Origin of the sequence: Streptomyces sp. URMC 126, assembly GCF_051386555.1 — a bacterium.
Taxonomy (GTDB): Bacteria; Actinomycetota; Actinomycetes; order Streptomycetales; family Streptomycetaceae; genus Streptomyces.
In genome coordinates this window covers 1-45,283 of record NZ_JBPQTX010000016.1, presented here as the reverse complement: position 1 = coordinate 45,283, position 45,283 = coordinate 1, and the positions used below count along the sequence as shown (strand labels likewise).

Annotated in this window: 38 protein-coding genes; 16 read left to right on the top strand and 22 right to left on the bottom strand. The window is 73.6% G+C overall.

Annotation, left to right across the window (positions count from 1 at the left end):
• Positions 1-1,152 (bottom strand): LCP family protein (locus ACSNOK_RS03910; RefSeq protein ID WP_436779121.1); only part of this gene is annotated, 1,152 nt, incomplete at its 3' end.
• 982 nt (positions 1,153-2,134) lie between these two features.
• Here ACSNOK_RS03910 and ACSNOK_RS03905 point away from each other — a divergent pair.
• Positions 2,135-6,484, top strand: a complete 4,350-nt coding sequence (locus tag ACSNOK_RS03905) for a hypothetical protein (RefSeq protein WP_436779120.1) — start codon at positions 2,135-2,137, stop codon at positions 6,482-6,484.
• 71 nt (positions 6,485-6,555) lie between these two features.
• Here ACSNOK_RS03905 and ACSNOK_RS03900 read toward each other — a convergent pair whose 3' ends face one another.
• Positions 6,556-6,945: an RNA-binding S4 domain-containing protein gene (locus ACSNOK_RS03900; RefSeq protein ID WP_436779119.1), complete on the bottom strand. Its 390-nt coding sequence runs from the start codon at positions 6,943-6,945 to the stop codon at positions 6,556-6,558.
• A 258-nt stretch (positions 6,946-7,203) separates the two neighbouring features.
• Here ACSNOK_RS03900 and ACSNOK_RS03895 point away from each other — a divergent pair, with 258 nt between their 5' ends.
• The 4 genes from ACSNOK_RS03895 (at position 7,204) to ACSNOK_RS03880 (ending at position 11,254) form a co-directional block, all read left to right on the top strand.
• Positions 7,204-7,881: an IclR family transcriptional regulator gene (locus tag ACSNOK_RS03895; RefSeq protein ID WP_436779118.1), complete on the top strand. Its 678-nt coding sequence runs from the start codon at positions 7,204-7,206 to the stop codon at positions 7,879-7,881.
• A 189-nt stretch (positions 7,882-8,070) separates the two neighbouring features.
• Positions 8,071-9,192 (top strand): PP2C family protein-serine/threonine phosphatase, encoded by a 1,122-nt coding sequence (locus tag ACSNOK_RS03890; protein ID WP_436779117.1) that lies wholly within the window; start codon positions 8,071-8,073, stop codon positions 9,190-9,192.
• Between the two features lie 101 nt (positions 9,193-9,293).
• The gene (locus ACSNOK_RS03885; protein WP_436779116.1) at positions 9,294-10,727 is read left to right on the top strand and encodes an MFS transporter; all 1,434 of its coding nucleotides are present in this window, start codon (positions 9,294-9,296) and stop codon (positions 10,725-10,727) included.
• A gap of 53 nt (positions 10,728-10,780) precedes the next feature.
• On the top strand, positions 10,781-11,254 hold the full coding sequence (locus ACSNOK_RS03880; protein WP_436779123.1) for a MarR family winged helix-turn-helix transcriptional regulator: 474 nt from the start codon (positions 10,781-10,783) through the stop codon (positions 11,252-11,254).
• 15 nt (positions 11,255-11,269) lie between these two features.
• Here the strand turns inward: ACSNOK_RS03880 and ACSNOK_RS03875 are convergent.
• The 4 genes from ACSNOK_RS03875 to ACSNOK_RS03860 form a co-directional block, all read right to left on the bottom strand.
• Positions 11,270-12,114, bottom strand: a protein-coding gene (locus tag ACSNOK_RS03875) for an IS5 family transposase (RefSeq protein WP_436779115.1) whose coding sequence is annotated in 2 segments (ribosomal slippage) — positions 11,270-11,784 and positions 11,784-12,114 — 846 coding nt in all. Because the reading frame shifts where the segments join, the coding sequence is not laid out codon by codon here.
• A 266-nt stretch (positions 12,115-12,380) separates the two neighbouring features.
• Positions 12,381-12,710 (bottom strand): glycosyltransferase, encoded by a 330-nt coding sequence (locus ACSNOK_RS03870; protein WP_436779114.1) that lies wholly within the window; start codon positions 12,708-12,710, stop codon positions 12,381-12,383.
• 30 nt (positions 12,711-12,740) lie between these two features.
• A complete protein-coding gene (locus ACSNOK_RS03865; RefSeq protein WP_436779113.1) occupies positions 12,741-12,887 on the bottom strand; it encodes a hypothetical protein in 147 nt (48 codons plus the stop codon).
• Entirely contained in the window at positions 12,887-14,599 is a 1,713-nt protein-coding gene (locus ACSNOK_RS03860; RefSeq protein WP_436779112.1) for an FkbM family methyltransferase, read from the bottom strand. The genes ACSNOK_RS03865 and ACSNOK_RS03860 overlap by 1 nt, the downstream gene beginning before the upstream one ends.
• 565 nt (positions 14,600-15,164) lie before the next feature.
• Between ACSNOK_RS03860 and ACSNOK_RS03855 the strand changes: the two genes are divergently transcribed.
• Entirely contained in the window at positions 15,165-16,349 is a 1,185-nt protein-coding gene (locus tag ACSNOK_RS03855; RefSeq protein ID WP_436779111.1) for a sensor histidine kinase, read from the top strand.
• A gap of 117 nt (positions 16,350-16,466) precedes the next feature.
• Positions 16,467-17,138 (top strand): response regulator, encoded by a 672-nt coding sequence (locus ACSNOK_RS03850; protein ID WP_436779122.1) that lies wholly within the window; start codon positions 16,467-16,469, stop codon positions 17,136-17,138.
• A 247-nt stretch (positions 17,139-17,385) separates the two neighbouring features.
• Here the strand turns inward: ACSNOK_RS03850 and ACSNOK_RS03845 are convergent, their stop codons facing one another.
• The 3 genes from ACSNOK_RS03845 to ACSNOK_RS03835 all read right to left on the bottom strand — a co-directional run bounded on the left by ACSNOK_RS03845 (position 17,386) and on the right by ACSNOK_RS03835 (position 20,551).
• The gene (locus ACSNOK_RS03845) at positions 17,386-18,870 is read right to left on the bottom strand and encodes an FAD-dependent oxidoreductase (protein ID WP_436779110.1); all 1,485 of its coding nucleotides are present in this window, start codon (positions 18,868-18,870) and stop codon (positions 17,386-17,388) included.
• Positions 18,863-19,450: a PadR family transcriptional regulator gene (locus tag ACSNOK_RS03840; RefSeq protein ID WP_436779109.1), complete on the bottom strand. Its 588-nt coding sequence runs from the start codon at positions 19,448-19,450 to the stop codon at positions 18,863-18,865. The genes ACSNOK_RS03845 and ACSNOK_RS03840 overlap by 8 nt, the downstream gene beginning before the upstream one ends.
• 117 nt (positions 19,451-19,567) lie before the next feature.
• Positions 19,568-20,551: a reductase gene (locus ACSNOK_RS03835; RefSeq protein ID WP_436779108.1), complete on the bottom strand. Its 984-nt coding sequence runs from the start codon at positions 20,549-20,551 to the stop codon at positions 19,568-19,570.
• 110 nt (positions 20,552-20,661) lie between these two features.
• On the opposite strand from ACSNOK_RS03835, the gene ACSNOK_RS03830 reads away from it, so the two are divergent.
• Positions 20,662-22,161, top strand: a complete 1,500-nt coding sequence (locus tag ACSNOK_RS03830; protein ID WP_436779107.1) for an FAD/NAD(P)-binding protein — start codon at positions 20,662-20,664, stop codon at positions 22,159-22,161.
• Between the two features lie 146 nt (positions 22,162-22,307).
• Positions 22,308-23,270, top strand: coding sequence for a hypothetical protein (locus ACSNOK_RS03825; RefSeq protein WP_436779106.1), 963 nt, complete (start codon positions 22,308-22,310; stop codon positions 23,268-23,270).
• A gap of 68 nt (positions 23,271-23,338) precedes the next feature.
• On the opposite strand, the gene ACSNOK_RS03820 is transcribed toward ACSNOK_RS03825, so the two are convergent.
• Together ACSNOK_RS03820 and ACSNOK_RS03815 are read right to left on the bottom strand one after the other, a co-directional pair.
• Entirely contained in the window at positions 23,339-24,226 is an 888-nt protein-coding gene (locus tag ACSNOK_RS03820; protein WP_436779105.1) for an aldo/keto reductase, read from the bottom strand.
• Position 24,227: 1 nt separating this feature from the next.
• A complete protein-coding gene (locus ACSNOK_RS03815; protein ID WP_436779104.1) occupies positions 24,228-25,145 on the bottom strand; it encodes an NAD-dependent epimerase/dehydratase family protein in 918 nt (305 codons plus the stop codon).
• A gap of 104 nt (positions 25,146-25,249) precedes the next feature.
• Here ACSNOK_RS03815 and ACSNOK_RS03810 point away from each other — a divergent pair, with 104 nt between their 5' ends.
• The gene (locus ACSNOK_RS03810; protein ID WP_436779103.1) at positions 25,250-25,780 is read left to right on the top strand and encodes an Lrp/AsnC family transcriptional regulator; all 531 of its coding nucleotides are present in this window, start codon (positions 25,250-25,252) and stop codon (positions 25,778-25,780) included.
• Positions 25,781-25,873: 93 nt separating this feature from the next.
• Here ACSNOK_RS03810 and ACSNOK_RS03805 read toward each other — a convergent pair whose 3' ends face one another.
• The 3 genes from ACSNOK_RS03805 to ACSNOK_RS03795 are packed head-to-tail and all read right to left on the bottom strand — an operon-like array spanning position 25,874 to position 28,571.
• On the bottom strand, positions 25,874-26,335 hold the full coding sequence (locus tag ACSNOK_RS03805) for a hypothetical protein (protein ID WP_436779102.1): 462 nt from the start codon (positions 26,333-26,335) through the stop codon (positions 25,874-25,876).
• 50 nt (positions 26,336-26,385) lie between these two features.
• The gene (locus tag ACSNOK_RS03800; RefSeq protein ID WP_436779101.1) at positions 26,386-27,927 is read right to left on the bottom strand and encodes an MFS transporter; all 1,542 of its coding nucleotides are present in this window, start codon (positions 27,925-27,927) and stop codon (positions 26,386-26,388) included.
• Positions 27,924-28,571 carry a response regulator gene (locus ACSNOK_RS03795; RefSeq protein ID WP_436779100.1) on the bottom strand — a complete coding sequence of 216 codons (648 nt, stop codon included), beginning with the start codon at positions 28,569-28,571 and terminating at the stop codon, positions 27,924-27,926. The genes ACSNOK_RS03800 and ACSNOK_RS03795 overlap by 4 nt, the downstream gene beginning before the upstream one ends.
• 248 nt (positions 28,572-28,819) lie before the next feature.
• Here ACSNOK_RS03795 and ACSNOK_RS03790 point away from each other — a divergent pair, with 248 nt between their 5' ends.
• Both ACSNOK_RS03790 and ACSNOK_RS03785 read left to right on the top strand, forming a co-directional pair.
• Positions 28,820-29,383 carry a universal stress protein gene (locus tag ACSNOK_RS03790; protein WP_436779099.1) on the top strand — a complete coding sequence of 188 codons (564 nt, stop codon included), beginning with the start codon at positions 28,820-28,822 and terminating at the stop codon, positions 29,381-29,383.
• Between the two features lie 194 nt (positions 29,384-29,577).
• The gene (locus ACSNOK_RS03785) at positions 29,578-30,357 is read left to right on the top strand and encodes an alpha/beta fold hydrolase (RefSeq protein ID WP_436779098.1); all 780 of its coding nucleotides are present in this window, start codon (positions 29,578-29,580) and stop codon (positions 30,355-30,357) included.
• A gap of 27 nt (positions 30,358-30,384) precedes the next feature.
• On the opposite strand, the gene ACSNOK_RS03780 is transcribed toward ACSNOK_RS03785, so the two are convergent.
• Entirely contained in the window at positions 30,385-31,254 is an 870-nt protein-coding gene (locus tag ACSNOK_RS03780; protein WP_436779097.1) for an arylamine N-acetyltransferase family protein, read from the bottom strand.
• Positions 31,255-31,655: 401 nt separating this feature from the next.
• Between ACSNOK_RS03780 and ACSNOK_RS03775 the strand changes: the two genes are divergently transcribed.
• Together ACSNOK_RS03775 and ACSNOK_RS03770 are read left to right on the top strand one after the other, a co-directional pair.
• Positions 31,656-32,231 carry a hypothetical protein gene (locus tag ACSNOK_RS03775; protein WP_436779096.1) on the top strand — a complete coding sequence of 192 codons (576 nt, stop codon included), beginning with the start codon at positions 31,656-31,658 and terminating at the stop codon, positions 32,229-32,231.
• A complete protein-coding gene (locus ACSNOK_RS03770) occupies positions 32,228-33,010 on the top strand; it encodes a dienelactone hydrolase family protein (RefSeq protein ID WP_436779095.1) in 783 nt (260 codons plus the stop codon). The genes ACSNOK_RS03775 and ACSNOK_RS03770 overlap by 4 nt, the downstream gene beginning before the upstream one ends.
• 9 nt (positions 33,011-33,019) lie before the next feature.
• Here the strand turns inward: ACSNOK_RS03770 and ACSNOK_RS03765 are convergent, their stop codons facing one another.
• The 3 genes from ACSNOK_RS03765 to ACSNOK_RS03755 all read right to left on the bottom strand — a co-directional run bounded on the left by ACSNOK_RS03765 (position 33,020) and on the right by ACSNOK_RS03755 (position 37,824).
• Positions 33,020-33,925 carry a DUF5995 family protein gene (locus ACSNOK_RS03765; RefSeq protein WP_436779094.1) on the bottom strand — a complete coding sequence of 302 codons (906 nt, stop codon included), beginning with the start codon at positions 33,923-33,925 and terminating at the stop codon, positions 33,020-33,022.
• A 91-nt stretch (positions 33,926-34,016) separates the two neighbouring features.
• On the bottom strand, positions 34,017-36,365 hold the full coding sequence (locus ACSNOK_RS03760) for a bifunctional lysylphosphatidylglycerol flippase/synthetase MprF (RefSeq protein ID WP_436779093.1): 2,349 nt from the start codon (positions 36,363-36,365) through the stop codon (positions 34,017-34,019).
• A 142-nt stretch (positions 36,366-36,507) separates the two neighbouring features.
• A complete protein-coding gene (locus ACSNOK_RS03755) occupies positions 36,508-37,824 on the bottom strand; it encodes an alpha/beta hydrolase (RefSeq protein ID WP_436779092.1) in 1,317 nt (438 codons plus the stop codon).
• Positions 37,825-38,065: 241 nt separating this feature from the next.
• Here ACSNOK_RS03755 and ACSNOK_RS03750 point away from each other — a divergent pair, with 241 nt between their 5' ends.
• Positions 38,066-38,566 (top strand): hypothetical protein, encoded by a 501-nt coding sequence (locus ACSNOK_RS03750; RefSeq protein WP_436779091.1) that lies wholly within the window; start codon positions 38,066-38,068, stop codon positions 38,564-38,566.
• 364 nt (positions 38,567-38,930) lie between these two features.
• Positions 38,931-41,078 carry a hypothetical protein gene (locus ACSNOK_RS03745; RefSeq protein ID WP_436779090.1) on the top strand — a complete coding sequence of 716 codons (2,148 nt, stop codon included), beginning with the start codon at positions 38,931-38,933 and terminating at the stop codon, positions 41,076-41,078.
• Here ACSNOK_RS03745 and ACSNOK_RS03740 read toward each other — a convergent pair.
• The 4 genes from ACSNOK_RS03740 to ACSNOK_RS03725 all read right to left on the bottom strand — a co-directional run bounded on the left by ACSNOK_RS03740 (position 41,052) and on the right by ACSNOK_RS03725 (position 44,941).
• A complete protein-coding gene (locus ACSNOK_RS03740) occupies positions 41,052-41,945 on the bottom strand; it encodes a helix-turn-helix domain-containing protein (RefSeq protein ID WP_436779089.1) in 894 nt (297 codons plus the stop codon). The genes ACSNOK_RS03745 and ACSNOK_RS03740 overlap by 27 nt on opposite strands.
• Before the next feature lie 504 nt (positions 41,946-42,449).
• A complete protein-coding gene (locus ACSNOK_RS03735; protein WP_436779088.1) occupies positions 42,450-43,535 on the bottom strand; it encodes a TolB family protein in 1,086 nt (361 codons plus the stop codon).
• A gap of 84 nt (positions 43,536-43,619) precedes the next feature.
• Positions 43,620-44,279 (bottom strand): pentapeptide repeat-containing protein, encoded by a 660-nt coding sequence (locus ACSNOK_RS03730; RefSeq protein ID WP_436779087.1) that lies wholly within the window; start codon positions 44,277-44,279, stop codon positions 43,620-43,622.
• A 101-nt stretch (positions 44,280-44,380) separates the two neighbouring features.
• Positions 44,381-44,941, bottom strand: coding sequence for a hypothetical protein (locus ACSNOK_RS03725; protein WP_436779086.1), 561 nt, complete (start codon positions 44,939-44,941; stop codon positions 44,381-44,383).
• Positions 44,942-45,283 lie beyond the last annotated feature (342 nt).

Below are 45,283 nucleotides of genomic sequence, written 5' to 3'. Positions count from 1 at the left end.
GGCCCGGGAGGGCTCGGGTTCGGGGGGCCGCCGGTGGTCGGTCATGGCGCGGACGATGCCGCGGATCCGCTGGGGGTCGACGAGGTTGACGGCCTCCCCCTTGCGGTAGGCGAACCCGGCGATGGGCAGGGTGTGGAACTCGGCGTTGCCTCCGGTGAGGTTGGGGACCTGCTGGGCGAAGTCGAGCAGGTCCCACTGGTCGTCGAGGACCACGTCCTTCTTGACGACGTCGAGCAGCCCTTCGAGCTTGTCCAGGTCTCCCCAGGCGCCCTGGGAGGTGAGCTTGTGCATCACGGAGGAGAGGAACGCCTGCTGCCGGTGGGTGCGGTCGAGGTCGCCGTTGACCAGGCCGTGCCGCTGCCGGACGAAGGCGAGGGACTGGCGGGCGTCGAGCTCCTGGCGCCCGGCCGGGAAGTCGGCGCCGGAATAGCGGTCGTGGACGGCGTGCCGCAGGCAGACCGGGATGGGCTGGAGGACCTTGGCGATGTCGTAGAAGCCGAGCAGGTTGACCTCGGCGAAGTGGTCGATGGGGACCCCGAGGAACTCCTGGACCGTCGCGAGGGTGGTCTCCCGGCCCGCCTCGCGGCTGCGGTGCTCCAGCTCGGCGCCTTGCACGCCCTGGGCGGCCAGCCGGTCCTGGGCCTCGGCCTTGGCGATCCCGTACGCCTCCTTGATCTTGTGCTCGCCGCGTCCGCCGGCGACCGTGACGTAGTCGTCGCGGGGGATGGAGAACGCCGTGACCCGGCCGCCGCCGGCGGGGATGTGCACGAGGATCAGGGTGTTGGTGTTGTAGCCGCCGATGCCGCTGGAGCCGGCGTGCAGCTCGTCCTGTACGAACTGCCGTGGCAGGTCGCGGCCGTTCATGTCCTTGCGGCTGTCCAGGCCGATCAGCAGGACGTTGACGGAGTCGTCGAGCTTGCGCGGGGCGTTCTCGCGCAGGGCGTCGAGCGCCCGTGAGGTGGTGAGGCCGTCGCCGATCCAGTGACCGGCGAGCCAGCCGGTGCCGGCGACCGTGAGGACGGCGGCCGAAGCCAGGCAGACGCCGATCCGGGCGGCGTGGCCCGGGCTGCGGACTGGTCTCGCCCGGCCGCCGGTTCCCCGGTGCCCGTTCCTGCCCCCGCGGGGTTCGCGGTTGCCGCGGGGGTCGCGCATCGCCCGCCCTTCCTGCCGTGCCGTCGCCGGCGGGCGGTCATCGGCGACCCGCACCCGCCCGTCCGCTCAACGAGCCAGGCGGGCGTCCGGTGACGGTCACGCCGAGGGGGGTGCGCAGGGGGCGTCCGCCCGACAGAGGTCCGGCGAACTCCCGTTCGCTAAGGGGGTGGTCCTGGCACTTCGGCGGGTCCGTCGTCGGGGGCGGGCCGGCGCGCGATCATACGACCGGCGGGACATCCGCTCGTCGGCCGAACAGCTCGCGTTCGAAACGGGCCACGACAACTCCTCGCGTCATCGCGGTCATTCCGCGAGGTGAACGACGGGTGACGACGGGTATCGCGAACGGAACCGTTTCCCGAACTTCCGGCTCACGGAGCCGGGAGTGGAGCGAGGCCGATCGTAGGGAGCCGCCACCTGCCACCACAAGAGCATCTCTCAGTCACACCAGCACCAGAATTAAGGCCCCGAAAAGGAACAAACCCAGGGGAATTCCCGCCACCCCTTTTCTTATTCCCGCGGATTGAACCGACGGTTCCGCCCGCCCTGCCGCCCGATATCCCGAAATACCCGGGGCCACACGGTAGTTGGGGCTTGAAACGGTCGCTTGCGACCCCGTTTTCCCGCCGCGTAAAGTCCCTTCGGCCGGCCGCCGCCGAGGCCCGTACGAAAGGCCGCCCACGCTCCACAGCGAGAGGTGCCCCATCGTGACCGTCCGAGAATTCCCCTAGGTTTCCATCCCCTTTGGCGCGCGATTCCCGGTTCCGCCCGGTCGAGTCGCGCCCGTCCTGCCGCCGTGTCCCTCGCCCGACGCCCGACGCCCCTCGCCGGGGCGGCGCGCGCCCCGGCCCGCCCGGAAACCGGCCGCCACGGGGACCGCCGGCCCTCTGACGCGCCCGCGGGCCGCGCCTCCGCACCGCGGGAGTCGCCCGCCGGGCCGGCCCGCGCCGACCGACGGCGCGTGGCACCGGACGAGGGAGATCCCTTGAGACGTCACAGAAGATCCAGCCGGGCCCCGGCCCTGCTGACGGCCACGGCGGTGAGCGCGGCCGCGGCCACCGTCGCCGCGCTGCTGCAAGGGCCGACCGCCTGGGCCGGACCGCCGGCCGCCGAACCACGGCCGGAACGGGCCGCGGCGTCGCCCGCGACGGTCGCCCCGGCCGAGCGGGACGCCGTCCTGGGCAAGGGCTGGAACAAGTCCACCGACCGCGCCTGGACGACGGCGGGCGACGCGACCGGCCTCCACCTGCTGGTCGCCGAGGGCAGGTCCGGCTACACCTGGCGTACCGCCGCCACCCTCTCGGAGCCCGGGCTCCAGACCGACCAGTGGATCGGCAACGCCTGTGTGACCGCGTCGGGCCGTCGGGCCGTCGTGGTCTACGCCCCGCGCGGTTTCACCAACCGCCAGCACCTCTTCGACCGGGGCGCGTTCACCGCGGTCGTCGACCTGGAGAGCGGCAAGGTGAACAAGCTGCCGCTGAACGCGAGTCTGGCCTACTTCGACCCGGGGTGCGGCAGCGGCGAGACCGCCGTGATCACCCAGGCCGCCGCCGAGGGGGCGGCCGAACGGACGCAGTTGCAGACGGTCGACGCGGTCACCGGCAAGGTCGTCGCCACCAACACCGTGAACGGGCAGGCCACTTCGGCCGTCCCGACCGGTGACGGCGTGGTCGCGGCCTCCGGCCCCCGGCTGCTGCGGCTGGCCCCGTCGGGCCGGACCGAGCTGCTGGCCACCACCGGGCAGACGCCGCTGCGGCTGCGCCCGGACGGCCAGGGCGGCGTGACCTTCCTCGAACCGGCCGACGCCCGGAGCGACAAGGCGCTGGTGCGGCACCTGAAGGGCCGTAAGGTCAGCACGGTCGCCGACGGCCGGCTGGGCGACGTCGGCCTGGCACAGGGGTCCGGCGGCACGGTCTTCCTGACGGGCGGCTCCCGGCCGCGGACCGGCGGGCTGCCGAAGTCCGTCCGCCGGCTGCCGGATGTGCCCGGGCAGGCCGAGCTGTCCGGTGAGGGCCGGCTGGCCATCACCCAGGCCGTGCCGCGCCACCTCGCCAAGAAGGTGGCGGCACCCCTCAGCGGGACCATGAACAGCGGCCCGGAGCCGGTGGACATCACGGCGAAGGCCGTGGGCACCGGGAAGGGGCTCGGCTTCTCCGTCGACACCTCGTCGTCCCGGAAGCCCGCGGACAGCCGGCGGCCGTCCCCGGTGCTGCCGTACGTGGTGGGCGGCACCACCGCGACGCGGAAGGCCCTGGCCGCCGCCGGGAAGGCGGCGCCCGGTGACATCTCGCACAACCCGGTGGACGACGAGCGCTACTGCTCGGTGCCCCGGAACGACGCCAAGACCCAGGTGCTCCAGCCCACCCCCAACCAGGTGGAGTGGGCGGTCGACATGGCCATCCGGGGCCTGCTGATATCCGGCAACATCAACCGGCCGGCCAACTGGCACAACTCGGGGCTGCCCGCCTGGACGCCGCAGGGCATGTTCCCGCCGCGCACCCTGAGCACCGGCGGGCGTATCCCCGCCCAGGTGATGCTGGGCATCCTGGCCCAGGAGTCCAACCTCTGGCAGGCCACCTCGCACGCCGAGCCCGGTGAGTACGGCAACCCGCTCATCGGCAACTTCTACGGCACCAACATCTACGCCGGCACCAAGGGGTACGACCCCAAGCGCATCTGGAAGGTGAACTGGGACAAGGCCGACTGCGGTTACGGCATCGGCCAGGCCACCGACGGCATGCGCATCGCCGGGCACCCGAAGCCGCACGAGACGCTGCTGCCCCCGGACCAGCAGCGGGCGGTGGCCCTCGACTACGCCACGGGGATCTCGTACTCCGTGCGCATCCTCCAGGACAAGTGGAACGAGCTGCACAAGCCCGGCAGCACCATCCGGATGAACGACGACGACCCGGCCCGTCCGGAGAACTGGTTCGCCGCCGTCTGGAACTACAACGCGGGCTTCAATCCGCCCGGCGCGGACTCGTCCGGCTACTGGGGCCTGGGCTGGGGGAACAACCCCGCCAACCCCAAGTACCCGGCGGACCGCTACCCGTTCCTGGACAACAACCACTACGCGGACGCCGCCCACCCGGAGCGCTGGTCGTACGAGGAGAAGGTGATGGGCTGGGGCGCCTTCCCGATCGACACCACCCGTTCGTACGACGACAACGGCAACCGCAACAGCGGCAACACACACGGCTACTCGCCGGCCTGGTGGACCTCGGCGAACGACCGGTCGACGGCCATCATGCCGCCGCGGTGGGCGTTCTGCGACACGAGCAACGCATGTTCGCCGATGAGCCCGCCGGAGTGCAAGGACGAGGCGTGCTACAAGCCGCACTGGTACACACGCGACTCCATCTGGAAGAACTGCGGGCCCAACAAGCAGACGAGCGACCCGCGGGTCAACCAGTGCGGCAACGAGTACCTCACCTACAAGACGGTCCGCTCCGAGCCCGGTGACGCCAACCCGAGCCCCGGACCGTGTGGTTCGGGCACGTTGCCCAGCGGAACCGTGCTGGTGGACGATCTGCCGGACAATGTGCCGTCCAATCGCTGCGGGGCCCGCGCCTGGTCCAGCAGCGGCGCGTTCGAGTGGTCGTTCATGGCCGACGACGAGGGGAACTACGAGGCCCGGGAGGACCTGCACCAGATGGGCGGCGGCTTCGGCGGCCACTACTGGTTCTCGCACGGCCGTGAGCCCAACAACTTCGACAACTACCTGGTGACGCAAGGCACCTGGAAGCCGAAGCTGGCGGACAAGGTGTACAAGGTCCAGGCGTTCATGCCCTACCTGGGCAAGCGGACCAAGTCGGCCCACTACGAGGTCACCACCCGCAGCGGCCGGGTCGTCGAGCGGATCGTCGACCAGAGCAAGAACACCAACGGCTGGGTGGACGTCGGCTACTTCCAGCTGGGATCCAACGCCAAGGTGATGCTGAGCAACGTCACCGACGACAAGTCGTCCGGTGACACCACGGTCGCCTACGACGCGCTCGCGTTCATCCCGGTCAACGCCAAGTACGAGCACCACACCTTCGACGCGGTGTCGATCTTCCGGAGCAACCAGAACCTGGACACCAACACGCCCTGGCTGATGAAGACGCCGATGCGGACCCGGCAGACGCTCTACGACTGGGCCAAGTCGCGTACCACCGGCGGGATGGCCTTCGACAAGTCGGCCGTGCTCAAGGGCATGCTGGAGTACGGCATCTGCACCAACGGCTCGCACCAGCGCGACTGCGTCGGCCAGAAGGTGCACGACGCGGCGCGCAAGTGGGAGACCGACGTGGACGCCGCCGGCACCGACCCGTCACGGAAGCCGTCCCAGGCCGACTGGATGGGCTTCGCCATCGCGGACCCGCCGGCGACGATCAACGAGCACACCTTCGACGATGACCGCTCCTACAAGATCAAGACGCATATCGACGCCGAATGGGTCACGGGCGAGGACGGGAAGATCATTCCCGGCACCGAGACCGTGGTGCCCAGGGGCCGCACCGGTGACACCGAGATCACCCCGTTCGTCCGCGCCTTCGTCAAGGCGACCGTGGACGACTACGGCTCGCTCGGCGTCCGGATGCCGGACCTGTCGTTCGAGATGGACGACGCCAACGAGCCCGGCCTCCACCGCTCGGTGCCCAACCCGATGGTGACCGGCATCACCCCCGGCATCGCCTACCGGGTCGGCAAGAAGCCGACGAGCATCGACGACAGCGGCAAGTGCGTCACCACCAAGTACGTCAGCGGCGGGACCATCGGCTACCGGCCGCTGATATCCAAGTCGAAGGCCGACTCCGAGATGGACGCCTGGGTCTCCAAGCTGAAGTCCCTGGCCGAGGCGGGCAGTCTGCCGCCCGAGGTGGCCAACACCGCCGGTGACATCTACAGCATGTTCTTCCGCAAGGCGAAGCTCTCCGGGAGCGACATCGCCGAGGGCTCGCTGTTCAACATGGCGGGGCCGATCTGGCAGAACGTCAGCATGGGCTTCTGCACCGACGGCACGGTCAAGTCCACTCAGGCGGTGCCGAACTTCGAGAACGACGACCCCAAACAGGGTCTGGTGTACCAGAGTTACATGCCGAGCCTGTACCTGTACCTGGACGGCCGCATGGTCGACCAGGCCGGGCGGCCCACCAGCGGGCCGGTGCAGAACGGCAACTTCGTCAAGTTCAGCGAGATGGCGAGCAACGAGAACCGTTCGTCCGCCTACGGCACCTGCGGTGTCGAGATCCGCGGCAACGGCGGGAACCCCTGGAGCCTGCAGCAGGTTCCGGACGGCGCGCCCGGCAGCACCCCGAACATGCCGATGTTCTGTGACGACGGCAGCCACTAGCCGGTGAACCGTCCCTGGTGGGGTCCGCGGCGCGGGCCCCACCAGGGCGTCGGCCCCTCTGCCCGGCCGCCTCAGGGGCGGCCGCGGAGCTGCTCCATCTCCCGGCGCTCCCGCTTGGTCGGCCGCCCGGCGCCGCGGTCGCGCACGCCCATCGCGGCGATCACCTCGCGCGGCGGCTCGGGCGGGCTGTTGTCGACGTAGCACTCGGCGGCCACCGGGGCCCCGACCCGCTTGCGGACCAGCCGGGAGACGACGACGATCCGCTCCCGCCCGGCGTGGAAGAGCCGCACCTCGTCACCGGCCTTCAGCGGCAGCGCCGGCTTCGCCCGTTCCCCGTTGACCTTGACGTGCCCCGCGCGGCAGGCCGCGGCGGCCAGCGAGCGGGTCTTGGTGAGCCGTACCGACCAGATCCAGCTGTCGACGCGGACGGGGGTCGCGTCTCCTGCGTCTCCTGCAACCATGCCCCCGACTCTATGCCAGGGGCCGCCGTCCCCCGGCCGGGGGACGGCGGGTTCCCCCGCCCGGTCCGCCGGCCGGGGGACCGGCTCGCGGCCCGTCCCGGCCTAGCGTGGACGGCTCCGGTGGCGCGGCGGCCCGGCCCCGGCGGTGCCCCGCCACGGCGGTACCCCGCTCCGGCGCGGGCCCCGTGCTCGAAGGGCCGCGGCTCCGGCCGCCCCACCGGATCCGATCCCGCGAACCCCATGGAACGGAGAACCGCGATGTCCCGGTACCGAGCCCCCGTCGGCAGCGCCGCAGCCGCCCTGAAGCTCCTGGCCCGCGAGCCGGAACGCGGGGTGTCCTTCCGCCGGCTGGCCGCGTCCCTGGGCCTGCCGGACCGCGCCGTCGGCGACCTGATCAGCGGACTGCGCGCGGAAGGGCTGGTCGAGTACGACACCGGCTCCGGCACCTGCCGCCCCGGCGAACCGCTCCGCTCCCGGACGGACCCGACGGGCCCGGCCCGGCGGGACTGCAACGACATCCGCGCCGCCGCCATGAACTGGGCCGACACCCTCGCCGCGCGGACCGGCACGAGCGTCCGGCTCGCCGTGGCACACCCCGAGGGCGCCCAGCTCATCCACCACGTGTTCCGGCCGGACGGCAGCCCCCAGCGGCTGGCGACCGGGGAGGTCCTGCCGCGTACGAGCGCCCCGGCCAGGGTGCTGCACGGCCCGTGCGACGCGCGCTGCGTCTACGAGGAGGGGACGGGCCCGGACGACGCCCGGCTGGCCACGTCCGTCCACTGCCCCGACGGCGTCCGGCACGCGGCGGCGCTCTTCCTGACCGGCCCCCGGCGGCTGCTGGCTCCCGCGGACGGGGCGTCCCGGCACTGCGAGGAGGCGCTGCGGGAGACCGCTCGGGCGATCTCCGCGGAGCTGGCGGGGACGCCGGCGCGGTGACGCCGCCGGCGGTGGGGTGCCGCGCCTCGCGCGGGCCGGGGTGCGGCACCTCCCCCGAGCCGACAGGGCGTCCGGCGTGGGACTTCGGCCGACGGCCCGCGTGACGGCGACGGGTCCGGGGCCCGTGTGCCGGGGCCGCGTCCGGACCGGGTTGCGGGCCGACCGGCGGCCCCTAGGGTGGAGACAGCCATGAAGCGAGCCTCCGGCCCCGCCGTCCCGTACCGGGCCCCGGCCCTCCCCCGCCCGGCGCGCCTGCTCGTCGTCGCCGCGTACGTCCTGCTGGCCGCGGCGGTGGGGGTCGACCTCACCTCGGATCCCCGGCTGACGTTCTCGCCCGTGCTGGGCACGGCCCCGGTGCTGGCGAGCATCGGCACGCGCCGGGCCCGGGTCCCGTTGCTGACCGGCGCGGTGGCGCTGGTCCTGGTGGCCGCGCTGACCCTCGCGGACCCTGGGGTGCCGGTCACCCTCCATGTGACGGCGGCGTTCACGGTGCTCGCCCTCAGCTGCATCAGCTCGGCGAACGTGGTCCTGGTGGCCACGCGCGAGCGCGAGTTGCTGCGCTCGCGTTCGGTCGCCACGGCGGCGCAGCAGGCGCTGCTGCGGCCGGTGCCGGAACGGGTGGGCGGGCTGCGGGTCGCGGTGCGCTATCTGGCCGCGGCGGCGGACGCGCAGGTGGGCGGTGACCTCTACGAGGTGCTGACCACGCCGTTCGGGGTGCGGCTGCTCATCGGCGACGTACGGGGCAAGGGGCTGGGCGCGGTCGAGACGGCGGCGGACGTGCTGGGGGCGTTCCGCGAGGCCGCGCAGGTGGAGCCGGAGCTGGGGGCGGTGGCCCGGCGGCTGGACGCGGCGGTGCGGCGGCGCGGGGTGACCGAGGAGTTCGTGACCGCCGCGCTGCTCACCGTCCCGCGCTCGGGGGAGGCGGTGGAACTGGTGAACTGCGGGCACCTCCCGCCGCTGGTCCGCCGGGACGGGCGGGTGTACGCGGAAGGCGCGGAGGGCGCGGCGGGCGCGGCGGGCGCGGAGGACTCCGGTTCGGATCCTCCGCTGGCCTTGCGCGAGCTGGCGGAGGGTTCGTACCGGCCGGTGGTCTTCTCCTTCCGGGCGGGCGATCTGCTGTTGCTGTACACGGACGGCGTGACGGAGGCGCGGGACGCGGCGGGCCGGTTCTACCCGCTGGAGCGCCGGCTGGCCGCGCTGCCGGAGAGCGCGCCGGGGGTGTTGGCGGACCGCCTGGTGGCGGACCTCCTGGCGTACGTGGGCGGGGAACTGACGGACGACGCGGCACTGCTGGCCGTCCGACGCGAGTAACGAACCAGCAAGAAAATCTTGTAAGTTTTCCTGAATAACAGCTAACCTTCCCTTCTTGTGAGTGCGCGCCGTCGCGCGCCGGGACGGAGGGAGGGCCCGCCATGCGCGAAGCGGGCGAGGACGTCGAAAAGCCCGTTCGGCCGCCGGAACGGGCCGGCGGTACGGAGGCCGGGCCGCCGGAGATCGGCGGCCGGTTCGTGGCGGCGGTGATGGTCGGTTCGATGCTCAACCCGGTCAACTCCAGCATGATCTCCACCGCGCTCGTCCCCGTCGGCCGGCATTTCGGAGCCGGCCCGTCCGCCACGGTGTGGCTGGTCGCGGGGCTGTATCTGGCGAGCGCGGTCGCCCAGCCGGTGATGGGCCGGGTCGCCGACCACCTCGGCGCCCGGCGCGTCTACACGGCGGGGCTGGTACTCGTCGGGCTGTCCGGGGTGGCCGGGCTGCTGGCGAGGTCCCTGGGCCAGTTGGTGGCCGTCCGGGTGCTGACGGGTGTGGGTACGTCGGCCGCCTACCCGGCGGCCATGGCCATGATCCGCGAGCGGTCGGCGCGGGCGCCCGGCGGGCAGCCCGCCGGCGCCCTGGGCGCGCTGACCATCGCCGCCCTCGCCAGCGCGGCGCTCGGCCCGGCCCTGGGCGGGCTGCTCACCGGACTGGCCGGCTGGCGGGCGGTGTTCGCGGTGAACATCCCGCTCGCGCTGGTCGGGCTGGCCCTCGCGCTGGCCTGGCTGCCCCGGGACGAGCCCCGGCCGCGCGCGGGAGGGATACGCGGCGGGTGGTCGGCGCTGGACCCGGCGGGCGTCCTGCTCTTCGTCGGCACCCTGCTGCCGCTGATGCTGTTCCTCACCGACCTCGCCCGGCCCGACTGGCCGCTGCTCGCCGTCGGCGGCCTCGCCGCGGGAGCGCTGGCGGCGTGGGAGCTCAGGGTCGCCCGGCACCCGTTCCTGGACCTGCGCATGCTGGCGGCGAACCGGCCGCTGGTGCGCACCTACGTCCGTTACGGCGCGTCGTTCCTGGTCGTCTACTGCGTGCTGTACGGCTACACGCAGTGGCTGGAGGAGGTGCGGGGGTACTCCGCCACCGTCACCGGGGTGGTCATGCTGCCGATGTGCGCGGTCGCGGCGGTGTGCTCGTGGACGGGCGCGCGGAGGGCGACGGTCCGCGGTCCGCTGCTCGTCGGCACGCTGGCGATGGTGGCGGCCTCCGCGGCGCTGGCGTTCACCGGGCCCGGGACGCCGATGGCCGTGCTGGTGCTGGTGGGGGTCGTGTTCGGCGTACCCAACGGGCTGAACGCGGTGGGCAACCAGACCGCGCTGTACGCGCAGGCGCCGGCCGGCCGGACGGGCACCGCCGCCGGGCTGTTCCGCACCGCCCAGTACGTCGGCGCGGTGGCGTCCACCAGCGTCATCGGCCTGGTCTACGGCGACCGCGCGACGACCGGAGGGCTGCACACGGCGGCCGTCGTCCTCACCGCGCTCGGGGCACTGCTGCTGCCGGCCACCCTCTTCGACCGGGCGCTGCGCCGGGCGGGCCGCTGACCGGCCGGGGCCCGGCGGCTCCGGGCGCGCGCTCCGGGTACGCTGGCCCGGTGATGGCCCACGAGCAGCAGTCCCCCGCCCCGGCCGCCGCCCCCGAGCTCACCGAGCCGCACGAGGTGGCGTCCCGACTCCGCGTGGTCACCGGGCAGTTGTCCCGCCGGCTGCGCGCGGCGGGGGAGAACATGGGCCTGTCCCTCTCCCAGGCCGCCGTCCTCAGCCGGCTGGACCGCCGCGGCCCGGCCACCACGGTGGAACTGGCGCGCGCCGAACACGTCCGGCCACAGTCCATGGGCACGACCGTCGCCGCCCTGGAGGAGGCGGGCCTGATCGAGCGGTCCCCACACCCCAGCGACCGGCGCCAGGTCCTCATCTCCCTCACCGCGGAGGGCACCCGCCGCCTGAAGGAGGCGCAAGGGCTGCGCGAGGGCTGGATCGCACGGGCACTGGAAGAACGCTTCGACGAGCGCGAACGAGCGATCATGGCAGAGGCGGTCGGCCTACTGGAGCGACTCGCCGAGGGGGACTAGGGAGTTTCGTTTGGATCACCGGGCGGACCAGAGGAAGATGCCTGCGATGTGGAGTCCGGCCAGGTAGACGGTGGAGGTCTTCTCGTAGCGGGTGGCGATGCCTCGCCACTGCTTCAGGCGGTTGATGCACCGCTCGACGGTGTTGCGCTGCTTGTAGGTCTCGCGGTCGAAGGCCGGTGGCCTGCCGCCGCGGCTGCCCCGGCGTAACCGGTGTGCGCGCTGGTCGGCGGGGACGGGGATGACTGCCCGGATGCCGCGCTTGCGCAGGTGCTCGCGGATGGCTCGGGAGGAGTACGCCTTGTCGGCCAGGACGAGGTCCGGCCTGGTGCGGGGCCGTCCTCGCCGACGGGGAACGCGCAGGCGGGCCATGACATCGGTGAAAGCGGGTGCGTCACCGGCCTGGCCCGCGGTGAGGACGAACGCCAGAGGACGGCAGCGGGCGTCGGCGGCCAGGTGGATCTTCGTGGTCAGTCCGCCGCGGGATCGGCCGATGGCGTGGTCGGCGGGTTCACCGGCCGGGGCCCCTTTGTGCGGGCCCCGGCCGCGTGCTGGTGAGCCCGCACGATCGTGGAGTCCACCGACACGGCCCACCTCAGGTCCTCGTCCGCGTCGGCCTGGGCCACCAGAGCGGTGAACACCCGCTCCCAGGTGCCGTCCACGGCCCACATCCGCAGCCGGTTGTAGACACCTCGCCAGTTGCCGTACTTCTCCGGCAGGTGGACCCACTGCGTACCGGTCTGGAACTTGTAAGCGATCGCGTCGATCACCTCACGGTGGTCCCGCCAGCGGCCACCCCGCTTCGGCGCACGGTCCGGGAGCAACGGCTCAATCCGCGCCCACTGCAGATCAGTCAACGGCACACCCGGACCAACGACCGACTGATCCAAACGAAACTGCCTAGGCCCTTGACGCTCCAGCGGCGGTTCGTGTGCTGAGCCGGCGATTGTCGCTGACCTGGAAGTGGCCGGCCTGGAGAAGACACCGCCAGGCCGTCGCCCGTCGCTGCCATTACCGAAAACGCAGCTCAGGACACGAACCGCTGCTGGAGTACCAGCCTTCCTGGGGTGCGGATACGGGAGGTCGGGCAAGCTCCGGAAGGCTGCGGACGCCTGTCCGTCACTGCCCGTCAAGGGCGGAGGCGAGCAGTGTGTACGTGCGTTCCCAGGTCCACTCGGCCTGCACCCAGGCTTTCCCCTTGTGCCCCATTTCGCGGGTCAGCTGTTGGTCGCTCAGTAGCGTCACTAGACGGTCCGCGACAATGGCAGAAGAGGGGCATGCTCGCGTGAGGGTGGCCCCCGGCGAAGACCACAGAGTCTTCGACGTGCTCCTTGGCGGTCAGGTCACGCAGCCGGCGTTCATACGGGCCGTCCCCGACCATCAACAGGGCGGCGTCGGGGCGCCTACGGTGGACGATGGGCAGGGCACGTATCAGGGTGTCTTGGCCCTTGCGTGGCACGAGCCGTGCGACACACAGAATCACTGGGCGTCAAAGGCGTCGGCCCCCAGGGGCGGAGGAGGTGTAGACGACTACTTGCCCGGATGGGAAGCGGATGGCCATGGCGTGGACGAAGGTCTCGATGCCACCCTGCCGAGGCGGGAAGTCGTTGGTGACGATCAGCGTGCGAGACAACATCAGCCTCCCAACGGGCGTGCGGTGAACAGGTAGTTGCGGCACTCCGGGAGAATCCGGGCCATGGGACGCCAGCGGCCTTGCCGCCAAGTGGACATCTCGTAGCCGAGACCGTGGAGACTTGCCGCGAGGTCGGCGGCTCGTACTCCGAACTTGGCCAGATGCCGGGCTTCGACTTCCAGGAGGAGGCTGGGACGGTCTCGTAAGAGCGTTTCCTTGGCGCCGGCCAGGACGAGTGGCTCTGCTCCTTCCACGTCGGCCTTGATGAAGTCGACCCGGTCGAGAGTGCCGTCCCTGTAGAGGTCGTCGACGGTGCGGACGCGGACCTTGAGCCGTCGTTCTCCTGCGAACTCGACGTTGGGGCCGATGCCGTGGGCGCCGTCCGTGACGAAGGCCCGCCCATGTACAGGCAGGCCGTACCGATAGGGCAGGCTCATGACTGAGTCCTGCGCCTGCCGGCCGAGGGCGAAGGGATGGCGGTGCACATTCGGGCACCCCAGAAGACGGGTGCCGGCCGTGAGCACGCGGTACGCGCCGGGGAGCGGTTCGAAGCTGTGGACGGCGCCTTTCGGGCCGACCAGGTGGGCGAGGGCATAGGTGTACAGCCCGTACTCCGCGCCGATGTCGAGGCAGACGTCTCCCTCCCGTACAACCTGTTGAAGACCGTCGATCTCCCTCTCGACGAAGGAGAATCTGCGCCCCAGAGCACGGAGGGCGGCGTACGACCAGGCCAGGCGCCGCTTGTTCACCCGCACGGTCTGGGGTGCGGTGCTGTGTAAGGAAAGGGAACGCATCGACTCTCCTGCAGTCACTGGGCGGGGCAGCACGAGGCGCACCCAGCCGGCCAGCACGATGGGGTAGACGAGATATCCGAAGCGGGTGGCCGGGGCCAGGCACATGGCGGCAACCAGCCCCAGGGCCAGCCGGTCGGCGGCAGCCAGGGTGTGCATCGGGGGGCGTACGAGCAGGGAGATCCCGACGGCTAGGGCGGCAGCGGCCAGGGCGGCCACCGCGAGAGCGGTGCCACTGGGTATCAGTGCCGCGAGAAGGTGGCCGGGTAGTGGGCTGGCGGCCGGTGTAGGGGTGCCTCCCTCGCCCAGAGGGAAGAGGACGAGATGTTCAAGGAAGCTGTGGGGATGGGCCAGTGCGACAGGCAAGACGGCCAGAATCAATACGGCCCCGGCCATGATGACGCTGCGGACTGCGTGACGCTTTCCGCGGGTGGCGGCCAGTAGGGCCACAGCTACCGGGAGCAGGGGCCAAGCCGTCCATTTGAGTGCTGCCGCTGCTCCTATGGCCATTCCGGCGCGGTGGCTCGCGCCACTGCCGGCGAGTGCCAGGCCAAGGCACATCAGGCCGATGACCGGCAGGTCGACCCCTCCGACGGACATGGGCAGCGCGACAGCCGGACAGGCGGCCAGCAGCAATAACGGGCCCCGCATCCGGGGGTGTTTCTGCCGATTCATGACCTGAGCCGAAGCAGCCATGGAGGCGAGGAAGACCGCGCCGAACCACCATCGCGCATCCGCGAGGGGCGTGTCACCGAAGAGGGCATGAGGTAATCCGAGGACCGCCATGCCCGGCAGGTATGGGTTGTAGTCCTCCAGGTCGGCAGGTGCCTCCACGTACGGGCTGCCGGTTGCGAGCAGCAGGTCTCCTGAGCGCTCGACGACGTCGACCTCCAGTTGCGCGGCCCCCCGGGTCACAAGGATCACCAAGGGCACGAGAACCGCCCCGGTGACGGCCGTGAGGCTCGCCAGGTTTCCGTACCTGGAAGGTCTCCTAGCCCGCCCGGCCAGACATGCGGCCATGCCGTATCCGGCCGCAGCCGTCGTGCCCCACAGCTGATGGGTGGGAAGCGTGGAGGCCAGAGCCAGCAGCGAGGCGAACCCAGAGCATGTGGCCCAGCCGACGGCTTCCCAGGGCGGTTGCTTTCCGTGCCGCAGGCGGGAACGGCTGGTGTGCGTCGTCGCAGCCGCAGCCGGCTTCGCGAGTAGTTGCTGACCGTGCATCCGCCCCCCACTCATTTCCGGGACAGCAGTCTGCGAGGGAGGAGGGGGAGCGATCGTCAACCGTGGATGTGAGCATTCGGCTCAGCCCGTGGTACGAGCGAGCAGGCTCGAGTCAACCCCTGCGGTGACGTGAGCCCGGCCCCTCCGGACCAGAATGGGGAGCATGTGTCCGCTCACTCGACCGGAGGCCTCGCCCCAGCGGTCGGCTACCGCATGGGCCGCTGAAACCCGCGGATGGCGCTGGGTAGTCGCGCATCCCAGCGTCGGCGTGGCCTTGCTGCTGTGTCTGGCGGCATTCGAGGTCTGCCACGCCCGGATCACCTCTGCGACTGTCCTTGGGACCCTCCCTTTGGCGGTTCTGCCCCTGCTGTGGCGTCGCAGACGACCGGAGCTCTCCCATATCACCGTGGCGGCGGGGTTGCTGAACTTCCTCTTCCGGCCGGAGATGCTCTTCTCCGCGGCCATCGCGGGACTCATGGGCCTCTATACGCTTGCCCGCCGGCGGCTATGGCATCCGGCTGTCGTGGCCGGCGCCGCGGTGACCGGGGCGCTCTTGGTCAACATCGGGCACATCGCGATGGGCGTGTACGAACTGGGAGGGGCGTCGCCGGCCCTCGGCTCCGACGGCACACTTGACTACTTCACCGAGTCGTTTGTCCTCTCCGTCGCCATCGTGGCGACGGTCAGCGTTGCGGATGCGATGCGCAGCCGGGAAGATTCCCGGCGGGAGAGGGAAGCCGCGCGGCGCAGGTTCATCGACATCGAGCGTCGGCAGGCGGTGGAGGCCGAGCGGGCGGCAATCGCTCGTGAGCTGCATGACATCGTGGCTCACGCGGTCTCAGTGATCGCTGTGCAGGCGGAAAGCGCGACATACACCACTCCGGGGCTGACGCCGCAGGCCCGCGACGGCTTTCAGCAAATCGCCGGCTCAGCACGGGCGACTCTGACCGAGCTCCGGAACCTTCTCAACGTTCTGCGCAAAGACGCCGACGAGAAGGCGTCGCTGGCACCCCAGCCAACGCTGTCGTCCCTGGACGATCTCCTGGAGACGCATCGCTCCGCCGGCGGCCAGGTCGAGTTCTGCGTCCACGGATCACGTCCTGCTCTGTCATCTGCACTGGAACTTGCGGTGTACCGCATCGTCCAGGAGGCTCTGACCAATGCCCGGCGTCACGCGCGAGGCGCGCGTGTCCAGGTGGCCCTCGGCTTTGCCCCGAACGGAGTGAGCCTGCGGATCATCGACGACGGTCCTGGGCCGCCGGACGACAGGGACAGCGAAGGCCATGGTCTGAATGGCATGCGCGAACGCGCGGCCCTGCTCGGAGGACAGGTGACGTATGGCCGCGGCAGCGATGGCGGTTTCCTGATCGAGGCCGATCTGCCGTCCCAGGCGCCGTCGCGTGAGGACACGACTGTGCGCCGGCTGAAGAAGCGGCGAATTCGTGCGAGCTGATCCGCGGCTGGTCAGCAGATCCGCTCCTCCTGATCGCGCACCCACAGGTACGGGACCATGGCGGTGTTCCGCGTCCGGGGTAAAGGACGTACTTCGACGGTCCAGGAGTGCAGCCAGGTGACGATACGGGCAATCGTGGCAGACGACCAGACAGTGGTGCGGACTGGATTCGTGAACCTGCTCACGACACAGGACGACATTGAAGTGGTGGCAGAAGCAGCCGACGGCGAAGAGGCGGTCAGGCTCACGGCCCAGCAACGCCCGGACATCGTCTTACTGGATATCCGCATGCCGAAGATGGACGGCATTCAGGCGGCTCGCAGCATCTTGAGCGAAGCCGACGGAGCCACCAAGGTGCTCATGCTCACGACTTTCCACCTCGATGAATATGTTTTTGACGCGCTCGCGGCCGGCGCCAGCGGATTCCTGCTCAAGGACGCCACCTTCCCTGAACTGCTCCACGCGGTGCGGCTGGTAGCCGACGGCAAAGCCATGCTCGCCCCCGAAGTGACCAAGCAACTGATCGCCGAGTTCGTTCACCGGAGGCCCACCCGCATCGCCACCCCCGACCTCACCGGTCTCACCGCCCGTGAGGCAGAGGTCCTGCTGCTCATCGCCCAAGGACTGTCCAACAAGGAGATAGCGGAGCGACTGACAGTCACTGATCACACGGTCAAGACGCACATCAACCGACTGTTCACCAAACTCAACTTGCGCGACCGCGCACAGGCAGTGATCACGGCCTACGAGCTGGGTCTCATCACTCCAGGATCCCGCGCCCACGGCTGAAGCGCGTGACCCAAGCGGCCGTCCGCTCCGTCCTCACGTCTGCGACCAGGTCGTTACCGGCGCGGGAAGGCCCTGCCGGACCTCGGGACACCGGCATACTTGGAAGTAGCTCTCGGGTTCCAGCTGTGGCCCGGGCTTGCGGCGCCGCCTCCAGGGTGCCGGCCCTCCTGACGTGCCCGGCCAAGGGGCGGGGGGGAGGTATCCCTCGTCCCTCCTATCCCGTGCTCATGGTCAACGGCGCGCCGTGTCAGCAGGTCGTCGAAAGTGCCGTCGGCGGGCCGAACCAGTGGGCGAGGGCGTCGCGGGCCGCCGTCGTGGTCGTGTCGGGCGGGGCCACCCAGCCGATGTGGCCGTCGGGGCGGACCAACACCGCGCAGGTGTCCGGCAGTTCGCCGGGGCGGGCGGTGGTGACCGTGACCCGGTCGGCCCAGGGCGCGGCGGCCTCGCGGAGGGCGGGTGGTGCCGTGGTGTCGTCCAGCAGCAGCACTCCCCCGCCGGTCCGGTGGGTCGGGAGTTCGCCGTCGGGCGGCGGGACGTCGGGGAGCATCCGGCCCTCCCAGGGGTGGCCGCGAGGATCGTGGGCCGGGTAGCGGGTGCCGACGCCGGTGACGGTCTCGGCGAGGAAGCCGGCGGTCTCCTCCGACGTGACCAGTTCGGCGAGGAGGTCGCGCAGCGGGGCCAGCCGCTCGCCCTCGGCGGCGAGCAGGGCCTGGACGCGGGTGTCGCGCAGCAACCGGGCGCCGGCCGCGTGGCGTTCGGTGTGGTAGCTCTCCAACAGGCGCTCGGGGGCCAGGCCGCGGGCCACGAGGCCGAGCTTCCAGCCGAGGTTCATCGCGTCGTCGATCGCCGCGTTGACGCCGATCGCACCCGCCGGCGGGTGGATGTGGGCGGCGTCGCCGACGAGCAGCACCCGCCCCCGGCGGAGGCGTTCGGCCAGCCGGGCGGCGTCGCCGAACCGGGTGAGCCAGTGGACCTCGGCGAGGGCCACATGCCGGCCCAGGGCCCGGTCCAGCACGTCCTGGAAGCGGGCTCGTGTCACCGGCGCGTCGCGGTCCTCCGGCGGATCCGGTTCGGCGGTTATCAGACGGACATATCCGGGGCGTGGGACGGCGAAGACCGACGCGCCGCCGGGTCCGGTCGTCGGGCCGAAGGGCAGGGCGGCCGGGTCGGCCAGGACGACGTCACCGAGGAGGGTGAAGCGGCGGGCGGGGGTGCCGGGGAAGGCGATGCCGGCCAGCTTCCGGACGGTGCTGCGCCCGCCGTCGCAGCCGGCGAGCCACCGGCAGCGCAGCCGGCGCGGCCCGTCCGGAGTCGTGACGTCCGCGGTGACCCCCTCGTCGTCCTCCCGGAACCCGGTGAGCCGGTGGCCGCGCAGGATCCGCACGCCCGACTCCCGTGCCCGCTCGGCCAGCAGTTCCTCGACGCGGGTCTGGGCGATGCCCAGGACGTACGGGTGGCGGGTGCGCATGGCGGTGAGGTCGAGGGCGGCCGTGCCGGTGAACGTCGTGGCCGGCAGCGTCGGGCCTTCGGCGAGGAAGCGATCGGCCAGGCCGCGGCGGTCGAGCAGGTCGAGGCTGCGGGCGTTGAGGTTGAAGCCGCGGCAGAAGCCGGGCGGGGCGGGGTCCCGTTCGAGGACCGTCGTGCGTACGCCGGCCAGGCCCAGTTCGCAGGCCAGCGTGAGCCCGGCGGGTCCGGCGCCGGCCACCAGGACGTCGGTGTGCGTGTCAGGCATGTCCGTCCCCCTCGGGCCACGGCAGCGCTCCGCGTTCGATCTCCTCGGCGGTGGCGCGCACCCACCGCAGCTCGGCCTCGGCCATCGCACGGGCGTACTCGGCCTCGATGACGAACAGCCGGGGCACTCCGTGGTCCTCCCGCGCCGCCTGGTACGCGCTTTCGCCGGCCGCCAGTCCGGCCTCCAGGGCCGCCGCCCGTTCGCGCAGCGCCTCCGCGGCGCGGCGCGGCCCGAGGGCGCCGAGGTAGGTGAGGGCGGAGACGAACCTGGGGAATTCAGGGGAGGGTTCGCGGATGAGTTCGTCGAGCCATTCGGTGAACCGGGCACGCCCTTCCGGGGTGTGGCGGTAGACGGTGCGCGCGGGGCGCCCGCCCACCTGTTCGGTGCCGTCCGCCTCGATCCAGCCGTCGCGGGCCAGCGCCCGGACGGTGTCGTAGAGGGAACCGGTGGTGAGCTTGAAGGCCGAGTCCAGCCCGCGTTCGCGCAGGGCGGCGGCCATCGCGTGCGGGTGCCGCGGCTGTTCCAGGAGGAGGCCCAGGACGGCGAGGGCCAGGGGGTTGGCGGGTCTTCGGACGGTCATCTCACTCCGCTCTCGCCGGGGCGGCGGCTCTTGCCGGGGCAGCCGCTCTTGCTGAGGCAGCCGAGCGCGGCTTGGCTCGGACCCGATTACTCGGATCCGAGCATAGAGGAGCCCGTCCTACCGCGCCAGCAGCTTCGCCTCCGTCTCCGGGTCCAGGCCGACCGGTTCGCGGTCCGGGCGCAAGGGCGGCCTGCCGCCCAGCGACTCCAGCCAGGCCCAGGTGTCGGCGACCGTCTCCCCGACCGGCCGGCAGCGCAGTCCGGTGGCCAGGGCCTTGCCGACCCCCGCCGCGAAGATGGTGGTGTGCTCCTCGCCCGGCGGCAGCCAGATGGGCAGGTCGGTCCAGGGGGCGACCCCGGCCGCGAGGATCGGCCCGGGATCCGTCCAGCACAGCTCGGCGTCGGAGCCGGTGACGCGGACGCAGGTTTCCAGGAGTTCGCCCATGGTGGTGTGGCCGGGCGGGCTGACGAGGTTGTAGGGGCCGCCGAGGCCGCGCGCGGCGGCGTCCAGGGTCCAGGCCGCGAGGTCGCGTGCGTCGATGTACTGGAGCGGCGACGCGGCCGGGCCCGGGGCCAGGACCCGGCCGCCGCGCGCGACGCGCAGCAGCCACCAGGGCAGCCGGCCGACGTTCTCCCCCGGGCCGAGGACCAGCCCGGCCCGGACCAGCAGCGCCCGGTCGCCGAAGGCGTCGCACGCCGCCAGTTCCCCGCCGCGCTTGGCCTCCGCGTAGGGGACCTCGCCGGCGTCCGGCGAGCCGTCCACCAACGGGCCGTCCTCCGCGAGCCCGGCCGGGCACGGATGCCGGTGGACGGAGCGGCTGGAGACGTAGGCGTAACCTCCCGCCCGGCCCGCCAGCAGCCGGGCGGTGTCACGGACCGCCGAAGGCGCGCCCGACCAGGTGTCCGCGACCAGGTCCCACTCGCCCCGGGCCAGCGCGGCCAGTCCGCCGTCCGCCCGGCGGTCGCCGTGCAGCGCCGTCACGCCGGGCGGCGCCGGATGCCGGCCCCGGTGGAAGACCGTCACCTCCCAGCCGCGGGACAGGGCGTCGTCCGTCAGGGCGCGGCCCACGAATTCCGTTCCTCCGAGTATCAGCAGTCTCATGGCCACGACCCTGCCCACGGGGTGTGCCCGGTGGAACCCCCGCATGCTCTGGGCGTAATCCGGGGAGGTTCGGGTGCGGAGGAGAGGCACCGGGGAGAGCGGGTACGGACGTGGCACGAGGCAGCATCGACCGCGGTGACGGCCGGACGGTGGCGGTCGTGGGGGCCGGGGCGGCCGGGACGAGCGTGCTCGCGCACCTGGTGGAGGCCGCCGCGCACCAAGACGGCCGGCCCGTCGGAACGGTCTTGGTGGTCGATACGTCGCGGCCCGGCTGGGGACGTGCCTTCGGTGACGCCGATCCTCTGCTGATGTGCAACAGCGCCGCGAACGTCAACTCCCTCTTCCCGGACCGGCCGGACGACTTCGTCGGCCACCTGCGCGCCCACGGCTGGACGGGCGCTCCCGACACGTGCGTACCGCGTGCCGCCATGGCCGCGTACTGCGCGGACCGCTGGGAGCGCGCCCGGGCGGACGCCGAGCGCGCGGGCATGACGGTCCGTCAGATCCGCTCCCACGTACGGTCCGTCGGGCTCGGGGGCGGAACGCCGCGGCTGCGGCTGGACGACGGATCGGAGCTCGCGGCGGACGACGTGATCCTGGCCACCGGGGTGCACCGGCCGCGCGTGCCCCGGGGGTTCGAGGCGTTCACCGGTCACCCCCGCTACCTGGACAGCCCCTACCCCTCCGCGCGGCTCCGCGCCGCGCTCGGCGGCGGGCGGCGCGTCCTCGTGCTCGGTTCGCGGCAGTCCGCGGTGGACGCGGCACTGCTGCTGTGCCGGGACGGCCACCGCACCACGCTGACCTCGCCGTCCGGCGCCCTGCCGGCGGTACGGCTCTCGCTGCACGCCCCGCCGCGGGACTTCCCGCCGCTGGAGCGCATGGCCCGGCTGGACCCCGGCGATCCGCTGCTGGAGCGGCGGATGACGCGCTGCGTGGTGGAGGCCGTCCGGCTGCTGGGCGGCCGTCCGTTGCGCGCGCAGACGTCGCGGGCCGCCGATCCCGTCCGGCGCCTGGCGGAGGAGACCGCGCTGGCGGAGGCCGGGGAGTGCCGGTGGCCGGGGGTGGCGGTGGCCGTGATCGAGGCGCTGACCGCCTTCGCCGACGGTGTGCCGCCGGACCGTACGCGGGCCCTGATGCGGCGCTTCGACTGGTTCGTCGGCCGCTATCTGACCGCCCTCACCGTGGTCAACGCCCGCCGGCTGCTGGAGCACTGCGCGACGGGCGCGCTGCGGGTGGCCCCCGCCTACCCGGAGTCCGTCGCCTTCGCGGACGGGGTGTGGCGGGTGTCCGCGCCGGGGCGCCCGCCCGAGACGTACGACCACGTCGTCAACGCCACCGGCTTCCTCCCCCCGGAACTCGCCTGGGGGGCGGACGGCACGGAGCTCCTGCTCTCCCCCGCCGGCCCGGGTGCCCCCGGGGTCGGCCGCCTGGAGGCGGATCTGCGCGTGCGCCGGGCCCCGGGCGCGCCGCCGGAGCGCGTCTGGGTGGCCGGGGTCGGCACGCACGTCCGCATCCCGTTCGCCAACCACCTGCGGACGGTGGTCCGGCAGGCCCGGTGGGTCGCCGGCCAGGTGGTGGAGGGGGCTGCCGAGGGGACGGGCCGCCGGTGAGCGCGGCTGGCGGGATCGCGTCCTTGCCCGGCGGGTCCCCGGCCGGTGGATACTGGCCGCGGCCGGCTCCCGGCCCGCCGGGGCGGACGCCCCGTGTCGACGGGCCGGTGACGTGCCGGGGCGCTGTCCGTCGGGAGGGATGACTCATGGCGATGGTCCGGACAAGGCGCGGCGAGGACGGCGTCCTCAACCTCCCCCGGACGGCGACGGGCGTCGACCGGTTCTTCCACGCGGTCCGCGCCCGCCGGCCGCGCCGGCCGCCGGGGGTGCCCGGGGAGCCGCGCTGGCGCGGCGACTTCGTCGTCACGGACGCGGACGGGCCGCGCGTCACGCTCCAGGAGTTCGGCTACGCGAGCCGCGAACTCGGCCGCCACGGCGGCACGGTGGACGACACCGCGCTCGTGGGCCCGTTCCGCCTCCTCACGGCGGAGGGCCTGGACCGGCTGGCCGAGGTCTGCGACCGCCTCGAACCGGCGGCCGGCTCCAGCCGGTTCATCGCCACCCGCCGGCTGCGCGGCGCCGACCTCGCGTCCCCGTTCCTCCACAACATGATCCGCGACCGCGGTTTCCTGCTCGCCTGCTCCCGGATCGCCGGCGTCCCGCTGATCCCCCACCCGCTGCGCCTCCCGACCGCGCAGATCAACTACTTCGAGGGCAGCGGCCGTCCGGAGATCGTGCGCTGGCACCGGGACGGCATGGACTACGTCTTCACCCTCCAGCTCAGCGACGGCGCCGACTACGAGGGCGGCCGCTTCACCTACTTCCAGGGCCGCACCGGCGAGTTCGACGACGTCACCGCCGACGACCCGCGCATCCGCGAGGCGGACTGCCGGGCGCGCGGCGCGGCGCTCTTCCTGCACGGCAGCCGCATCTTCCACGCGGTGACCCCCGTGACGCGGGGCCGCCGCGTCACCCTGGTGATCTCCCTGTTCTGCCCCTACTTCGCCCGCCGGGACTCCAACACCTTCTGGCACCTGGCCGGCGACGACGGCATCCTGGCCACGGTCCCCGGCTGGCTGCGCCTGAAGTGGCCCGTCCGCGACCCGGCGCTCGACTTCGGCATGCGGGCCGGCAGCCCGGTGGTGACCTGGGAGGACCTACGCCGCTGAGGCGGCGGGGGGCCGCTGATCTCTCGGGAAGCCGTGACTCCGCGCCGCGCTCCGGCCCGCCGGAGGCCTCACACGTCGTGCCCGCCCAGCCTCGCCAGTTCCTCCTCCGTCAGGGCGAGGTCGGCCGCCGCCGCGGAGTCGCGGACGCTGGTGGGGCGGGTGCCGCCGGGGATGGGTATCACGGTCGGGGAGGCGGCCAGGAGCCAGGCGAGGCAGACGCGCTGGGGGCTCACCCCGCGTTCGGCGGCGATGGTGTGGAACGCGGCGAAGGTGTCGTCCGCGGCCGGGCCGGAGGTTCCGTCGAGGGAGCTGCGGGAGATGCCGCCGAGGGGGCTCCACGGGAGGAAGGCGATGCCCAGCTCGGCACAGAGCCGCAGTTCCGGCGCGCTGTCGCGGACGGCGGGCGAGTAGCGGTTCTGTACGGAGACCAGCCGGTCGCCGAGGATGTCGCGGGCCAGCCGGATCTGCGCCGTGTCGACGTTGGAGATCCCGGCGAGGCGGATGGTGCCCGCGTCGAGGAGGTCGCGCAGGGCGCCGAGCGAGTCGGCGAACGGCACGGCCGGGTCGGGCTTGTGGAGCTGGTAGAGGCCGATCGCCTCGGTGCCGAGGCGGCGCAGCGACTCCTCGCACACGCGCTTCAGCCGGCGCGGGTCGCCGTCGACGGTCCAGCCGCCGTCCGGCGTGCGGCCCCGGCCGCCCTTGGTGGCGACGAGGACGGCGTCGCGGTCGCCGCCGTACGTGGCGAGGGCGCGGGCGATCAGCAGTTCGTTGTGGCCGGGTGTGCCGTCGGGGGCGTAGTAGGAGTCGGCCGTGTCGATCAGGGTGACGCCGGCGTCGAGCGCGGCGTGCACGGTGGCGATGGCGCGTGCCTCGTCGGGGCGGCCTTCGATCGACAGGGGCATCGCCCCGTAGCCGATGGCGCCGACGCGGAGGTCGCCGAGTGCGCGGTACTGCATGTCAGTTGTCTCCGGTGAGTGCGGTGGCGGCGGCCGTGGCGAGGACGTCCGGCAGCCAGGCCGAGGTATCGCGGAAGGTGAATCCCAGGCCGAGCGCCCGGGAGTTGTCCATGGCGTAGTAACGGTCGAAGGCGAAGGGTGAATAAGGGCCCTCGGGGACGGTGTTCAGCACCACGCGTCCCCGGGGAATGTGTTCGGCCAGCAGGCGGCAGAGGTCGGTGACGTCCAGCAGCCCGTGGGAGCAGGCGTTCACCGGCCCGGTGAATTCCCTTCCGGCCGTCCGGAAAAGGAAGTCCGCTATGTCGTCGACGTGAAGGAAGACCGACGGATGGGCGGTCGGCGGGACGGCGATCGGGGTGCCCGTCCGGATACGGTCGGCGTAATGCGCGAGCCGTCCGGTGAAATCGTCGGCGCCGCCCAGGACGTGGGCGGTGCGCACGGCGACGGACGGGAAGGCGGGGTCGGCCGCGAACACGGCCTCGGCCTGGCGCTTGCCCTCGCCGTAGCTCCAGGGCGTCGCCGGGGCGAGGTCCACCGGATGGGAGGCGGCGTCGAAGGCCGTCTCCGGCAGGGGCGCGGACGCGCCGGTGACGTCGTCGTACACCTCGATCGTCGAGGTCATCACATAGCGGCCGGTGCGGCCGGCGAAGACCCGGCGGGCGACGGCCGCCTGTACGGGCGTGTAGCAGACCTGGTCGAGGACGACGTCGAAGGTCCGGTCGCCGAGGGCCGTCCGCAGGGCCCGCTCGTCGTCGCGGTCGGCGACGACGTGGTCGGCGCCGGGCGGGGGCGCGGCGGAGCCGCGGTTGACGACGGTGACCGACGCGCCGGCGTCGAGCAGCCGGGATATCAGCCGTTTTCCGAAATAGCGGTTTCCGCCGATGACGCAGACGTCCCGTGGCACACCGTCGCGTGGCATGGCCGAAGTCCTCCCATTCCGGGGCGGATTCCCCGCCCGTTCCCCGCCCGTTTTCCGACGCCGACCAGTGTTACCGTGACTGATCGTTTCCTGAAGGGGGAGTCATGGGAGATTCGGCCGTCCTGCCGAAAGAACCTCGGCATCCGCGCGCCGCCGCCAATGATTCGACGGTGGCCTTCGACGCGGTGGACCGGCGGCTGATCGGCCTCCTCCAGAGCGAGGGCCGGATCACCCTCAGTGAGCTGGGCCGCCGGGTGCGGCTGAGCCCGGCCGCGGTCGGCGAGCGGGTCCGGCGGCTGGAGAACGGCGGGGTCGTGACCGGGTACACGGCCGAGGTGTCGCCGGCGCGGCTGGGGTACGGCGTCCAGGCGTTCGTCCGGGTGAACCCGTACCCCGGTTACACGCTGCGCCACCCGGCGGTCACCGTGCTCACCGACCGTCCGGAGGTCCTGGAGGCGCATCACGTCGTCGGCGAGGACTGCTGGATCCTGAAGGTCGCGGTGGTGGACACCGGGCACCTGGAGGAAGTGCTGGAGCGTGTCTCGGCGTTCGGGCGGACGACGACGTCGGTGGTCCTGTCGTCGCCCGTCCCGCGCAAGGTGCTGCTGCCGGCCGAGCCGCGGCCGCTCTCCTGACCGAGCCCGCACGGCCTCCGGTGCCGTTCCGCCCTGAGCCCGGACGATCCCCGGCCCGCCGTTCCCGGTGTGGTCGAGGGAGCTGTGCGGACGTCAGCGGCTGCTGTTCCGCTCCTGCTCCGTCCGCCAGTACAGGACGAGGAAGAGCGCGAGCAGCAGGTCGTCGGGGAGCGCGTCCCCGTCGGCGCCCTCCAGCCGCACCACGTGCGGCCGGCTGCCGAGCTTGTCGTAGGAGATCTCCAGCGGCCCCACCGTCCGCACCCGGCTGCCGAGCTGGTCGTAGTCGAGCGCGTACGGGCCGATCCGCCGGAGCCTGCTGTTGAGCTTGTCGTAGGCCAGGTCCCAGGTGCCGACGGCGGTGGGCCGGCCGGTCCACTTGGTGTAGGCGATCTCGGCGGTGCCCACGCGGCGGAGCCGGGTGCCCATCGTGTCGTAGTCGAGCTCCCAGGGGCCGAGGCGGAGCGGGCGGCCGGCCCACTTGGCGTAGGTGATCTCGGCGGGGCCGATGTGCCGCAGGCGCGTCCCCAGCGTGTCGTAGTCGAGTGTGATCTCCATGGCTCCCTCTCCCGGCGTTCCGCCGCACCGCCACACCGCCGCTCCCCGGGTCAGTGCCCGCCCGTGACCTTGAACCCGCGCGGTACGAGCCACACGGTCAGGACGGTGACCGCGGCCACGATGCCCGCGGAGACGTACGCGGTGGTCGTCAGCGCGTCGTCGAAGGCGGCGCGCGCCGTCTCCAGCACCCGCCGGCCGGTCTCGCCGCCGGTGCGCCGGGCGATGTCGGCGGCTCCGCCGACCGAGCCGCGGGCCTCGTCCAGGTCGGCGCCGCGCAGCGGCAGCCCGGTCATCCGGCCGGTGAAGACGGCTCCGTGGATGCTGCCGAGCAGTGCCACGCCGAGGCCGACGCCGAGTTCGTAGGCGGTCTCCGAGACGGCGCCCGCCTGCCCGGCCCGGTGCGGCGGCACGGCGGAGACGAGCACGGACGCCGCCGCGGTCATCGCCAGCCCGTCGCCGAGGCCGAGCAGCGCCAGCACCCCGCCGACGACGGGGTAGTCGTTGGGCACGGGGGTCAGGGCGAGCAGCAGGAAACCCGCGACCAGCGCGCCGAGGCCGACGGCCAGGACCGTCCGGACCCCGGCCCGGTGCATGACCCAGGGTGACGCCAGCGAGCCGGCCAGCATGGCCCCGGCCGACGGCAGGGTGCGCAGCCCGGCCTGGGCGGGCGAATAGCCGTGGACGTACTGCAGCCACAGCGAGATCAGGAACAGCGCGGCGCCGATGGCGAGCATGGCCAGGAGGGTGGCCAGCGCGGCGGCCAGGAAGGGGCCGTTCCGGAACAGCCGTACGTCCAGCAGCGGATCGTGGGAGGCGAGCTGCCGCCGGGCGAAGAGGACGAGCAGCAGCACGCCCAGGAGCAGCACCGCCACGTCGGCGGGGGCGAGGCTGCCCTTGGCGACGTGCTTGACGCCCCAGGCGAGGGCCACGACGCCGGCGACCGAGAACAGGGCGCCGAGCCGGTCGAGCCGCCCGTGCTGGGGCACGCGGTACTCGGGGAGCAGGCGTACGCCCGCCGCCACGGTGACGACGACGATGGGGACGTTCACCCAGAACGCCGCCGACCAGCCGTACCGTTCGACGAGGAGCCCGCCGATGAGCGGCCCCAGGCAGGCGCCCGCGCCGGCCACCGCCGCCCAGACGCCGATGGCCAGCGCCCGCTCGCGGTCGTCGGTGAAGACGGCCCGGATGAGCGAGAGGGTCGACGGCATGACCATGGCGCCGCCGAGGCCGAGCAGCACCCGTCCGGTGATGAGCTGCCAGGAGCTGTCCGCCGTGGCGGCGACCACGGAGGCGAGGCCGAAGAGGACGAACCCCGTCAGGAACAGCCGTTTACGGCCGAAGCGGTCGCCGACCGCGCCGCTGGTGACCAGCAGGCCGCCGAGGACCAGACCGTAGATGTCGATGATCCAGAGCTGTTCGAGGGGGCCGGGCCGCAGATGGTCGACCAGCGACGGCAGGGCGACGTTGAGGATCGTGGCGTCCATCGCCACCAGCAGCAGGCTGGCGCACAGCACCGCGAGGACCGCCCAGCGGTCCGCTCGCTTCCCGGTCGCGGGCCCGGCGGCCCGGCGCGGGCGGGCGCCCGTCATTCGAGCAGGCCCCGGCGCATCGCCTCGGCGACGGCGGCGGCGCGGTCGGACACCCCGAGCTTCTCGTAGAGCCGCTGGGTGTGGGTCTTGACGGTGCTCGCGCCCAGGTAGAGCTCGCCGGCGAGCTGCGGGATGCTCTTGCCCTCCGCGAAGCCCCGCAGCACCTGCCGCTCGCGGTCGGAGAGGACGGTCTCGTCGCGGTCGGCGCGCAGCCGGATCTGGTCGACGAGGCCGTCCGAGAGGTCCTCGGAGACGACCTGTTTGCCCCGGGCGACCTTCAGCACGGCGTCCACGATCTCGGAGCGCTTGGCGTCCTTCGCCAGATAGCCGGCGGCGCCCTCCTGGACCGCCCGGTAGACGACCGCTCCGTCGGTGGTGGCGGACAGCAGCAGGACGCGGGTCGGCAGCCGGTCGCGGACGACGGCGTGCAGCACGGCGAGGCCGTCCAGCCCGGGGAGCCGGTAGTCGACCAGGGCCACCCGGGGCTCCAGCCGGCGGACGGCGTCGAGGGCCGCGGGCCCGTCCCCCACCTCGGCGACCGAGATCCGGCCGCTGAGCTGGAGGCCGCGGGTGATGCCCTCGCGGTAGACAGGATGGTCGTCGGCGACCACCACCGTCACCTGCGTACCGGAATCGGTCTCCATGGGCCCGCCACTTCCGTGCTCGCGGTCGCCACCGTCCGGGCCGTGGGCCCGGAGTGCCCCTTTCGTCCACCATAAGCGGGCCGCCGCCCTCCGGCCGCTCCGGGCGCCCGGCCGCGCCCCGGCCACCGATCGGAGGACCCTCCGCTCCCCCGCCCCGCCGCCCGGCCGGCGGACCCCGGGCCCGCGCACCGGACCGCAGGCTGGAGGGGAGACGAAGGAACGGCACGCGACGGAAGGAGTGAGCGGGCATGACGACGGACACGGTCGAGCGGGTGGTCGTCGGGGTGGACGGTTCGGCGGGCAGCGTGGCGGCCCTGCGGCAAGGGGCCCGGGAGGCCGCCCGGCACGGCGCGGTCCTCTGCCCGGTGTACGCGTGGGCGCCGCCCGGCGGCGAGGCGGCCGACGCGGTCAGCCCCGCCCCCGCGGACGTACGCGCCCACTGGCAGCGGGCGGCGGCGACGGTGGTCCGGCAGACCTGCGAGGCGGCGTTCGGCCCGGCCCCGCCGGGGACGGTCCTGCGCCCGCGCGCCGTCCGCGCCGCCCCGGGGCCCGCGCTGGTCGCCCTGGCCCACGACCCCGGCTCCCTGCTCGTCGTGGGCACGGGCGAGCACGGGCCGCTCCACCACGTCCTGCACGGCTCGGTGAGCCGCCACTGCCTCCGGCACGCCCGCTGCCCGGTCCTCGTCGTGCACCCCACCCCGGCGGACCACCGGGTCGCGCCGGTCCCGAACGGCAGGCCGCGCATGGACGCGCCGGTCCGACGGCCGGACGACGCGCCGGCGGGCCCGTCTCCCGTCGCGGCGGGCCGCTGAACGGGGTCACGGCCGGGACCGCGACCATCGGCGTCGGGCGGGGCGCGCCGGGGCGGCGTCGGGCGCCACACCGCCCGCCGGCGGCCGAGCCCGCCGGCACCCGGGCATCGCCGCCCTCCACATCCCCGTCTCCCCCCTGGGCCCCGGCGGCCCCCCGGCGCGGGCGCGCCGCCGGCGCGTGATCGACTGGCCTCATGCCGCATGCCATCGCCCCCGACGGGACCCGCCTCGCCCACCAGGTGCGGGGGTCCGGGCCCCCGCTCGTCCTGCTCGCCGGGCAGGCGAACTCCCACCGCTGGTGGGACGCCGTCCGCGCCGACTTCCATACGGCCCGCAGCACCGTGACCCTCGACTACCGGGGCACCGGCGACAGCGACAAGCCCGACAAGCCGTACGGCACCGAGGAGTTCGCCGACGACGTCGTGGCCGTCCTGGACGCGCTGGGCGTCGGACGGGCGGACGTCTACGGGACGTCGATGGGCGGCCGGGTCGCGCAGTGGGTGGCCGTCCGGCACCCGCACCGGGTGCGCCGGCTGGTCCTGGGCTGTACCTCCCCCGGCGTCCGGGGGGTGCCGGCCGGGCCGGAGGTCCGCGCGGCCCTCGCCGCCCCGGACCCGGCGGCGGCCGAACGCACCCTGCTGGACCTGATGTACACGCCCGCTTGGCGGGCCGCGCACCCCGGCCCGTACACCGTCCTCGGCGACCCCGCCATGCCGGGCCACGCCCGGCGGCGGCACCGCCTGGCGAGCGCGCGGCACGACGCCTGGGACGCCCTGCCGGACATCGCCGCGCCCACCCTGGTGGTGCACGGCACCGACGACCGGTTCAACCCCACCGCCAACGCGCACCTGCTGGCCGACCGGATCCCGGGCGCCCGCCTCCGGCTCCTCCCCGGCGCCCGGCACGCCTACTTCGAGGAGTTCCGCGCCGAGGCGAGCCCGCTGGTGCTCGACTTCCTGACCGCGCCGGAGTGACCGGAGCGAGCGGACGCGGCGGTCCGGTCAGGCGGTGTCGAACCGGGCGGCGAGCCGCGCGACGTCCTCGGGGGGAAGGGTGATGCCGAACTCCTCGGCCAGGCACGCCCCGAGTTCGTCGGCCTCCAGCTTGCGCTCGGTGCGGGAGCCGTCCGGGCGGAGGGTGGTCACGGCGGCGGCGTCGAGCGAGAGCTGCCGGTCGACGGCGAACCGCTGCGCGATCGGGCGCCGGACGAACGGGGAGCGGGGGTGGCTGGAGACGTAGTGGCTGCCGACGACGTAGTCGATGGTGTAGTGGGGGGCCAGGGTGAAGGTGTGGCGGTCGAGCCAGCCGTCGGAGCGGCGCTCGTGCAGCCACCAGTCGTCGATGCCCCGCTCCCCCGGACGCCGTTCCACCCGGAACCGCCGGCCTTCGAAGTCCGCCTCAACGCCGTCGGCCAGCTCGATCGGCTCCAGCGGGCCGGATCCGAAGCCGACGTCGCACAGCCAGGTCCGCCCGTCGTCCTCGGCCTCCACGGCCAGCAGGGCGTGGGTGGCGGGGAGGAGCTTGTCCGCGCCGAGCGTGACCCGGCCCAGCAGGCCGGTGAAGCGGAAACCGAGCCTTTCCAGCACGGCGGCGAACAGGACGACGTGCTCGAAGCAGTAGCCGCCGCGGCGTCGCCGCACCAGCTTGTCCTGGACCGACTCCACGTCCAGCGGGATCGGGTTCCCCAGCAGGACGTCGAAGTTCTCGAACGGGATCGAGGTGACGTGCGCCCGTTGCAGGGCCCGCAGCACCTCCCTGACCGGCCGGCGCTCCCCCGTGTACCCGACCCGCTCCAAGTAGGCGTCCAGGTCCAGCAGGCCGCCGTGCCATTCCCGGCCGTCCGTCGGCCGGCCGGTGTGCGGCGCGGTCATGACTCCACCCTTCCGGACCGTGGGGGTCCGCTGTCGTACGTGTCGGGACGCGTGCCGGTGGTCTGCGTTTCAACGACCGGTACACGTCCGACCCTACGTGCTGTGAGCTGCGGGAACATCCGCCGTCCGACCGGCCCGGGCGGGCTCCCGGCCCTAGGCGGGCCGTCCGCCCCGGGACGGACGGGCCCCGGGACCGGCCTACGACCGAAGTCCCATCCGCCCGGGGGACGGGGGACGGGGGACGACGGGGTCCCCCGTCCCGTCCACCGGTCGGCCGGGGCGCGCCGGGCGGGCCGCCGCCTAGCGTGGACGGCGTCGAGAGGAACGCGGCGTCACCGGCCTGGACAGGACACGACGCCGTACGGGACGCGCGGGAGCCGAGCGGCGAAGGAGGCGAGCTCATGACCGGGATCAGGATGCCGGCGGCGTGGACGGGGAAGACCGCGCGGAACTCCGCGGGCGCGCCCCGGCCGCACGTCCGGGACGGCACGGTCGCCCTCGTCGTGGCCGCCCTCGTGGTGCTGGAGGCGTCGGCCCTGCGCCTGGTGCCGGTGGCCGACTGGCCGCCGGCCACCCTGGCCCTGGGCGTCGCCCTGGCCACGGTCGCCGTGACGGTCCACACGCTGGGCCGCCGCTCCGCCCGCGTCCGCCGCGACCGCCGGCCCCCGGCCCCGGGCGGCGCCCTGTTCGACGCCGCCACCCGCGCCGGCTGCCCGCTGGACGCCCTCCGTCCCGGCCTGCCGCCGTCGGACCCGACGGCCGAGAACCGGCTCTGCGCGGCCTGGATCCTCGCCCACCGCGGACACGACGCGCTCTGGCTGAGCCGCCACCTCGATCTGCCGGAGGGGGTCGCGGACGCCCTCGTCCGCGCCGCCCGGGCGGACGCCGGGGACCCCGGCGGTACGGCCGCCGGCCGCCCTCCGGGCGAGCAACACGGTGGACCGCCGCGCCGGCGGGCTCCTACCATGCCCCGGTGATCGACAACTCAGGGGAAGCACGACTCGCCACCACCACCACGACACTCACCATTCCCACCCCGGACGGCCGGGCCGACGCGTTCGCCGTCTTTCCCGACGACGGCGCCCGGCACCCGGGAGTGCTGCTGTACACGGACGCCTTCGGCCCCCGGCCCGTGATCCGGGAGCTCGCCCGGGAGCTGGCCGGGCACGGGTACTACGTGCTCGTCCCGCACCTCTACTACCGGGAGGGCCCCGCGCCGGTGGCCGAACTGCCCGAGCACATCGGCGAGGAGGTCCGGCCGGCGCTCATCGCCCGGCTGATGCCGCTGGTCGAAGCGCAGACCCCCGAGCGGATCCTGCGCGACGCCGAGGCCTACCTCGCGTTCCTCACCGGGCGGCCCGAGGTGGACGCCGGTCCGGTCGGCGTGGTCGGCTACTGCTGGGGCGCGGCGCTGGCGCTGCGTACCGCCGCGGCCCATCCCGGCCGGGTGGCCGCCGTCGCCGGGTTCCACCCCGGCTTCCTGGTCACCGACGCGCCCGACAGCCCGCACCGGGTCCTATCCGAGCTGCCCGCGGAGGTCCATCTCGGTCTCGCCGAGGGCGACATGACGCCCGAGGCCGCCGCCGAGCTCGGCCGGGCCCTGGACGCCGCGGGGGCCGCCCACACCATCGAGGTCTACCCGGGCACGGTCCACGGCTTCACCATGGCCGACACGGAGGCCTTCGACCCCGCCGGGCTGCGGCGCCACTGGGACCGCCTGCTGCCGCTGCTCGGCCGCGCCCTGTCCGACGGCTGACGGCAGGCGCTACCGTCCGCCGCCTGTACCCCCGCCGCCCGTACCCTCGCCGCCCGCGCCCGCCCGCGTCCGGCAGTAGGCGTCGCGGCCCGAGCGGTAGCCCGGGGGCCCGGGGACGCTCAGCAGGACCGCCCAGTGCGCGGCGTTCGCCTCGATGGCCTCCTCGGCGCGCCGCCTGGCCGCCGGCCCGTCGGCGGCGGCCTGGGGGCGGGCGTTCTCCCAGGCGGTCTCGCGCCACAGGTGGAGCAGTTCGCGGGCGGTGTGCCGGGCGAGGGGGTTCCAGCGGGAGTCGCCGAGGGCGAGGAGGGGGTCGTAGCGCCGGGCGACGTCCTCGACGGCCGGCTGGTAGGCGCGGTCGAGGACGGCCTGGACGCGTTCGTAGTCCGGTTTGCGGGACGCGCCGCCGGGGGCGCGCGGCCCGAGCGCCGCCAGGACGTACGGCATGTCCCGCTGGATGTGGGCGTTCGACGCGAGGAGCACGTCCTGGCCCGCGTTGAGGTCGCCGGAGCGGGCGGCGTCGAAGGCGGCGCGCCAGGCGGCCGGGACCGGGCGGCCGGCCCGGTCCGCGTGGTAGGCGGCGAGATAGTGGTTGACGAAGCCGGTGTTGAGGCTGCCGCCCACCCACCGCGGCTCGTCGAACGCGCCCGCCCGGACGGCCGCCGCCAGCGACTCCTGCAGCCGCGTGTACACAGCGGCGAAGGGGGCCCGGTGGTCGCAGCCGAGGCCGTCGCGGAGCCGGCCGAGCACGCGGGCGGCCTCGTCCGCGCAGCCGGCCGGCGGCCCGGCGCAGTGGACCTCCCGCGGCACGCCGGCGGCCGGGGCCGCCCCGGCGGGTTCCGCCGCGACCGGGAAGAGCAGGAGCAGGACGGAGGCGGCGAGTCCCGCCGCCCGGCGTGTGGTGGTGGAACCCTTCATCACTCCCCCGGCCGTCATAGACGTCACGCCGGTCCAACGAGCGTGCCGGGCGCCGGTTGCGGGGGCGGGCGAACGGGTCCGCCGGGCCGGGCTAGGCCGAGAACCGCCGCATCAGCCGCACCCCCTGCGCGGGCGTCAGGTGCGGGAGGTACGCCCTGCCGATGGCGCGGGTGATGGCCGGGAGGGCCGCCGGGTCGGGGTAGGCCATGTACAGCGGCCGGTAGTGCGGCTGGAACTTGGCCTTGAAGTGCAGCAGGGAGCGGAAGCCGTAGACGGGTTCGAGCACCTTGCCCGCGTAGTCGAGCATCCGCTGGAGCGCCGCCGGGGGTTCCGCCGTGGCGGTACGGGCCAGCGGGGCGCCGGAGAGGCTCAGGAAGCGGGCGCCCTCCTCCTTGAAGCCGAGGGCGGCGGAGGCGATCAGGAACTCCATGGAGCCGCGGAAGCCGTTCGTCCGGCGGCGCATGAAGTCCAGGGTCCAGCCGACCGGCACACCGGCCGCGCCGCCGCCGTACACCGGCATCCAGCTGGTGACGCCGTGCACCGTCCGGTCGCCGTCCACGGCGATGAGGCAGCGGATGGCCGGGTCGTCGAGTTCGTCCAGGCCGCCGAGTGTGAAGCCCATCTCGGGCAGGCCCTTGTCCGCGACCCACTCCTCGCTGATGCCGCGGATCTGGTCGGTGAGCGCGACGGGGGCGTCGCGGTAGGACCACCACTCGGCGGTGACGCCCTCCTTGCCCGCCTTGTTGAGGGCGGTGCGGACGTCCTGCCACTTCTTCCCGGTGAAGGCGAGTTCCGGCAGCGGCACCACGGTGTCCTCGGCGACCTGCACCGACCGCCAGCCCAGCCGTTCGGCGGCGGCGCGGACTCCGTCGCCGACGCTGTAGAAGCAGGGGGTCCAGCCGCGTTCGTCGCAGAAGCGGGAGAACTCCTCGACGGCGGGCAGCCGCGCGTCGGGGGCGCCGAAGGGTTCGCCGGTGGTGAGGGCGACGGTGGCGATCACCCGGTAGGCGACGGCGGCCCGGCCGTCCCGGGTGAACCAGTAGTAGTTGCCGTCCCACGTCGTCAGGAAGGAGAGGGTGGAGCCGCCGTGCGCGACGAGGAGGTCCCTGGCCCGGACGGCGGCATCGGCGTCGGTGTGCAGCCGGGGCCGGCGGAGGGTGACGAGCAGCGCCGCCAGCGCGACGAGCCAGAAGAGCAGGCCGCAGTACTGGTAGAGGGCCTTGGCGGTGCCGCCGACGGGGACGGGCCAGGGGGCGAAGTAGCCGAGGAAGGCGGGCGGGAGGAACGCGGAGACCAGCCCGCCGAGGAGGGCGCCGGCGCCGGCCGGCGGATCGTACTGGTCGCGGACCGCGTATCCGAGGCCCAGGTAGGCGGCGCAGGTCAGCAGGAACGCCCCGCCGGTGACGGCGGCGAGCCCGCGGGTGGCGGTGCGCGGCAGCCGTAGGTCGAAGCGGTCGCGGGTGACCACGAGCAGGCCGAGCACCAGGACGGGGAGCAGCATCTGTTCGGCGAAGTACTGGACGAAGGCGGCGTGTTCGGCCGGTGCGGCGCCGTAGGTGCTGGGGTTGCCGAGGAAGTCGTGGAGCCAGTAGGCGAAGAGGGCGAGCCAGGCGAGGTGCAGCAGGACGGCGAGCGTCCAGGCGAGGCGCCGGCCGCGGCGCAGTCCTTCGGCGAGGACGAGCAGGATGACGGGGACGAGGACGGAGAGGGCGGCGGCCGGGGAGTCGTAGAAGTCGCGGAGGGCGTGGACGGCGTCGCAGTCGAGGGAGGACAGGGCGCAGGCGTCGGTGACGTCCTGGGCGTCGGGCCGGGTGGAGACGTAGACCTCGTTGAAGGTGCTGAAGGGGCCGCGGGCGTCCGGGGAGAGGGTGGCGATCATGGGGCCGATCGCGGAGGCGGCGACGACCAGCGCGACGAGCACCCGGGCCTCGGTGTGGGAGGCGGCCGGCCGGCGGGGGCCGGAGCGGCGGTGGAGGGCGGCGCCGACGGCGAATCCGACGACCGCGCCGCCGAGCCGCAGTACGCCCTGGAGGTGGCCGACGTACAACACCGTGACCAGGGCGAAGGCGACGATGCCGAGGCGGGTGCGGCGGCGCCAGAGGGCGGTGAGGCGGTGGCTGAGGACGCAGCCGACGGCGAGGGCGCCGACGGTCGGGGTGACGGTCAGGTCCTCGGTGAGGCTGTCGAGCCACTGTTCGCCCGCGGCGGAGCCCGCCTCGATGAGGGCGATGCCGAGGAGGGTGCCGAGGATCTGGCCGCCGAGCAGGGTTCCGGCGGTGCGGGCGACGCCGAGGCGGCGTTCCGCCGGGGTGACGAGGAGCAGGACGATGACGGTGGTGCCGAGGTAGCCGCCGAGCCCGGGGCACCAGAGCAGGGAACTGGCGGGGGTCCACCAGCGGCCTTCGGTGAGCGCGGGGACGCCGACGCCGACGGTCTCCAAGCGGTGCCGGCCGGGCCCGTCGCCGAGGGAGTGGGTGACGGCCCCGACGGTCCACAGGACGGCCAGGAAGGCCAGGGTGAAGGGGGCCCGTCGGATGGCGGCGAGGGTGCGTCCCGCGGTGATCCGCAGCCGGTCGCGGCGGTCATCGGATCAGGCCCGTCTGCCGGACGATCCAGGGCAGTTGGCGTTCCAGGCCGGGACGCCAGACCTGCCAGCTGTGGCCGCCGGGGAGTTCGACCCACTCGGCGCGCATGCCGGCGGCGACGGCGGCTTCGTACACCTTCCGCTGCTGCGGCCGGTAGGTGCCGTCGTCGCGGCCGGCGACGAAGGCGGCGCGGGTGCCGGGGAACCGCTCGCGGGCCATGACGTCGAGCGGGTTGACGCGGGCGAAGGCCGCCGCGTCACCGCCGAACGCCTCGTCGACGGTCTTCTTCCGGCTGCCGAGCGTGGGTTCCTCCTGGCCGGATACGTCGTTGAGGACGCCGTAGACGTGCGGCGCGTTGACACCGAGCTGAAGGGCGCAGGTGCCCCCGAAGGAGATCCCGGAGACCGCCCAGGAGGCGGGGGCGGGGGCGGTCTGGAGGTGGGCGCGGATCCAGGCGGGGACATCGGTGGCCAGGTAGGTCTGGACGCGGCCGAGCCGGGAGTCCAGGCAGAGGGTGTTGGCGAACTGGGAGCCCAGCGGGTCGACGACCACGACCACCGGGGCGAGCCCGCGGTGGGCGGCGGCGAAGGCGTTCATCATGTCGACCAGGCGGCCGGAGTTGATCCAGTCGTCCGGCGAGCCGGGCTGGCCGGCCATCAGGACGAGGACGGGCAGCAGGGGGCGGGGATCGGCCCGGTAGGCGGGCGGCAGGTAGACGTAGGCGTCGCGGGCGTGGAAGCCGGAGGCGGTGCCGGGGATGCCGGTGCGGGAGAGGGTGCCGTCGCTCGGCAGGTCCGGCGGGGGGTGCCACACCTCGTCGAGGGTCTTGCCGGGTGGTACGGAGAGGGTGGGGCGGGTGGTTCCGGTGGCGTCGGAGAGCTTCGTGGTCTTGGTGAGCCAGGTGTTGAGGGCGGAGCGGGCCGTCGGGTACTGGTCGAAGTGCCGGTTGATCTGCGAGGCGCCGAGAAGCACGACGAGCAGCCCGGCGAGCGCGGCGGGGGCCCAGTGGCGGGGCCGCAGCAGCGGCAGCCGGAAGAGGGTGAGGCAGACGCCGAGGACGGCCACGCCGGTCCAGACGACGACGTCGAACGGCAGGGGGTCGGGGAACGGCTGGATCCAGTCGTCGACGGCCGTCCTGAGCAGCCAGGTGAGCAGGGCGGCGAGGAGGACGGCGGCGGGGGCCCACCGGGTCCACCAGGTGCGCCGGCGGGAGGCGAGCAGCGCGGCCAGGGCGCAGAGGCCCAGGGTGAGGACGGCGACCGGAATCCATCCGCTCACCAGGGACCAGTCCAGTGGGCCTGCCGCGATCACCATGTCGGATGAAATGCTATCCGCGTACGCTTTCCCGACAACTCGGGGCGTTTCACCCGTTCGGTCTCGTATGAATACGGCTCGCCTCGGCGCGGGCGCGCGACTCGGCGGGCCGCGCGGGCGGTCCCGGACCCGCCCCTTCGAGACGGCCTGTAACCGCCTGGCGGCACAGGACGGGCGCGAACAGCCTGGGGAACGGTTCCGCGACACCTCGCGGACCTCCTTCTCCAGGAGGAAGACGACCATGATGGCGAGACGGAACAGGGAGACCACCCGGAGGACCGGCCGCCGAGGAGGGCGGGCGCTGTTCGGCGTCGCCTGCGCGTTCGGCCTGGCGGCGCTGACGCCGCTCCAGGCCCAGGCGGCCCCCATGCAGAGCGTGGGCTACGGCACGCTCCCCAACGAGGGCCTCTACCCCGGGAAGACCTCCTGCTCGGGGCAGTACCACCAGCCCAACGTGCCCGGAGGGGCGACGAAGACGGCGGTCTGGGCCGGGCGCACCATCACCCTGAGGTACTTCTACAGCCGCGGCTGCGGCTCGTACGCCCGCATAGACAACGCGCCGCGGGGCTGCGCCGCGCACAGCAACCGCCTGGCCGGTTCCAGCATCGTGTGGGTGCTCGAAACGGTCGATCCGGGTATCGACTACGCCTACACCAAGGTGATCAACAACCTCGACGGCCGGAAGAGCAAGGCGGTGCTGTTCTGCAACGATCAGCGCCTGGCCGAGACCGCCTGGTTCTAGACACCGCCTGGCGAGCGGCCACGCCGCGGCCGTCCCGCGAGACCGATCGACCAGCGCGCTCGCTCGCCGGCACCGTCGCGAACCGGGACGGCGACTTCCCCGCGCCGGCCGGAAGGCTCCTCCACGGGACCTTCCGGCCGGCGCCGCACGTCCGAAAACCTCCCCTCCGGCTGCCCGGCCTCTCGCGAAAGCCTTCCTTCCGGCCGCTTTCCCGACAGAATCACGGGGCACTGCCTGACCATCCGAACCGGCCGACGGGCCCGCGGCGTCGTGCCACGGCCCCCGGTCCGGCCGGCCGTTCGCATCGTCGGACCGACCGACCGATCCCGACACACCAGGGGGGAACGTGCATCGCATGCGGGGCATGAGCCGAAGAGGACTGCTACGGACGGGACTGGCCGCCGGCGGCGCGGCCTGGGCGGCGCACGCGCTGCCGGGGACGGCGTCGGCGGCGCCGAGCGCCGCGTCCCCGGCGAGGGTGGACTCCGCGCCCTGGGCCCCGGCGGCCGTGCGCCAGGGGGCGTTCCCGGAGTGGGCCCGGTACGCCCGGGTGGCGGACGGCACCTTCGACGAGGACGCCGACCCGGTCCGCGACATGAAGCCGGTGATCAACGCCCTCAAGGCGCAGAACGTCAGCGTGATCGAGCTGGACACCATCCTGTCGAACTGGCTCACCCAGGCCGAGTTCGACTTCCACGTCAAGCAGGTCGGCCGGTTCACCGAGCTGGCGCACGCCGCCGGGATCCGGGTGGTCATGTACTACCCGTCGCTGGAGCTGATCAGCGTCGGCGGCGAGAAGGGCCGCTCGTTCTACAAGAACGACCACGGCAAGGACTGGGTGCAGCTCTCCCTCGACGGGCAGCCGAACGTCTTCTACGGCAGCCTGGTCGTCTGGGTGGACCCGGGCGACGAGAGCTGCTGGCTGAGCCCCAACTCCCCCTGGCGCGACTACTACCTGGCCCGGGTCAAGGCCCTGGCCGGCTCGGGCCTGGACGCGATCTGGCCGGACGTGCCCATCTACTTCGACGGCAAGGCCAGCTGGTGCGACGCCTCGCCGTGGGCCGCGGCGGCCTTCAAGGCCGACACCGGGCTGCCGCTGCCGAAGAAGGCCGACTTCGGGGACACCACGTTCCGCCGGTTCGTCGAGTGGCGCCACCGCAACCTCCTCCAGTGGCAGCTCGACATCGCCGCCGCGGGCAAGTCGGCCAACAAGGACCTGGTCACCTTCGTCGAGACGGTGAGCATGGACTACCAGTACGCCACCTCCATCGGCCTGGACGGCGCGTACCTGCGGCAGGCCGAGGGCGTCAGCCACGCCTGGGAGGTGGACATCCTCGGCAACTACGACGGCATGCGGCACGCCACCGCGTCCGACTGGACCTGTCTGATCTCCATGTACAAGTACGCCCGCGCGGCCGGCGGCACCAAGCCTGCCTGGGCGTTCTCGTACGGCTGGAAGGCCGACGACGCCTCGCTGGTGATGGCCGAGCTGCTGGCGGCCGGCTGCAACCCGTACGAGGTGAAGAGCCCGTTCAAGAACGAGACGACCGACGCGAAGATGCGGACCCGGATGTACGGGTTCGTGGCGGCGCACCAGCAGCGGCTCTACGACGCGGTCCCGGCCGCCGAGGTCGGCGTCTACCACTCCACCGCCTCCCGGGACTACGTCAGCCCCTCGGCCGGCACCGGCATGTACGTCAACGCCAAGAAGCCGTCCGGGGTCAAGGAGTGGTGGAGCGAGGGCACGCCGGAGGACAGCTGCACCACGATGCCGTGGCTCGGGGAGTTCCGGGGCACGGTCAAGGCGCTGGTGTACGGGCACGTGCCGTTCGACACCGTGCCGAGCGTGGGGGTGACGGCGGCGGACCTGGCCCGGTTCAAGGTGCTGATGCTGCCGAACCTCCAGGCCGTCTCGGACGCCGAGGCGGAGGTGCTGCGCGGCTGGGTGGCGACCGGCGGCACGGCGGTGATCACGGGTCCGGCGCCCACCGCGCTCACCGAACTGGGGGCGGCACGGGACGAGTTCGCCCTCGCCGACGTGCTCGGCTTCCGTAAGCGGGACCCCCTCCCGGCCACTCGGGTGAACCGTTTCGGCGCCGGGACCTGCCACTACGTCAAGGACCTGCCCGGCCGGGCGTTCCTGTCGGCCGCCGGGCAGGCCGACCCCGGCCCGCTCCTGGCGCCGGTCCTCGCGGCGGCCCCGCCGGCGGTCACGTTCGACGGCGACCGGCGCGTCCACCTGGAGCTGAGCCGGCTCGGCGACGACATCGTCGTCCAGCTGGTCAACTTCACCTGCTTCGGCGACAAGCCGGCCGCCTTCGCCGTGAAGCCGGCCGCCTGCTCCGTGACCGTCGCCGTGCCGGAGGGCAAGAAGGTGACGGCCGCCGCGGTGAGCTCCCCGGACGCGGCCTCGCCGGAGCCCCGGCCGGTGACCTGGACGACGTCCGGTTCGACGGCCACCGTCGCGCTCACGGTGGCGCAGTACTCACTGCTGACCGTCACCCTGGCCTGACGGGCACTCCACCCGGGCCAGGTCCCGCAGGACCGCGGCGGAGGGCGACCCCTCCGCCGCGGTGTAGGCCACCATGATCTCCTCCGGGTTGTCGGTGAGCTGGAAGGTCTCCCAGGAGAGCTCCAGCACCGCCCCGGCCGCCGGGCAGCGCAGCCGGCAGGTGGCGTGGGTGATGTCGAGGACCGGCAGTTCGGACCAGATCCGGTCGAAGTCCGCGCTGGCGGACCGCAGTTCGGCGACGTGCCGGGCCAGCTCCGCGTCGTGCGGCCACCGGCCCGTCACGGAGCGCAGATAGGCCACCGTCTCATGGGCCTTGGCCTCCCAGTCGAGGTAGAGGATCCTGGCCCGCGGGTCGGTGAAGACGATCCAGCCGATCGTCCGCCGTTCCGCCGGGATCTCCGCGAAGTCGACGAACACCCGGGTCGCCAGGTGATTCCAGGCGAGGATGGCGCCGTCGCGTCCGACGAGGTAGGCGGGGCTGCCGTCCAGGGTGTCGAGCAGCCGCCGGACGCTCGCCCGCACCCGCGGCCCGGCGGCGCCGGCCCCCGGTCCGTCGGCCGGCACCGGCCCCCAGGGCGCCGGGTCGTGGCGGTCCGGCCGTGCCAGGTCGCGCAGGTACCGCCGTTCGCCGGGGCTGAGCCGCAGCGCGTCGGCGACGGCGTGCAGCACGGCGTCGGAGACCAGCGACGCGTTGCCGCGTTCCAGCCGGATGTAGTGGTCGACGCTCACCGCGGCCAGCGCGGCCACCTCCTCGCGCCGCAGGCCGGGCACGCGGCGCGCGCCGTGCGCGGGCAGTCCCACGTCGTCGGGGTTCAGCCGGGTGCGGCGGGAGACGAGGAAGTCCCGGAGAGCGATCTTGGCGTCCACTCCCGCATTCTCCGCAGCCGCCGGTGTCGCGGGGCAGTCGGCAACCGGCCACTTTCCGGCGTCTCCCGCCGCCGTGCCAAGCCCGCTGCCAGGGCGAGTCCTGCCCTCCCTCGCGGGGCGCCGGGGCGGGATGCTGGTTCCGCTTTCCCCGGACGCTCCGGGGTCGGCAGGCACCGGGTCCGGTCCGCGCCGGATCCTTCGCGTCCCGGGACCCCGTACGTCCGGTGCCGGGCCGTGGGCCCGGCGGGCCCGACCGCACCGCGCACGGCCTCGCGCGGGGCGGATCCGGGAACGCCGGGAACGGCCCCACGGCCCGGCACCGGTCCACCCGTACCAAGCGCCGGCCGACCGCACCCCGGAATAGATCGGTCCACGTTCCACGTCCAGCGAAGGAGCGAACCGCCATGGCACCTCCGAAGACGCATACGGGCACCCGTCGCCCCGCCGGCCGGCGGCGGCGCACCGCGCGGCGGGCCGGGCCCGGTCCCCCGGACCGCTCCCGGCTCAGCGGCGCGGCGCCGGGACGCGCCACAGGGCGGACGGCCGGTCCTCGCCGCCCGGATGGGACTCGAACGCGATCCACTTGCCGTCCGGCGACCAGCTCGGGGCGCCGTCGTACGAGGTGTCGTGACGGGTGACGCGGACCGGCCGTCCGCCGGTCACCGGGACCGCGAAGATCTGCGGCAGGTCCAGCCCGCCGGCGGTGGAGGAGAACACCACCCACTTCCCGTCGGGCGACCAGCTGGGGTCGGTGTGCTCCCCCTCGCCCCGGACGGGCAGTTCGCGGAGCCCGCCGCCGTCCGCGTCCATGACGTACAGGCGCCACTCGTCGGTGCCCTCCCGGCGGCGCTGGAAGACCAGCCGGTCTCCGGCGGGCGACCAGTTGGGCTGCCGGTTGTCGGTCCGGGTGGCCGGTCCGTCGACGAGCTTGGTGCGCCCGGTGCCGTCCCGCCGGACCTTCCATAGGGAGCCGTCGCCGCCGGTGCCGTCCTCGCTCTCGGTGCTCTCCTGGCTCTCCTGCCCCTCTTGGCTCTCCCGGCTCTCCTGGAAGGCGATCCACCGGCCGTCCGGGGAGAAGCTGGGTTCCAGGTAGCCGGTGTCGTCGTCGTGTTCCGTCACCCGCTCGGGCCGGCCCCCGGGCCGGAGCACCCACACCTCGTCACGTCCCGCGCGGTCGGAGGCGAAGACGACGCCGGCGGACGGGTTCCAGCTCGTCCCCGGCAGGTTGACGGCGGCCCGGTCCGACTCGTCCAGCAGGGTCCGGGGCGCCTGCCGCCGGGCGCCGCCGAGGGGGAGCGTGCGCAGGGCGGCGGCGCCGGCGTTGTAGCCGTCGTGGAAGACGGTGAAGAGGAGGGACGTGCCGTCCGGCGAGAAGGCCGGATTCTGCGCGCTGGCCCGGCCGGCGGGGCGGTGGAGGAGCTCGGCGCCGTCGCGGCGGGTCTCCGGGCGCGGGCCGGCGGACCGTGGGGGACGGGGGTCCTCACGGTCGCCGGGACCCGAACCGGAGTCCGAGCCGGAGTCGGAGCCCGCTTCGCAGGCCGTCAGCAGGACGGCGGCGGCGAGCAGGGCGGTGAGCGGACGGCTGCGCACCGGGCCGACGCTAGCGCAGGGGGCCGGCCCGGGACCGGCGGAGGACGGGTTGTCCCGGTTCGCGGCCTTTCCCGCGCGGCCGGGTCAGCCGTCCTCGACCGTGAGGCCGATGTGCGCGGCCAGGGCGGGGGCCAGATCGAAGAGCTGCGGCGTGCTGACCGTGGCGCCGCCCAGGTCGCCCAGCCCGGCGGCGATGCCCAGCGCGGTGGCCTCGCGCAAGTCGACCTTGGTCAGGCGGGCCTTCTCGAACCGGGCCCCGTCCAGGGTGGAACCGGGGAAGTGGACGTCCGTCAGGATCGCCCCGCCGAAGTCGACGTCCCGCAGCAGGCAGTCGACGAACGCCACCTCGCGCAGGGTGGCCGCGCGGAAGTTGACCGAGTCGAGTTTGCACTGGCGGAAGACGACGCGGCGCAGCTCGGCGCCGTGGGCCTCGGCCCCGGCGAGGACGCCGGCGGTGAGCTCGCCGTCCAGCCAGGTGGTGTCGGCCAGGTCGGTGCCGACCATGCGGACGGCGTGCAGCCACACGTCGTCGAAGCGCGAACGCCGGAAGCTGCCGCGCTGGAAGACCGCCGAGGAGAACGCCACCTCGCTGAAGAGCGAGCGGCCGGCCTCCGCGTCCTCGAAGGCGGAGCCGTCGAAGTGGAGCCGCTCGTAGGCGCCGGCCCGTTCCAACGGGCCCGTGAAGGGCTCCAGGCCGTGGGCATAGGGCAGTTGCGTCAGCTCTCGGGGCTTGGGGATGCGCATGCGCCGCACACTACGTGCCGCGCGGTCGGCCCGGTGGCGTCGGGGTCCGTCCGGGCCGCGCACTCGCCGGGGCGTCCGGGGAGCGGCGGCTCCGCGCTCCGTCAGGCTCCGCCGCCGCCGAGCGCCGACAGTACGACGCCGAGGAGCTGCTGGAGGTCGCCCAGGAGCTTGCTCACGTCGGCGGCCACGCCGAGGATGTTGGCCGCCGCCAGGTCCATGAGGAGCTGGTTGAGGTCCTTGACGAGCTGGTCCACCACCTTCTGGACGTCCGCGACGACGTCCCGCTGGACGGCGGCGCCCGGCTGGCCCGGCTGGCCCGGCTGCGGTGCCTGCTGGGACGTCTGCGGCTGCTGGGACGGCTGTGCGTGCGACTTGACGGAGGCACGCAGCCGCGAGGCCTGCTCGGTGAGCTGGCGCTGCATCTCCCGCAGCTTGGCGAGGTCCGGCTTGGCCGCCTGGGCCTCCTTGCCGATCCGGGCGCCCAGCGAAAGGATGTCGCCCAGGCTTCCGACCGTGGTCAGCCGGTCGGCGGTGTCCTGCGCGGGCACCGACGCCGCGGGGCGCTCCGGCGCCGGGTCCGCCGCGAGGGCCGGTCCGGCCACGGCCAGGGCCAGCGAGCAGCAGGCCGCTAGGGCGGTGGTGGTCGTTCTGCTGATGCGCATGCGGGCAACTCCCTCCAGGAACGTCCCTCAAGGGGACGAGGCCCACGGTGTGCCGCCGGGACGGGGGCCGCAACCCGTCGCCGGGCGGGCGCCGGTGCCGCCCGTCCTTGTGCGCGCCTTGTCCGACCTGCGCTTTCGCCGGGCTCGGCGGTCCATCCGGAGGACGGACGGGCGTGCGGCCGATAGGGTTGCCCAGTCCCGCCCTCTCACCGGCGGGGCCTGGGCGGCAGTCCCGGGAAACGGCGCAGCGGAGGCGCCCCTCCCGGGGGGGACGGACCGGCGCACCCCCACCCCCGGTGCACAATCGTCACGTGCCCCGAAACACCATCACCCCCACCACCC

What these genes read in the sequence shown, in the direction of transcription:
- ACSNOK_RS03890 (WP_436779117.1), top strand. Translation starts at nt 8,071, where the DNA reads ATGAAGCGAGCCTCCGGCCCCGCCGTCCCGTACCGGGCCCCGGCCCTC.
- ACSNOK_RS03790 (WP_436779099.1), top strand. Translation starts at nt 28,820, where the DNA reads ATGACGACGGACACGGTCGAGCGGGTGGTCGTCGGGGTGGACGGTTCG.
- ACSNOK_RS03780 (WP_436779097.1), bottom strand. Translation starts at nt 31,254, where the DNA reads ATGACCGCGCCGCACACCGGCCGGCCGACGGACGGCCGGGAATGGCAC.
- ACSNOK_RS03900 (WP_436779119.1), bottom strand. Translation starts at nt 6,945, where the DNA reads ATGGTTGCAGGAGACGCAGGAGACGCGACCCCCGTCCGCGTCGACAGC.
- ACSNOK_RS03725 (WP_436779086.1), bottom strand. Translation starts at nt 44,941, where the DNA reads ATGCGCATCAGCAGAACGACCACCACCGCCCTAGCGGCCTGCTGCTCG.
- ACSNOK_RS03825 (WP_436779106.1), top strand. Translation starts at nt 22,308, where the DNA reads ATGGCGATGGTCCGGACAAGGCGCGGCGAGGACGGCGTCCTCAACCTC.
- ACSNOK_RS03885 (WP_436779116.1), top strand. Translation starts at nt 9,294, where the DNA reads ATGCGCGAAGCGGGCGAGGACGTCGAAAAGCCCGTTCGGCCGCCGGAA.
- ACSNOK_RS03755 (WP_436779092.1), bottom strand. Translation starts at nt 37,824, where the DNA reads ATGGTGATCGCGGCAGGCCCACTGGACTGGTCCCTGGTGAGCGGATGG.
- ACSNOK_RS03800 (WP_436779101.1), bottom strand. Translation starts at nt 27,927, where the DNA reads ATGACGGGCGCCCGCCCGCGCCGGGCCGCCGGGCCCGCGACCGGGAAG.
- ACSNOK_RS03805 (WP_436779102.1), bottom strand. Translation starts at nt 26,335, where the DNA reads ATGGAGATCACACTCGACTACGACACGCTGGGGACGCGCCTGCGGCAC.
- ACSNOK_RS03820 (WP_436779105.1), bottom strand. Translation starts at nt 24,226, where the DNA reads ATGCAGTACCGCGCACTCGGCGACCTCCGCGTCGGCGCCATCGGCTAC.
- ACSNOK_RS03840 (WP_436779109.1), bottom strand. Translation starts at nt 19,450, where the DNA reads ATGACCGTCCGAAGACCCGCCAACCCCCTGGCCCTCGCCGTCCTGGGC.
- ACSNOK_RS03795 (WP_436779100.1), bottom strand. Translation starts at nt 28,571, where the DNA reads ATGGAGACCGATTCCGGTACGCAGGTGACGGTGGTGGTCGCCGACGAC.
- ACSNOK_RS03815 (WP_436779104.1), bottom strand. Translation starts at nt 25,145, where the DNA reads ATGCCACGCGACGGTGTGCCACGGGACGTCTGCGTCATCGGCGGAAAC.
- ACSNOK_RS03895 (WP_436779118.1), top strand. Translation starts at nt 7,204, where the DNA reads ATGTCCCGGTACCGAGCCCCCGTCGGCAGCGCCGCAGCCGCCCTGAAG.
- ACSNOK_RS03785 (WP_436779098.1), top strand. Translation starts at nt 29,578, where the DNA reads ATGCCGCATGCCATCGCCCCCGACGGGACCCGCCTCGCCCACCAGGTG.
- ACSNOK_RS03765 (WP_436779094.1), bottom strand. Translation starts at nt 33,925, where the DNA reads ATGAAGGGTTCCACCACCACACGCCGGGCGGCGGGACTCGCCGCCTCC.
- ACSNOK_RS03745 (WP_436779090.1), top strand. Translation starts at nt 38,931, where the DNA reads ATGAGCCGAAGAGGACTGCTACGGACGGGACTGGCCGCCGGCGGCGCG.
- ACSNOK_RS03730 (WP_436779087.1), bottom strand. Translation starts at nt 44,279, where the DNA reads ATGCGCATCCCCAAGCCCCGAGAGCTGACGCAACTGCCCTATGCCCAC.
- ACSNOK_RS03775 (WP_436779096.1), top strand. Translation starts at nt 31,656, where the DNA reads ATGACCGGGATCAGGATGCCGGCGGCGTGGACGGGGAAGACCGCGCGG.
- ACSNOK_RS03835 (WP_436779108.1), bottom strand. Translation starts at nt 20,551, where the DNA reads ATGAGACTGCTGATACTCGGAGGAACGGAATTCGTGGGCCGCGCCCTG.
- ACSNOK_RS03865 (WP_436779113.1), bottom strand. Translation starts at nt 12,887, where the DNA reads ATGTTGTCTCGCACGCTGATCGTCACCAACGACTTCCCGCCTCGGCAG.
- ACSNOK_RS03750 (WP_436779091.1), top strand. Translation starts at nt 38,066, where the DNA reads ATGATGGCGAGACGGAACAGGGAGACCACCCGGAGGACCGGCCGCCGA.
- ACSNOK_RS03810 (WP_436779103.1), top strand. Translation starts at nt 25,250, where the DNA reads ATGGGAGATTCGGCCGTCCTGCCGAAAGAACCTCGGCATCCGCGCGCC.
- ACSNOK_RS03880 (WP_436779123.1), top strand. Translation starts at nt 10,781, where the DNA reads ATGGCCCACGAGCAGCAGTCCCCCGCCCCGGCCGCCGCCCCCGAGCTC.
- ACSNOK_RS03845 (WP_436779110.1), bottom strand. Translation starts at nt 18,870, where the DNA reads ATGCCTGACACGCACACCGACGTCCTGGTGGCCGGCGCCGGACCCGCC.